Below are 57,671 nucleotides of genomic sequence, written 5' to 3'. Positions count from 1 at the left end.
CGCAAAACCTGACAGTCACCCTGCCGGGAGACGTCGGTGCCTGCGATTTCGACGGAAAAACCGGGGGCCGGCCCTCACGCCGGCAGCACGACCGGCTCGGCTGTCCGCCCCGAGCGGTAGCACATCGACGAGAACGGGCCATGCCGCACCGCCTCCCCCGCCGGATGGAGAAGCGCCAGCACGTCGTCGGCAAATTCGCGCGCATTCGCCTGGGCCTTCGCCAGATTGCTGACCCTGGTCGCGTCGAGCGAATGGAGCGTATCGCCCTGCTCGAAAACTTCGCGGAACGCCGTGCGCTCCACCAGCGGGGTATCGACGAGCCGGATCCGGCTCTCGGCCAACAACAGCTTGACCTTGCGCATGGCACGGGTCGTCACGATCGGGTTGACGCGCGTCAGCAGCACGGCGTGGTTGATGTTGGCGCGCGCGTTGTTCTCGATATAGCGGATCAGTTCGAGCACATGGGTGGCGCCACGCGCGTCCATGATGCAGCCCTGCACCGGGATCAGCGTCAGGTCGGAAAGGCCGATCGCAAGCGCCACGAGCACGTCGGCGGCACCGGAGAGATCGATGACCACATGCTCGGCCCGGCCACGCAACCGCCTGAGATGATCGCTGAGCGTCGTCGTCGTCACGCCCGAGATGATGGAAAGATTGCCGTCATGGCGGCCGTGCCGGAACCAGTCGGTCATGCAGGCGAGTGGATCGCAATCGAGAACCGCGACCCGGTCGCCGCGGCGAGCATATTCGGCGGCAAGCAGCAGGGCCGCCGTCGTCTTGCCAGCTCCCCCCTTCGCATTCGCGAGGGAAATAATCGCCATCGGTCGACCCTACTCGCCACGACCGCGAAACCCGGCGGCCGAATACATACGCACATCCTAATGGAAGCGTTCCAGATGGAGGTAAACGAACGGTAAACGGAGCGCTTCACGGAACCAAATCGTGACAGTTCCGTGACGATTAGGTGACAAATCGCCTGCAATGGCAAGTGGTATTTTTGAGCTATCTAAACTACAGCGCCGCGCGTCTAATCAGACGCGCAAAGGTCGCTGTAGGACTTTGATCTGCTGCATGTCTTTGTCCTTACATCGAGGTCGATTTAAGGAGACATGCAGTAGGAGAAACCGGCGCCTTGGTCCGGAGGCGCCGGGAAGTTTACATCAGATGCACTCGCGGAAGAGTTTCTTTGCGGCGTCGAGCGTCAGCTCGACCGGGTTGCCGCCGGCCGTCGGATCGACGATCGCCATTTCCGACATCTCGTCGATGCGGTCGGTGCCGACGCCGAGAGCCGAGAGCTTGTCCGGAACGCCGAGTTCCTCGCGCAGCTTCAGCACATAGTCGTAGAAACCGTCGAAGCCGCCGGAAATGCCGAGATAGGCGGCAGCGCGGGCTATTCTGTCTTCGATCGCCGGGCGGTTGAAGCGTAAGACCGGCGGCATCACCACCGCGTTGGTCATGCCGTGGTGGGTATTGTAGATCGCGCCGACCGGATGCGACAGCGAGTGGATGGCACCAAGGCCCTTCTGGAAGGCCACCGCGCCCATGGCGGCAGCGCTCATCATGTTGGCGCGAGCCTCGATGTCGGTGCCGTCCTTATAGGCGCGCGGCAGATACTCCTTCACCAGCCGCATGCCTTCGAGCGCGATACCCGCCGACATCGGATGGTAGAAGGGCGAGGAATAGGCTTCCAGGCAATGGGCAAAGGCATCCATGCCGGTGCCGGCGGTGATCACCTTCGGCATGCCGACCGTCAGTTCCGGGTCGCAGATCGTGACAGTCGGCAGGAACTTCGGATGGAAGATCACCTTCTTCACGTGGCTTGCGGAATTGGTGATGACGCTGGCGCGGCCGACCTCCGAGCCGGTGCCGGCCGTCGTCGGAACGGCGACGATCGGCGCGATGCCTTCGACGCTCGCGCGTGTCCACCAGTCGCCAATGTCCTCGAAGTCCCAGACCGGGCGCGTCTGCCCGGCCATGAAGGCCACGCATTTGCCGAGGTCGAGGCCCGAGCCGCCGCCGAAGGCGACGACGCCGTCATGGCCGCCGTCCTTGAACGCCTTCACCCCGGCTTCGAGGTTGACGTCGTTCGGGTTCGGATCGACCTCGGCGAAGATCGCGCGGCCGAGGCCGGCGGCGTCGAGGATGTCGAGCGCGTTCTGGGTGATCGCCATCGGCGCCAGGCCCCGGTCGGTGATCAGCAGCGGTTTCTTCATGCCGACCGCCTTGCAATGGTCGGCAAGCTCCTTGATCCGGCCGGCACCAAACTTGATGGCGGTCGGGTAGCTCCAGTTGGCGGTGATGGTCATGCGGTGACTTTCTTCAGATGGTAGGATTTCGGGCGGGTGAGGTTCTGGAAGCCGATGACCGAGAGCGAGCCGCCGCGGCCGGTTTCCTTGACGCCGGTCCAGCAGAGCGCCGGGTCGAGGTAGTCGGCGCGGTTCATGAAGACCGTGCCGGTCTCGATATCGGCGCCGATACGCGCCGCGCGTTCGGCATCCTTGGTCCAGAGCGAGGCCGTCAGGCCATATTGCGAATCGTTCATCAGCTCGATCGCCTGGCTGTCGCTCTTGACCTTCATGATGCCGACGGCCGGCCCGAAGGTCTCCTCGCGCATGAAGGCCATGGAGTGATCGACGTCGACGAGGATCTGCGGCGCGAGATAGGCGCCGCCATCATCCTCAGGGAAGAGCTTCGGATCGATCAGGGCCTTGGCGCCCTTGGAGACGGCATCGGCGATCTGCTCGCGCACGGTCGCGGCAAAGCGCTTGTTGGCCATCGGCCCGAGCGTCGTTTCCGGATCGAGCGGGTTGCCGAGCTTGTAGTTGGAAACCCAGGCGACCGACTTCTCGACGAAGGCGTCATAGAGCGATTCATGCACATAGATGCGCTCGATGCCGCAGCAGCACTGGCCGGAATTGTAAGTGGCGCCATCCATCAACGTGTCCACGGCAGCGTCGAGGTCCGCGTCCTCCATGACATAGCCCGGATCCTTGCCACCAAGCTCCAAGCCAAGACCGGTGAAGGTGCCGGCGGCCGCGCGCTCGATCGACCGGCCGCCTTCGACCGAACCGGTGAAGTTGACGAAGTCGAAGCTCTTGGCGGCGATCAGCGCCGCCGTCGTTTCATGGTCGAGGAAGATGTTCTGGAAGACGTCGGCGGGAACGCCGGCTTCGACGAAAGCACGGACCATGCGCTCGCCGACGAGGATCGTCTGGCTCGCATGCTTGATGATGACGGTATTGCCGGCCATCAGCGCCGGCGCGACCGTGTTGATCGCCGTCATGTAGGGATAGTTCCAGGGCGCGATGACGAAGACGACGCCGTGCGGCTCGCGGGCGATGCGGCGCTCGAAGCGATCACTCTCTTCGATCACCAGCGGCTTCAGTGCATCGGCGGCAATCGCCGCGACATAGTTCGAGCGCTCGTTGAATCCCTTGAACTCGCCGCCGTAGCGCACCGGCCGGCCCATCTGCCAGGCAAGCTCCGGCACCACTTCGTCGACCATCCCGTTCAGCCGGGCGACACCTGCCAGCACCAGGTTGACGCGCTCGTCGAGCGGCCGGCGCGCCCAGGCCTTCTGCGCCTGGCGGGCGCGAGAGACCACCTGCTTTGCCATGTCCAGCGGCATCGCCGGGCGTTCTGCATAGACCTCGCCGTTCACGGGCGAAATGCACTTGATCATGCTCATGATCGTCTTCCTGCTTTCATTGCGAATGATGCGGTGGCCGCGCCCGTCCAGGAGCGGCCACCGGTTTGAGGATCAGGGCCGTCCATCAGGCCCGTTCGAAGCCGCGGGCGACCTCCCAGTCGGTGACGCGGCGGTCGTATTCTTCCTGTTCCCAGCGTGCAGCCCGCGCATAGTGCTCGACGACGTCGTCGCCGAGGGCGGCGCGCAGCATCTTCGATTCCGACAGCGCCACGGTCGCATCCCTCAGCGTGCGCGGGATCTCGCGCACATCCTTGCCGCCATAGGCATCGCCGACGAAGGGCGCTTCCAGTTCCATCTTGTTCTCGATACCGGAAATCCCGGCCGCGATCAAAGCCGCGAAGGCGAGATAGGGATTGAGATCCGAGCCGCCGACGCGGCATTCGATGCGGATCGCCTTGGTGTCCTCGCCGCAGAGGCGATAGCCGGCGGTGCGATTATCCTTGCTCCAGACCGCCTTGGTCGGTGCGAAGGTGCCGGCCATGAAGCGCTTGTAGGAGTTGATGTAGGGCGCCAGGAAATAGGTGATCTCGCTCGCATGGGTGAGCAGGCCGGCCACATAGTGGCGCATCATCTCGGACATGCCGTATTTGCCGCCCTCGTCGTAAAACTTCGACGACTTGCCGTCGAGGCTCCAGAGCGACTGGTGGATATGCGAGGAGGAGCCGGCGGCCGAATAGTTCCATTTCGCGAGGAAGGTGATCGCCTTGCCGCGCGACCAGGCGATTTCCTTGCAGCCATTCTTGATGATCGCATGGCGGTCGGCCATCGTCAGCGCATCGGCATAGCGCACGTTGATCTCTTCCTGGCCGGCGGAGGCTTCGCCCTTGGAATTCTCGACCGGGATGCCAGCGCCCTGAAGACCATTGCGGATCGCCCGCATCACGTCCTCTTCCTTGGTCGTCTGGAAGATGTGGTAGTCCTCGTTGTAGCCGCTGGCGAGCTGCAGGTCGCGGTAGCCGGAATGGCGGGCATCGTCATAGGACTGGTCGAACAGGAAGAACTCGAGCTCACTCGCCATATAGGCCTTGAGCCCCATCGCCTCGAGGCGCGCGACCTGCTTCTTCAGGATCGCCCGCGGCGAGTGGGCCACTTCCTCATGGGTGTGGTGGTCGAGCACGTCGCAGAGCACGAGTGCGGTCCCTTCGAGCCAGGGGATACGACGCAGCGTCGAAAGGTCCGGCTTCATCGTATAGTCGCCGTAGCCCTTCTCCCAGCTCGTCGCCCTGTAGCCGGGCACGGTCTCCATCTCGATGTCGGTCGCCAGCAGGTAGTTGCAGCTATGCGTTTCCTTCCAGGCGCCGTCGACGAAAAACTGCGCGTGGAAGCGCTTGCCCATCAGGCGGCCCTGCATGTCGACCTGGCAGGCGAGGACCGTATCGATGCGGCCGGCAGCGACGTCTTCCTTCAACTCATCAAACGTATAGCTCATCAACTTCCATCCCATGTTTGGTCACGCGGCCGTTCCCTTGAGTGACGATATTGTTGGACCGCATGAACGTGCTCTGTTCGAATAGGTGGAACGGGATGCGGCAGAACCGCACGCTTTTCCTCATCCCGTTCCAGCCCGCAAAGAAAAGGCGGAAGTCGCGGTCGCGCTCCCGCCCATTGGTTGTTGCTTAGACTTCACCGACTGCCTTTTCGGCAGCGGCGATTTCAGCCTGACGGCGTGCCACTTCGTCGCCGATCGGCGGACCGCGGAAGCGGCGGGTTTCGAAGCCGAACCAGATGATGCCGGTCAGGATCAGGAAGCCGACGGTCACGTAGAGGGCCAGATCGTTCGGCGGCTGCACGCCGATGACGAAGATCAGCACCATCGCGATGATCGACAGCACCGCGAAGAGCTTGAACATGGCCTCGCCCAGGTTCCACGGCCCCATCTTGTCCCACTTCGAGGTTCCCCAGGCGAAGAGGCCGAGCGTGATCGGGATCGCGAAGGAGAAGAAGAGGAAGATGACCGTGCACGAGACGACGATCGTGTAAACCGGGGTCTCACCGATCTTCATGAAATCGAGCGAGGTGAACCAGACGAACAGAACCGAGAGGATCGAAGACGTCCAGATGGCCGCGACCGGCGTGCGGTGGGTCGGGCTGACCCTGGCGAGCGCCTTGGAGGCCGGCAGGCCGCCGTCACGCGAGAAAGCGAAGATCATGCGGGACGCCGAGGTTACCGTCGCCAGGCCGCACAGCCACTGGCTGACGAGGATGGCGAGATAGAGGATGTCCTTGATGACAGGGTTCACCTGGCTGTCCATGGCCCAGAAGAAGACGTTCCAGCCCTGCTTGGCGGCTTCGTCCATGTTCGGGATCATCAGCACGAAGGCGCAGAGCATGATGTAGCCGAAAAGCGCCGACCAGAGCACCGACGAGACCATGCCGCGCGGCACGGAATGGGCGGCCTTCACCGTTTCTTCCGAGGTATGCGCCGAAGCGTCGTAGCCGGTGATCGTGTAGATCGGCATGAGCAGGCCGAGCAGGAAGACCCAGGTGCCCGACGTCTGCGGCCAGACGTTGCCGCCCGCTTCACCGGAATAGTTGGAAAAGGTGAAGAGCCTTGCAACGTCATAGCTGTCGGCAGCGGCGAGGCAGACGACGGCAAGCAGGATCGCCGTTGCGAAGATCAGGTAGCCGGAGAAGTCCGTGAGCTTGGCGGTGAGCCCGATGCCCATGTGATTCACGAGCGCCTGGACGCCGGTGATAGCAGCCAGGAAGACGACACGCGTGGTGATCGTGTCCTCCAGCCCGAAATAGGGTGCGCCGAAGGAACCCATGAAGAAGTAGTAGGTGCCGACGTTGATCGCGCCGAGAACGGTGACGAGGCCGAGCAGGTTGAACCAGGCCGTCAGCCAGCCGGTGAAGCGGTTGCCGAGGATCGAGCCCCAGTGATAGAGACCGCCGGCTGTCGGATAGGCCGAGCTGATCTGCGCCATGGCGACGGCGAAGACCAGGGAAATGAAGCAGCCGAGCGGCCAGCCGATGCCGATCGCGGCGCCCCCTGCGCCGGCCGTCGCCTGGGCCAGCGAGTTGATGCCGCCCGAAAGAATGCAGATGATCGAGAACGATACCGCGAAGTTCGAGAACTGGCTCATGCGCCGCTCGAGCTCCTGGGCATAGCCCATCGAATGCAAGACGCTCAGGTCCTGCTTTTTGTCGAATTCACTGTAGTCTGACATTGCTCTTCCCCTGATTTCTTCAGACCAGGCCGCCCCATTGCGGCTGGGTCCCATCAACCACCTGGTCCGGAGAGCCGGAACAGGACCGCGGCCATGCCGCTCCCCAGGGTCTTTTATTGTGCTGAAAGTGCCGCTGCGCCTTTGCGGAGCAATCCTTCCAGGTAATCGGCCATGACCCTTTGGCCGATTTCGTTGCGAATGAGATCGTTGCGGATCTCGATCATCACATTCGGCAGTCCGTTGTGGACGCCGTATTCGATCAGGCTATGGGTGACGCCGTCGGCGGGCCCGTAGGGCTCGTTGCGACGAATGTCGTAGGAAACCTGGCCCTTCGTTGCGAGCCCCAGCATGTGGTCGGCGAGGCGCCTGTCGGCATCGTGCAGGATGCCGACCTCGACCGCCCGCGGCCTGCCGAAATAGACGGGCGTGAAGCTGTGCATGGTCACGAGGACGGGCGGCCTGCCGGCCGCCTTGCGTTCGGAAACGAACCGCGCGACGGCGTCATGGAACGGCCGGTAGATCTCGTCCACGCGCGCCTGGCGCTCCTCGGCCGACATCGTGCGGTTTCCCGGGACCTCGTAAATTTCGCTCATAACCGGCATCGCCGCCTCGGCCTCGGGCGGGCGGTTGCAATCATAGGCAAGCCGTGAAAAGCGTTGATAGATCAGCGCCGCATCAAGCTTGGCGGCGAGAAACTTGGCAACGGCGAGCGCGCCGGGGTCCCAGGCGATGTGGCTTTCGAGCGCCTGCTCGGTGAGGCCCAGCGTTCCCAGGCGCTCCGGTAGACGGCGTGAGGCGTGCTCGCAGACGAGCACGACATCACCCTTCCCGGCGGCGTTTTCGATCGCAACCGGATCGCCATCTGCTTCGGTCAAAAGTCGCGTCAACACCGGCATCCCCTCTTGCCCCGTTAGACGTTCGTTAATGAAAAGAATTCTTCAGAGTCTGACGAGTGTCAATCGAAATCTGAAACGATCTCTTCAAAATTGCGATTGACTCCAATTGTGACAGCGATGTTTAATCTGTCATAAACCGGCTCTAGATCGGTTCAGGGGAGACAATTTGACCAGCAAGGCTGCATCCACGACGGTGTCGGATGTGATCACTGCCCACTTCACTGCGCTGACCCGCGCGGAGAAGCAGTTGGCGGAGACGCTTCTCGACAATTATCCCGTCTCGGGGCTCGGTTCGATCACCACGGTCGCCGAGAACGCCGGTGTTTCGACCCCCACCGTCGCACGCATGGTGCAAAAGCTCGGCTTCCGCGGCTTTCCGGATTTCCAAGCGAGGCTGCACCAGGAACTGGAAGCGACGATTTCCAACCCGATCGCCAAGCATGACCGCTGGGCCGCCAATGCACCCGGCACCCATACGCTCAATCGCTTCGCCGATGCGATCACCAGCAACCTGCGCGAGACGCTGACACAGATCGAGCCGCAGGATTTCGACGAGGCCGCCGCCCTGATCGCCGACCGCAAGCGCAGCATCTATCTGCTCGGCGGACGCATCACCCACGCCCTTGCCGATTATCTCTTCACCCACCTTCAGGTCATCCGGCCGGGCGTCACCGAAATCGCCTCCAATGCCAGCGCCTGGCCGCACTACGTGCTCGACATGCGCCACGGCGACGTGCTGATTCTCTTCGACATTCGCCGCTACGAGCAGGAGATGGCGACGCTCGCCAAATCCGCCCGCGAGCGTGGCGTCGAGATCGTCCTGTTCACCGATCGCTGGACCTCGCCGGTCGCCAAGTCCGCCTCCCGCGTGTTCCGCTCGCAGATCGAAGTGCCCTCGGCCTGGGACAGCTCGGTGGTGATCCTGTTCCTGATCGAAGCGCTGATCGAGGCCGTGCAGAGTTCGAACTGGGAGGAAACCCGAGATCGGATGAAGACGCTCGAGGGCCTGTTCGATTCCACCCGCATCTTTCGCAAACCTGTCTAGGAGAGCTCGCCGACCCGTTCACGGAATTTCATACAGTTGTGCGACAGTGGCCCGCCGGATCAAAAAAAACAAATGTTCTTCCAACGACATAGGCGGCGCGAACGGAAAAATCGCTGTCACATTACTTTCATCGCATCTCTTTAACAGCCTAATGCATGTCTCCTTAAATCGACCTCGATTTAAGGACGAAGACATGCAGCAAATCAAAGTCCTACAGCGACCTTTGCGCGTCTGATAAGACGCGCGGCGCTGTAGCCGAAATCGACTGAAAACCCAACGAAATTGACTAAACCCATAAGGAGAACACCAGTGATTTCAAAGACCCATCGCCTGCTTTCGCTCTCCACCGCCGTTTTCCTGGCGACGACCGCAATTGCCGCAGCCGAGCCGAGCGCCGAGCTCATCGAAGCCGCCAAGAAGGAAGGCATGCTGACCACCATCGCCCTGCCCCACGACTGGTGCGGCTATGGCGACGTCATCGCCTCTTTCAAGGCCAAGTATCCGGAAATCCAGGTCAACGAACTGAACCCTGACGCCGGCTCCGCTGACGAAGTCGAGGCCGTCAAGGCCAACAAGGACAACAAGGGTCCGCAGGCTCCTGACGTCGTCGACGTCGGTCTCGCCTTCGGTCCGCAGATGAAGGCCGAAGGCCTGCTGCAGCCTTACAAGGTCTCCACCTGGGACGAAATCCCCGATACCGTCAAGGACGCCGAAGGCTACTGGTACGGCGACTACTACGGCGTGATGTCCTTCCTCGTGAACAAGGACCTCGTCCAGAACACGCCGAAGGACTGGGCTGACCTGCTGAAGCCGGAATATGCCGGTCAGGTCGCTCTCGCCGGCGATCCGCGTGCCTCGAACCAGGCGATCCTCGGCGTTCTCGCCGCCGGTCTCGCCAAGGGCGCGAAGGCGGGCAAGGAAGCCGGTGAGGCCGGTCTCGGCTACTTCGCCGAACTGAACAAGGCCGGCAACTTCGTTCCTGTCATCGGCAAGTCCGGCACGCTCGCCCAGGGCTCTACCCCGATCATCGTCGCCTGGGACTACAACGCCCTCGGCTGGGGCAAGACGCTTGCCGGCAACCCGCCGACCGAAGTCGTCGTTCCGGCCAGCGGCGTTCTCGCCGGCGTCTACGTTCAGGGCATCTCGGCCTATGCGCCGCACCCGAACGCCGCCAAGCTGTGGATGGAGCACCTCTATTCCGACGAAGGCCAGCTTGGCTGGCTGAAGGGCTTCTGCCACCCGGCTCGCTTCAACGCCATGGTCAAGGCCGGCAAGGTTCCGCAGGAACTGATCGACGCCCTGCCACCGGCTGCGTCTTATGAAAAGGCCTACTTCCCGACGCTCGAAGAAGTCGACGCCAACAAGGCTGCCGTCACCGGCGGCTGGGACGCCGTCGTCGGCGCGAACGTCCAGTAAGCCTTTCCACAGAGATGTCGCCCCGACCGGTTTTCCGGTCGGGGCACTTACGTTATTCGTAAGGAATTCAACTTCTTAGAACACCAATAACGCCCGCGTCGACAACGCGGCTTCAGGGGCGCGAACGGAATGTCATCTGCTAAACCCGACGCCAGCCCGCCGGCGCGTCGCCTGCCGCTTCACTGGCTGGGCATCGTGCCCTTTGCCGCCTTCGTGACGCTGTTTCTGATATTGCCGACGATGAAGATCGTGGTCGGTGCCTTTCAGACGCCGGACGGCAGCTTCACCCTCGACAACATCCGGGGCCTCTTCACGCCATCCATTCTTGCTGCCTATTGGATCTCCATCAAGATCAGCATCGCCTCGGCGCTTCTCGGCTGCCTGATCGGCTTTGCCATGGCCTCGGCCATCGTCTTCGGCGGCTTGCCGAAGGGTATCCGTAGCCCGCTTCTGACCTTTTCCGGCGTCGCCTCCAACTTTGCCGGCGTGCCGCTCGCCTTCGCCTTTCTCGCGACCCTTGGTCCGGTCGGCATCCTCACCGTCTTCCTGCGCTCGAACTTCGGCTTCGACCTTAGGATGCTCGGCTTCAACCTCCTCTCCTTCTGGGGGCTGACGATCACCTATCTCTTCTTCCAGATCCCGCTGATGATCCTGATCATCACGCCGGCGCTGGACGGACTGAAGCGCGAATGGCGCGAGGCCGCCGAAATCCTCGGTGCCACCGGTCTGCAATACTGGCGCATGGTCGCCTTCCCGATCCTGCTGCCGTCGTTGCTCGGCACACTGGCGCTCCTCTTCGCCAATGCCTTCGGCGCGGTTGCGACCGCCATCGCGCTCACCGGTTCGTCGCTCTCGATCGTGCCGATCCTGCTCTTCGCCCAGATCCGCGGCGACGTGCTCGGCAATCCGCATCTCGGCTACGCGCTCGCCTTCGGCATGATCGTCGTCACCGGCATTGCCAACGCGATCTACATCTGGCTCCGCGCCCGCAGCGAAAGGTGGCTGAAATGAAGAAGATCTGGGCCTGGGGCGCCCTCCTTTTCGGCCTCCTCTATTTCACCCTGCCGCTCATCGGCATGACCAACTTCTCGCTGAAGATGCGGCGCGGCGAATATTCCTTCGACGCCTACGGCAAGGTCTTCACCGATCCGCGTTTCCAGGAGACCTTCACCTATTCGGTGATGCAGGCGCTGTTCACCATCGTCTTCGGCGTGCTTCTCGTCGTACCGACCGCCTATTGGGTCCGGCTCAAGCTGCCGCGGTTGCGCCCCGTTATCGAGTTCATCACGCTGTTGCCGCTGGTCATTCCGGCGATTGTCATCGTCTTCGGCTATATCCGGCTCTACAACACCTCGAGCTGGCTGCCGCTGACCGGCACGGTCACCGGTACCAACATCCTCTTGATGTTCGGCTATGCGACGCTCGCCTTGCCCTACATGTACCGCGCAGTCGATACCGGGCTTCGGACCATCGATGTCGCGACGCTTACCGAAGCCGCCCAGAGCCTCGGCGCCGGATGGGCCACCATCCTGGCAAAGATCATCCTGCCGAACGTGCTCGTCGCGGTACTGTCAGGCGCCTTCCTGACCTTCGCCATCGTCATTGGCGAGTTCACCATGGCGGCGCTCTTGAACCGGCCGGCCTTCGGCCCGTACATGCAGCTTCTCGGCGCCAACCGCGCCTATGAGCCGGCCGCACTCGCCGTCATCGCATTCGGCATCACCTGGGGCTGCCTCGGCCTCATCCAGCTCGTCTCGCGCTTCCAGAAAAGCGCGCCTCCCAAGGCCTGAGGACCACACCCATGAGTTTCCTGTCACTCACCAGCTTAAAAAAATCCTTCGGCCCCGTTCAGGTCGTGCACGATTTCAACATGGACATCGAGAAAGGCGAGTTCGTCTCCTTCCTCGGGCCTTCGGGCTGCGGCAAGACGACGGTGCTGCGCATGATCGCCGGCTTCGAGACGCCGACCAGCGGCAAGATCGTCATCAACGGCCGCGACCAGAATTCGCTGAAGCCCAACCAGCGCAACATCGGCATGGTGTTCCAGGCCTATGCGCTGTTTCCCAACATGAACGTGCAGGACAACGTCGCCTTCGGCCTGAAGGTCGCGGGCGTCGACAAGTCGGAGATCGAGGCACGGGTGAAGCAGATGCTCGGGCTGATCAAGCTCGAGCATCTGGCGGACCGCTTCCCCTACCAGCTCTCCGGCGGCCAGCAGCAGCGCGTGGCCCTTGCCCGCGCCATCGCGGTCAAGCCGCAGGTGCTGCTGCTCGACGAGCCGCTTTCGGCGCTCGACGCCAAGATCCGCGTATCGCTGCGCGAGGAAATCCGGCAGATCCAGCAGCAGCTCGGCATCACCACCGTCTTCGTCACCCATGACCAGGAAGAGGCCCTGTCGATCTCCGACCGCATCGTCGTCATGAATGCCGGCCGCGCCGACCAGATCGGCACCCCCTTCGAGATCTACAACACGCCGTCAACGCGCTTCGTCGCGTCCTTCGTCGGCACGCTGAACATCATCGAGGGCAAGGTCACGGATCCCGCTTCCGGATCCGTGACGATCGGCAACCAGCAGGTGGCGCTCAAGGACCCGATTGCCGGCATGAAGGGCGGCGACAGCATCTCGCTGGCGCTGCGTCCCGAAGCGGGCTCGATCGCCGAAGGCGCGAAGGGCGATACCGCACTTGCCGGCGAGGTCGTCTCGACCAGCTTCCTCGGCTCGGTCATCCGCACGCGGCTGCGCGTCGGCGGCGACGTCATCTCCTTCGACATGTTCAACAATCCGGGCGTCACCCCGCCGGTCTCCGGCGACAACGTCACGCTGCGCTTCGCCGCCAAGGATCTGCTCGTCATTCGCGAGTGAGCGAGCCGGACGTCACCGGAACGATTTCTTCCGATGACGTCGGTCTCTGGAAAAATCTGTCGTGATTTCCGGCATTTTCGTCGCGACCTGCGTTTGACCGCGCACGGCCGAGCTATATAGTCGCGATGTTCTCAGGGCGGGGCGAAATTCCCCACCGGCGGTAGCGGCCGAAAGGCCGGAGCCCGCGAGCGCCTTAGGGTTTTACCCTGGGGGTCAGCAGATCCGGTCGAATTCCGGAGCCGACGGTCACAGTCCGGATGGAAGAGAGCAAGCAGGAACGTGGGCCCCGCGACGGGACCCACGCGCATGCATGTTCGCCCGACGGGATCATTGGAAACGCCAAACCCTGAAAGGCTTGAGACCATGACCATTCTTTCCCACCCCGCCGCCAAGATCGCGATCGTCCGTGCCCGCTGGCATGCCGATATCGTCGACCGCTGCGTCGATGCCTTCGTCGCGCAGTGGACGAAGCTCGGCGGCTCGGCCGCCGATGTCGAGATCTTCGACGTGCCGGGCGCGCTCGAAATCCCGCTGCATGTGCAGGCGCTGGCAAAGACCGGCCGCTACGCCGCAATCCTCGGCACCGCCTTCGTGGTCGATGGCGGCATCTACCGCCACGACTTCGTCGCCGGCACCGTGCTCGACGGCATGATGCGCGTACAGCTCGACACCGATGTGCCGGTGCTTTCCGCGGTGCTGACACCGCACAATTTCCAGGAAAGCGAACCGCTGATCGCCTTCTTCCGCGAGCACTTCGTCGTCAAGGGCACGGAAGCGGCCAATGCCTGCGCCCAGATCCTCGACGCCCGCGCCAAGCTGGCACTGGTCAACGCCTGACAGGGCGAGATCGCCAGACGTGCGGCTGCCCCTCATCCGGCTGCCGCCACCTTCTCCCCGCCAGCGGGGAGAAGGACACGCTTGGCGCGCTCGGCGCCTCCCGGTAGGCAACCGTTAAAGCCGCATTCACGGCGTCAACCACAACCATCCCGGCCAGCGGTGGATCGCGTCCCCTCTCCCCGCCTGCGGGGGGGGGGAGGGCTACAGCGCCGCGCGTCTTTTAAGACGCGCTAAGGTCGCTGTAGCACTTTGAATCGCTGCATAATTTTGTCCTTAAATCGATTCCGATTTAAGGAATTATGCAGTCGGGTGAGGGGCAATCCCACGCGAAAGCTGAACGGCCGCCCCCTGCTTGAATCAACCTCTGAAGCGCCTGAATCAATCCGGCAGCTCCAGCCAACAAACCCTTGTTTCGACTCCCGAATCCCGCCTACGGCACCAGCTCACCCATGCAGGCTGCGCTCCAGCGCCGCCATGCGGTGCCGGTGCCCTGCCACCTCGTAGCCGACGATGGTGACGACAGGCGCCAGCGTCAGGATGATCAGGCACGCCGCCATGTCGAGTCCGGCCATCGCCGCGGCCACGGAGGTCACCAGCACCAGCGCCGTGCCCGCGAGCAGCCAGAGATGCAGCCGATCCGTCTGCTGCAGCAGATAGGCGTACATCGCGTAGAAAAGGCCTATGTAGAATGCGACGGGCACCGCGACCGTCAGCACCGTTGCAACCGAGCCGATATGGGCCTTCTGTTCGATATAATAGGCCGCCACGTGCAGCCCGGCGCCGGTTGCGACGATCGATGCGAAGATCGGCATGTGGCCATAGCCCCAGACAAAGGACCGCTTGAGACGGTGGTGGTGCAGAATCTCGGCGCTCGGCAGCAGGAAATAGATCCACCACATGCCGAAGGTGAGGCCCGTACCCGCGAGGCAGACGAGCGCGACGTCGAGGTTCCAGCCCGCGCCCTCGACCACGGCGGAGATTGAGGCAACCGTGCCGACCACCCCCTCCCCGAGTGCGATGATCGCAAGCAGCCCATAGCGCTCGGCGATGTGATGCGCATGCCAGGGCGTTCCGCCATACCGCGTCTCGGCGATATAGGGACCGAGCATCTCGATCGCCGTCAGCACGACGACCATGGCAAAGGTCACCGCTAGCGAGAAGTCGAAGAAGATCAGCACGATCCAGCCGAGTTGGGCGGCGCTGATCGCCTTCACATAGACCATGCACGCCTCACGCCGCGCCGGATCCTGCCGGCTGGCGCGCAGCCACTGGGAGACCATCGCCACGCGCATGACGACATAGCCGAGCACCATGACGCCGTTGTTGAGGTGCTCGCCCTTGTCGATCGACTCGAACATCGGCGGCAGGCCGATCGCCAGGATCAGGACGCCGACCATCTGCACCATGGTGACGCTGCGAAAGATCCAGTCGTCCGTGTCGTAGGCCGAGGCGAACCAGCTGAAATTGATCCAGGCCCAGCAGATGGCGAAGGTGGCGAAGCCGAAGCCGATCAGCCCGGCGATGAAGTGGCCCTCGGCGAAGAGATGCGCCAGCTGCGAGGCGGCAAGGCTGAAGGCGATGACGAAAGTCAGGTCGAACAGAAGTTCGAGCGTCGTCGCCGTCCTGTGGTGTTCCTGCGTGTCACGGCCCCTCATGCGCGAGACATGGTGGTGCGCGCCTTGATGCGGCCCGGTCGAGGTTGTTTCAGTCATGCAGCGGCGCCTTTCATTTGACGATCCGAAAGAATGTTCAAATATTTGCCGAAGCTTCGTCAAGACGACGGACAGCCCCCGAACATGAAAACGCCCGGCATTGCTGCCGGGCGTCTCGTCACGATGCCTGAGGGAGGATCAACGGGCGTCGCGAGATCAGTTATGCCTTGATATACGTGAGCGGGATGCGGGCGGAAAACCGCACACACTTTTCCTCATCCCGCTCTGGCAGCATCCAGCCGATCGATTGCCTCGACATTGCCGGCCGAGGGCCCGTTCGGGTCGAATTCGGACGCGAGCCAGGTATCGACGATCGACTTCGCCAGTTCCGGGCCGATGACGCGGGCGCCCATGGTGATGATCTGGGCGTTGTTCGACTTCGCCGCACGCTCGGCCGAATAGGTGTCGTGCGTCAGCGCTGCGCGAATACCCGGCACCTTGTTGGCGGAGATGCAGACGCCGATACCGGTGCCGCAGAACAGGATGCCGCGATCGTGCTTGCCCTCGACGACCTGCTGCGCCAGCTTCTGCGCGAGATCCGCATAGTAGCCGGCCTGGCTGAGGTCCACGATCTCCAAGTCGTCCCTGCCCGCAAGATGGGCGGCGATCACATCCAGCAGGGGCTTGCCAGCGCTGTCCGCCCCGATTGCAATCTTCATGATTGTTCCTTCCGTTCTTGAGGATCTGCCGCTGCCGAAGGCTCAGATCGCCTTCGAGACACGCTGCAGAATGTCGAGATAGCCAGTGACGTCCCAGGCGGAGCGGCCGATGAAGAGGCCGTCGATATGCGCCTCACTGATCAGCTCTTCGCAATTGCCGGGATTGACGCTGCCGCCATAGAGAACCGGCACGCGCCTGCCGAGCGCCGCTTCCGCCACATCCGCGATGCGCTTGTGGCGCTCGTCGGCATAGTCTGATGTCGCCGGAATGCCGTTGACGCCGATCGCCCAGACGGGCTCGTAGGCAAGCAGGATCGTCGCCGCCTTCGCCTCGCCTTCGATGAGCGCCAGAGCGCCCTCGACCTGGCGCTTCAGCACCTGATCCGCCTCGCCCGCCTCGCGCTCGGCAAGCGTCTCGCCGATGCAGATCAAGGGTACCAGGCCATGGCGCACGGCGGCTGCCGTCTTCAGGCCGACGGTGCGGTCCGTCTCGCCGAAATGCTCGCGCCGCTCGCTGTGGCCGAGCTCGACCACATCGAGGTTGCAGTCTTTCAGCATCAGCGGCGATACCTCGCCGGTCCAGGCGCCGGCATCGTCCCAATGCATGTTCTGCGCGCCGACCTTGACGCTGGTTGCGGCAAGCCGCGCCTTGACCTCACGCACCGCCGTGAAAGGCGGAATGACGAAGCGCTGGATGCGTTCGTCACGCGCCGCATCCGCGACCGCCAGACCGTCGGCGAAGGTCATCGCCTCGGCCAGCGTCTTGTTCATCTTCCAGCTGGTGCCGACCCAGAGCCCGGACTTGCTCATGCCTTCTCCTTGCGATTGTCGACCCTGACCAGCCGAATACCGGCTTCGTCGAGCGGTGCGGCATGCTCGGGCGCAACTTCAGCGCCGGTCAGCACCGCATCGAAGGCATCGAGCCCGGTCAGGAAATGGAGCGCCGAGCGCCCGAATTTGTCGTGATCCACCAGCAGGTATTTGCGCTTGGCCGCCTTCACCATCAGGCGCTTGGCCTGCACCACTTCCTGGTCCTGGTGGAAGGCGGTGGTCCCTTCGATCGCCGAGCTCGAGAGAAAGGCGATGTCGACACGCAGCGACCGCAGCGCCTCATCGGTGACGATGCCGAAGAAGCCGTTGAACTTCTTGCTGTACTGCCCGCCGAGCGCGATGACGTTGATGCCCGCCGCACCCGAGAGGCTGGTGATCACGCCGAGGTTGTTGGTGATGACGGTCAACGGGCGGATGTCGCGGATGCAGTCGGCGATCGCGCCCGTCGTCGAACTGTCGTCGATCAGGATGCTCTGCCCCGGTTCGACCAGCCCGGCCGCATATTCGGCGATCCGCCGCTTTTCGACGGTGGCGATCTTTTCGCGGTAGCGGAAGTCGCTTTCGAATTGCGGGCTCGACTGGATCGAGGCGCCGCCATGAACCTTGCGCAGGAGGCCCGCCTGTTCGAGGTCGTCGAGATCACGATGCACCGTCATCTTGCTGACGCCGAAGCGCAGTGACAGGTCTTCGACGGACGCCGTTCCGGCCTCCATCAGCACATCCATGATCGCCTGTCGCCTGTCTTCCGGCTTCATCGTCTCGGTCCCGATTTCACGCAGCGCCGGCCACGCCCACCGTGAGAAGATAACACCTATTTGTGATATTTCAATTTATAACGCGTGATTTTGTTATCTTTCAATGTGATTTTTCTGTGCGATTGAAGCCCGTGTCGATGTAGGGCTCCCAGAACTCGACCGACTCCCGGATCATCGCGACGACGTTGTGGTCGGTCGGCTCGCGCTCGCGGAAGGAAAGCTCCAGGCAGATCTCGTTATCGGTGCCGCCTCCGGCCCTGACCGCGCCGATCAGCTTCTCGGGCGTGATGCGGCCGTCCCGGTTATAGGCGGCGGTAAACGGCCAGTGGCCGCCCTTGTTCATCGACGACTGCTTGATGTGGATGATCGGCGAACGCTGGGGGAAGGCGCCTGCCCAGGCATAGGGGTCGATATCGTCAGGATTGTCGGAGGTGACGTCGCCATGGTCGATATCGACCATCATCTTCATCGGGATCGGGAGCTGGGCCTCCGCCAGCCGCCGGTCGAGCCTCCGGCATTCCTCGATCGTGTGGCCGAACTCGCGGCCGACCGACATCGGTTCCCAGAACACATAGGAGAGGCCCGCCGCCTTGCCGTGCTCGGCCACCTCACGCCAGCAGTCGATGGCGATCCGCATCATCTCCTCGCGCCGCGCCGGATCGTCGTAGTCCCTGAGCGTGAAGATCGCGAATTGCGTGCCCATGCCGGAAGCGCCGAGCTCGGCGGAGATATCGGCAAAGGTCTTGAACCAGTCGACATAGTAGCGCCTGACATCCGGGTCCGGATGGCCGAAATGGTTGAGCCGGCCATAGGGCCCGGTCATGCCCGAGGTGATCTTGACGCCGGTGCGGTCGAGCGCCCGGCGAAACCGCCTGAGCGTCTTGGCGATCGTCGCCGCCGGCCAGCCGGGATTGACGAATTCATGGGTGAGCTGCACGTAGCCGATGCGGATCTTCTCGGCGATCGTGTCGATCAGGTCGTCGGGCTCGGCAAAGCGGTTGACCAGGGGATTGGTGTTGAGCGACAGCGTGAACGCCACGATCGGCTCCTCTTACCAGGTAAATTTCGGAAGGATGAAGTCGGGGCTGGCGCCGTGCTCGGCAAAGAGCTTGCGGCGCTCCTCGTCCGAGGCGTGCTCCAGTATCCCCGTCGTCACCAGAACGGAATGGAGCCCTGCCTTCGCCGCACCGGCGATATCGTGCTCGATGCTGTCGCCGATGGCGCAGACCCGCGTTGGATCGGGGTGACCAAGGAAATCGAGCGCTGACGCATAGATGTCGGCGAAGGGCTTGCCGATCCAGCGCACGCTGCCGCCAAGTTCCTCGTAGAGTTCGGCAATGCGTCCGGCGCCGAAGGCCGTGCCCATCTTCGTCAGCATCACCTTGTCGGGATTGGTGCAGAGGCACGGAACGCCGCGCTTTGCCGCCGGCGCCAGCAGCGCCTCGTAGTGGGAAAGCGGATAGACATCGCCCTCGCTCGCGGCAAGAAGCACGAAGTCGGCGTCCGCGCCGCTCGCCGTGCGTTCGAGATCGAGCCCGGCCAGCGGCGAAAGATCACCGTCGCGGCTGATCAGCAGGCACTTGCGCCGACCGTCGCTCACGCCCTCGCCTTCCCGTTTCAAGTTCTGCCAGGCGACTTCGCCGGAGGTCAGGAACCAGTCCCAGCTCCCCGAGACGAAACCGAGATCGACAAGGCGGCGGTCGTTTTCCGCCGAGCGCTTACCGGAGTTGGAGAGGATGATGATGCTTTTTCCCGCATCCTTCAGCCGCACCAGCGTTTCGACCGCTTCCGGATAGGGCGCGCGGCCATCGCGCAGCACCCCGAACTGGTCAATCAGGAAGGCATCATAGCGCTCGGCAATGGCGCTCAGCCTGTCGATGGCTTGGGCTTCCGTCACAGCACACCCGCCTTTCTGGCGCCGACCAGCGCCAGCCGCGCTGTCCCGGCGGCCGCCTCCTCGGAGAGAACCGGCAAGAACGGCACACCGAGCTTGCGCGCCCGGATCGCCGTCCAGGCCGCATTCTTCGCACCGCCGCCGACGCTGCGCAGCGACCGGAGCGCCGGCCCGCCAAGCGAGGTCAACCGCCGATAGGCAAGGCTCTCGACACCGGCGATGCCTTCGAAGATCGCTTTGAGAAAGGCTGCATCGTCGGCCGGCCGCGGGCTCATCCGCGGCGGAAAATCGGGATCGGCGACCGGGAAGCGCTCACCGGGTTTCACCAGCGGATAATAATCGAGCCCGGTATCGACGGACGGATCGATCCCGGCCGAAAGCGCTGCGATCCGCTCCGGCGAGAAATGTTCGGCCAGTACCACGCCGCCGGTATTGGATGCCCCGCCCGCAAGCCACATCTCGCCGATGCGGTGGCTGTAAAGCCCATATTCCGGCGCAAACAGCGGGCGGTCCGAGAGCATCTTCACCGTCAGGGTCGTGCCGAGGGCGCTGACGCCGTCACCGGGCTGATCGGCGCCCGTTGCCAGGAACGAGGCACATCCGTCCGTGGTGCCGGCAACGACCACGAGATCGGCCGATAGGCCGAAGGCTTCGGCAGCCGCGGGACTGATCGCAGCGACCGGCGCTCCGGCCGGCATCACATCGGGCAGCAGATCGACACGCGCACCGGTCTTTTCGATCCACTCCGGCCACGACCGCGATACCGGATCGTAGCCGGTCTTCAGCGCGTTGTTCTCGTCGGAGACGTCATAAAGCCCGGTGAAATGTCCGGCGAGCCAATCCGCCTGGTGGATCACCCTGAAAGTGCCGGGCACGGACTGAAAGGCGAGAAGCTTGGCAAGCCCGGATGTGGCCCCATGCGCAGCACTCTCCCGCGGCGCATGGGCAGAAACCGCATCGAGAAAAGCGCGATCGGCAACCGGGTCGTTGTACATCATCGGCGTCGCCAGCGGCGCGCCGCTTTGGCCGACCGGCAGCATCGTGCCCGAGGTGCCGTCGATCGCGAGAGCGCGAACCGTTTGTCTGTCGATGCCGCCGAGCGTTTCCCCGAGTGCCGCCTGCACCGCCTTCCACCAACCGCTGGGGTCGCGATGGTCGTCGGAATAGGACGAGAGCTTCGCCGCACCCGACGCGACGACGGCGCCATTCGAAGCCATCGCGACGGCACGCGCACCCGAGGTGCCGATGTCGATGCCGACAACGAGCTTGCGATCGTCGCCGCTCATTGCAGCACCTGCCCGGCGCGGTTGAGTTGCTGGCGATACTTTTCCGCGTCCCAGCCGAGGAGCTCGGCGTTTTCCGCTTCCGTCAGGTAGCGCAGCCGCGCATCCGCCGGAATGCGTGCCGTCACATCGGCAAGGCACCGCGCCATGGCGAGGGCTCCGGCGGAAACTTCCTTCTGCACCAGCACGCCCTTGCCGGGGAAAAGCAGGAGTGGCGGCAGGCTCGCGCCGGCCGCACGCCGCTTCGCCTCGATCGAAAGGGCAGTGTCGCTGGGGGCGGCCACCACAACGCCCCTGCCGAGGAAGATCACATGGTCAGGGTAGAGGCTACCGCCGGCGGCGAGCCGGCAACTGTCGAGATCGGCCGCGACCGCATGCAGAAAAGGATCCTCCGGCAGCCGATAGTCGCTATCGACGGCAAGTCGCGAAAGCGCCGCCAGATCGGCCGTCGGCGCCTGCCGCCTCGGCCCGGCCAGGCGGCGCGTGATGTCGCTCAAAAGGCTCGCCGCATCCGCCACGGTTTCGGCTGCGACGACGAGACCATGGTTGCCGAGGACCAGTACGGAAGTATCGTCCTGCAATCGTTCGCTGATTGCCTTGGCAAGCGGCAGTCCTGGCCGGGCATAGGGCACGAAGATATGCGGAAAACCGGCAAGCCGCTCGGCGGCAATCGCCGCCCCGTTCGTCTGCACCGCCGTCGCGATCGTCTCGACGCAATGCACGTGCACCACCACCTTCTGTGGCATCAGCGCATGCACCGTCGTTTCGATCGAGGGGCGCAACCCCGAGGGGTTGCGCTCGGCAATGACGAAATCCTGGGCCTTCTCGGTCGCCGGGTCGTCGCGCTCCAGCGCATCGAGCAACGGATCGAGCGCCACCGGCACCATGACGTCGCGCTGGCGGGCTTGTGCCAGCCACAGGCCCGAGGCCTTGATCCAGAGCGTGCCGCCCTCCTTGATCGATGTGTTGCCGCCTGCCCCCTGCACCAGCAGCGGATCCGATCCGACGCGGGCCGAAAGATCGAGAAGCGCTTCAAATTCCAGACTTCGCATCCCGGTCCTCCTTCAGGCCGCCGCCTGCTGATGTTCGAGCCAATGGGTGAAGGCCTGCCGCTCGGCCGGCGTCATGTGCAGGCCGTGCTTGGTCCGGCGGTCGAGAATGTCGTCCGCCGTTCGCGCCCATTCGTTTTCGATGAGAAAACGCGCTTCGCGTTCGTGAAGGTGCGGACCGAAGGACGGCCCGAGATCCTCAAGCGCGGAAGCGCCGGCAAGCAACGCATGCGTCCGCGTGCCATAGAGCCGCGCATAGTGCTTGGCGAGATCGGCCGGTAGCCAGCGGTAGCGTGCCTTGAGATCGCCCAGAAACTGCTCGAAATCGGCATCCGCCATGTCGCCGCCGGGCAGATGCGCCTTCGCCGTCCAGGCCGGCCCCATGTCAGGAAAGAAAGGCCCCAGCCGCTCCAGCGCATGTTCGGAAAGCTTGCGGAAAGTCGTGATCTTGCCGCCGAAAACCGAGAGCAGCGGCGCGTGACCGTTGGCGGCATCGACCTCGAAAATATAGTCGCGGGTGACGGCCGAAGGATTTTCGGCATTGTCGTCATAGAGCGGCCGGACGCCCGAGAAGCTGTAGACGATATCGTCCGAGGTAAGCTGCTGCTTGAAGTAGCGGTTCACTGACTTCAAGAGATAGGCAATCTCCCTGTCGTCGGCGACCACATCCTCGGGCCGGCCTTCATAGGGGATGTCCGTCGTGCCGATCAGCGCCAGATCGTTCTGATAGGGATTGATGAAGATCACCCGCTTGTCCGGGTTCTGCACGAGATAGGCCTGCCGCCCCTCCCAGAATTTCGGCACGACGATGTGGCTCCCCTTGACGAGGCGCACGCTGCGGCTCGAATTCAGCCCGCCGATCCGGCCGATGACATCATTGACCCAGGGGCCGGCGGTGTTGACGACGCAGCGCGCCCTCGCCTCGGTCTTCACGCCCGTTTGCGTATCGGTCATCTCGATATGCCAGAGCCCGTCCCGCCGGCGGATGGCGCTGCAGGCGGTGCGCGTCAGCACCCGGGCGCCGCGGGCGCGGGCGTCGAGCGCGTTCAGGACGACGAGGCGCGCGTCATCCACCCAGCAGTCGGAATATTCGAAGGCCTTGCGATATTCTCGCTTGATCGGCGCGCCCTCGGGCGCGGTCGCAAGGTTGAGGCTGCGGGTCCCCGGCAGGCGCTTGCGCCCACCGAGATGGTCGTAGAGGAAGAGGCCGAGCCTTACCAGCCAGGCCGGCCGGTCCGCCGGATTGTGCGGCAGCACGAAGCGCATCGGCCAGATGATGTGCGGCGCAGATTCCAAGAGCACTTCGCGCTCGATCAGCGCCTCCCGCACCAGGCGGAACTCGTAATATTCGAGATAGCGCAGGCCTCCATGCACGAGCTTGCCCGAGCGCGAGCTCGTCCCTTGCGCCAGATCGTCCTTCTCGCACAAGAGAACCGAGAGCCCCCGCCCGGCAGCGTCACGCGCAATGCCCGCGCCATTGACGCCGCCGCCGACGACGAACAGATCATATACTCCGGTCTCGGGATTCACGTCGTCACTCCTTCGAATTCACGTCGCACCTCAGGCCGCCTTCGTCTTCCTGCAGGCCATAGGTGGCAAAGCCCTCGATCACACCGGCGATTTCCGCGTCCGGCAGGACCACCGGGCCGCCGATCAAGAGCGTGTGGTAATATTGCTTGGCGATCGTCTCGAGCTCGACTGCCGCCCACATCGCCTTCTCCAGGCTTACGCCGGTCGCGATCATGCCGTGATTTGCCATCAGGCACGCCGTCCGGCCCGCAAGCGCCCGCAGCACGCTTTCGGAAAGCGCCTTGGTGCCGTAGCGCTCGTAGTCGGCAACGCGCACGTCGTTGCCGCCGAAGGCCGCGATCATGTAGTGGCAGGCCGGGATCGGCTTGCGGGCAATCGCCAGAATGGTCGAGTACATCGCATGCGTGTGAACAACCGCGCCGACCTCCGGCCGAGCGCGCAGGATATCCAGGTGGAACGGCCACTCGACAGAGGGTTTCTTCGGGCCCTCCCAGGCGCCGTATTCGCCGTTAACAGGCATGGCGACGATCATGTCCGCCGTCATCTCGCCATAGGGGATGCCCGAGGGCGTCACCAGCATGATCTCGCCGTGACGCACGCTGATATTGCCGGAGGTCCCCTGGTTGAGCCCGATGGCGTTCATGTGGCGGCAATGGTCGACGATCGACTGGCGCAGTTCGCGTTCGCTCATGACGAATTCCTCTGAGATTAGAGCGGGATGCGGGCGGAAAACCGCACACACTTTTCCTCATCCCGCTCTAGCAGGGATGAACCGGCGGCAGGCCGGCGATGTAGCGGCGGACTTCCTCGGCCGCCATCTCGGCGGCGAAGGTCACGGTGCGCACCGAGGCTCCGGCGATATGCGGCGTCAGCGTCACGTTCGGAAGCTTAAGCAGCGGCCAATCCGCCGGCACCGGCTCAACCGCGAAAGTCTCCAGCATCGCCGCAGAGAGGTGGCCGCTCACCAGGTTTTCGTAGAGCGCGTCATAGTCGCACAGCGGTCCGCGCGCTGTGTTCACGAAGATCGCGCCCGGCTTCATCTTCGCAAAGGTCTCGGCATTCATCATGTTGCGGGTCTCCTCGGTCACGCGCGGATGCAGCGTCACGAGGTCGGAGCGGGAGAGAAGATCGTCGAGCGTCACCTGCTCGACGCCGGCGTTGAGATCATCGGCGGAAAGCTGCACATAGGGATCGTGCACCAGCACCTTGGTGCCGAAGGCGCGAAGCAGGCGCACCACCTTGGTGCCGATATTGCCGTAGCCGATGACGCCGACGGTCATTTCCGAGAGCTCGCGGCCGGTGCGGTCGGCGCGGTAGAGATCGCCGCGCCATTCGCCCTTGCGCAGAGCCTCGTGGCCGGTGCGGATCAGCCGGGTCTCGGCGAGGATGGCGCCGAGCGTGAATTCGGCAACCGCGCTGGCATTGCGCCCGGGCGTGTTGACAACGCGAATGCCGGCATCGCGCGCCGCACCCATGTCGATGTTGACGGGGCCGCCGCGCGAGACAGCCACGAGCTTCAGGCCGGGCAGCGCCTGGAGCATTCCCCGAGAGAGCGGCGCAAGCTGCGTCACCAGGATTTCGGCGTCGCCGATGAATTCGACGATATCCTCGGGCTTGCCGAGATATTCCTTCAGCCCGTCCAGGCCTTCGACGGCATAACCGTGCTCCATCGGCACATCCGGCCAGGGCAGTTCGAGCGTGCGGATGTCATGGCCGTTGCCGGTCGCCTCGACGATCTTGTCGCGGAAGACGTCCGGCAGCATGAACCGGTCGCCGATAATGGCTATCTTCTTCATTTCGGTCTTTCCTGTTGGTCTCCGGCGTCAGCACCTTGGGAGAGTGCGTGCCAGACGGGTCTGAGCGCTGTTCGCGATTGCTGGTAGGCGGGGAAGAGTTCGTCAAAGCGGCGGGCAAGCGCCGGATCGGCGGCTTCCGCCGGTCGTTGATAGGGGGTGACCCAATCGCCGAGGCAATCGGCCATCGAGGGATAGATGCCGAGCGAGACGGCGGCGATCATCGCGGCACCGGCCGCGCCCGCCTCTTCCCGCTCGCTCGTCTGGACGCTGGCGCCGAGCGCCGCTCCGAGGATGCGGCGGAGCGCTGCGCTGCGGGCAGCCCCGCCCGTCAGCCGGATACGCGCCGGCAGCGGCCCCATTTCGGCGTAGCAATCGCGCGCCGCCATGGCGAGCCCGTCAAAGACCGCCTTTACCATGTCGCCGAAACCGTGGGTGATCGAGAGCCCGACGAAGGAAGCGCGTGCCGTCGCGTCGACGAAAGGCCCGCGTTCGCCGGCATCCGAGATATAGGGCTGGAAGATCAGCGGCGTGTCCTTGGCGTCGGCCAGCCAGCCATCGACATGGACGAGCAATTCGCTCTTCGATTTCTCCACCCCCATTCCCTTCAGCAGGCCGGATGCGACCGACAGGATCCAGTCGATATTGAGCGTCGCCGCCATGTTCGACTGCATCTGCGCATAGGTGCCCCGGATCGGCATGCACATGGTGTAGCCGGTGAGATCGCGATTGAGACGCACATCGTCGGCGCCATTGGCAAGCCGCATGTGCATGCCGGTCGAGCCGATGATCGAGCAGCCGGTATCGGTACCGGGATCGTAGAGCCCGGCGCCAAGCGCGGTGCAGACGACATCGACGTAGCCGAGCACGACAGGCGTACCCTCGGTGAGGCCCGTGATCCTTGCCGCTTCAGCCGAGAGCAGGTGATGGGTCGAGGCACCATCGACGATCTCGGGCAGCACATGCTTCAGCTTTTCGAGGCCGAGGAAGGCGATGACGTCGTCGTTGTAGGTGCGGGTGCGGAAATCGCCGAAGCTGAAATTCGCCTCGGACGGATCGGTCGCCCGTTTGCCGGTCAGCTTGAAATAGAGCCAGTCCTTGCAATGGAACGTCGTGGCGACGCCGTTCAACATCTCGGGCGCATGGTCGCTCATCCAGCGAAGCTGCGGCCCCTGCTGGCAGGCGGCAAGGCCCGCGCCGGTGCTCTCGAAGCGGGCGATATCGCCACTGTCGGCGCGAAGCCGCTCCACCGTCTCACCGGCGCGCGCATCGAGCCACAGCCAGCCCTTGCCGACAGGCGCACCCGCCTTGTCGATCATCCAGGTGCCGTCACCCTGACCGGTGACCGCGATGGCGGCAACGCGTCCGGGGAGGTTTTCGATCTTGTCGGAGAGCTGCTTCAGCGTCGTTGCCGCATCGGCCCAGGTGCGCTCGAGATCCTGGACGCTGCCGGCGCGGCCGACGGCCTCATAGGCGTTCGGCAGCGCCGCCATGGCGATCTGCCGGCCGCGAAGGTCGAAGGCCACCGACTTGATGACCGAGGTGCCCGCATCGATGCCGATGAGGATGTCCCGCATCAGGCAAGCTCCTGTCCATGGCTGATCGCCCGGCCGCTCTCGCCATCGAAGACATGCAGGCTCGAAGGATCGAGATGGATGCCGATCGGCTGGCCGACATCGAGTTCGGTGCGGTCGTGCTCGACCAGCACCATGGTACCGCCGGCGAAATCCGCCGCGATATGGGTCTGGTCGCCAAGCCACTGGTTGACGGCGACACGGCCCGTCACGCCGTCGGCGCTGCGGCGCACCGAATAGGGCCGGATGCCGAGCACCACCTTCTGCCGTTTGACCAGCGCATCGCGCACCGCATGCGAGAAGTCGGAGGCCGGGTATTCGAGCCGCACGCCGTCCTTGAGGCCGAAGGCGACCTTGCTTTCCGAGCCTGAAACGCTGGCCTCGAACACGTTCATCGGCGGCTCGCCGACGAAGGTACCGGTGAAGAGATTGGCCGGACGCTCCTTGATCTTCTGCGGCGTATCGAACTGCTGCAACACCCCGCCCTCCATGACGGCGATGCGGTCCGCGAGCGCATTGGCCTCGGTCTGGTCGTGGGTAACGAGGATCGCCGTCAGTCCACGCTCCCTAATGTAATGCTTGATGCGGCCGCGCAGCAGCGCCCGAAGCTGCGGCTCCAGTTGCCCCATCGGCTCGTCGAGCAGGTGCAAGTTGGCGTCGCGGATCAGCGCCCGGCCGAGCGAGGCGCGCTGCTGCTGGCCGCCGGAGATCGAGCTCGGATAGCGCCCGAGAATGTCCTCGATTTCCAAGAGCTTGGCGATACCAGCCACCTTCTCGTCGACGACGCTCTGCGAAAGTTTCGACGCCTTCAGCGCGAAGGCGATGTTCTCGCGCACGGTCAGCGGCGGATAGAGCGAATAGCCCTCGAAGGCCATGGCGACGTTGCGGCGAACCGGCGGCAGGGTCTGGACTTCACGGCCCGCAAGCGAGATCGTGCCGCGCGACACTGCCTCGAAGCCGGCGATCATCCGCAAGGTCGACGTCTTGCCGCAACCGGACGAGCCGAGCAGCGCGATGATCTCGCCCTTCCTGACATCCATGTTCAGCTTCTTCACGGCGTGCACGCCGTAGTCGACGGGGCCGTAGAACTTGTCGACGTCCTTGATCAAAAGAGCGGTATCGGTCATGCCGCTTCTCCATTGCGCTTGGCTGCGAGGTCGGCGCGCGGCAGCAGAACGCCGCTCGCCTTGTCGAAGAGAAAGGCCTGGCTACCATTGACGGCAATATGGGCCGGACCGGCGATGGGACCAGGCGTGCCGGCCGGGCGCGACACCAGGATTTCGCGGCCGCGGGCGGTCAGCGCCAAGGTCACGGTCTTTTCGTTGAGCGGCGTTTCCGCCTCCACCGTTACCGGGATGGCGCCTGGTGCCGCGGCATCGACGAAGCTGATCGTTTCCGGACGCAGGCCGAGAACGCACTGCCAGCCGACGACATCGCCACCGTAGTCGGCAAGCCGCACCCGGACATTGGAAAGCTCGACGAAGACGCCCTCGCCACCGCGTTGCGGCGTAACATCGAGCAGGTTGATGGTGGGGTCGCCGAAGAGCCGTGCGATTTCGATATCGGCGGGCGCATTGTAGATCTCCTGCGGCGTGCCGACCTGGCGGATGCGGCCGGCGGCCATGACCGCGATCCGGTCGCCGAGCGCCATCGCCTCCTTGTAGTCCTGGGTCACGTAGACGACCGTTGCCCCTTCGGCTGCCAAGAGCCGCGGCAATTCCAGCCGCATTTCGAAGCGGAGCTTGGCATCGACGTTGCGCAAGGGATCGTCCAGCAGAAGCAGCGGCGGCGAGCCGACCAGCGCGCGGGCAAGTGCGGTGCGCTGCTTCTGGCCGTTGGAAAGCGCCTTCGGGTGATGGCTCAGCACATGGTCGATCTTGAGCAGCTTGGCGACCTTCTGCACACCGGCTGCGATCTTCTCCTTCGGCGATTTCGTCGCCGTCAGCGGGCTTGCGATATTGTCGAAGGCGCTCATGTGCGGGAACAGCGCGAAGTTCTGGAAGGCCATGCCGACGCCGCGATGTTCGGCATCGACATCGATCATGTCCTCGCCGCCGATCAGCACCCGGCCTTCATCCGGCTCGATGACGCCGGCCACCAATCTCAGCAGCACGGTCTTGCCGGCGCCGGAGGGCCCGAAGAGCACCAGCCGCTCGCCATCGGCGACGTCGAGCGTCAGGTCGTCGAGAACCGTCTGGCTCTTGTAGCGCTTGACGATATTCTTCAGTTGCAGCGTGGTCATGATTTATCCCTTCACCGCGCCGAGCGACAGGCCTTCGACGAGGTAGCGCTGGGCGTAGAGTGCAAGTGCGAGCGTCGGCGTGACCGAGAGCACGATGGCCGCGGCGATCTGCCCGTATTGGATGCCCGAGGACGTGACGAAGGCGAGCGCGCCCACCGTCACCGGCTGCTTGTCGGCGGAGGCCAGCACCAGCGCGAAGACGAAATTGTTCCAGGCGAAGATGAAGGCGAGCAGGCCGGCAGCGGCAATGCCGGGTCCTGCCAGCGGCAGGGCGATCTTGCGGAAGGTCGCGAACCAGGAGTGACCGGCAATGCGATAGGCATATTCGACGTCGGCCGAGATATCCTCGAAATAGCCGCGCACGATCCAGAGGATGAGCGGCAGGCAGATGAGCTGGTAGACCCAGATCAGGCCGAAATAGGTGTTGGAGAGGCCGAGCCACTGGAAATACTGCGTCAGCGGCAGGAGGACCAGCAGCGGCGGCGCAAAGCGGAAGGAGAGCAGCGTGAAGGCAATGTCTTCCGAGCCTTTGAACTTGTGGCGGGCGAAGGCATAGGCCGCGGGCACGCCGAGCACCAGCGAGACCGCAACGGAGGCAACCGACAGGAAAATCGAGTTACCGAGATTGCTCATGAAGGCGATGTCGAGCGTACCGGCGGCCGTCTGCAGCTTGCCGGTGATCAGCGCCGCATAGTTTGAAAGCGTCGGCGCGAAGATGACCGAGGGCGGGATCGCGAGGATCGTCTCGTTCGTCTGGAACGACATCAGGAAGATCCAGAAAATCGGGAACATGAAGAAGACGACGACGAGCGTCAGGGCGAGACCGCGCAAGGCCCGTTCGAGCGGAGACATGGTTTCCATTGGAACCTCCTTACGCTTCGCCGCGAGCGCGTTCGCGCAGGCGCAGCCAGTTCTTGATGAAGACGTTGGACAGCGTGTAGGTGATCGCCCACAGGATGATCAGCAGCGCTGCCGAACGGCCGACATTGGTCGACTGGAAGAAGTTGAGATAGGCCTCGACCTGGAAGACGGTGAGCGTGTTGCCTGGCCCGCCTTGGGTCATCGCATAGATGATGTCGAACTGCTGGATACTGTCGAGCAGCCGGAAGAGCGTCGCCGTCAGAATGTAGGGCGTCAGCATCGGTAGCGTGATGCGGAAGAAGACGAAGCTGCGCGGCACGCCGTCGAGCGCCGCCGCCTCGAAGGGCTGGGTCGGCAGCGAGCGCAGGCCCGCAAGCAGCAGGATCATGATGAAGGGCGTATAGACCCAAATGTCGACGAGCACGACGGTCAAGAGCGCCGTGTCCGGCGAGGACGCCCAGCGGAAATCATTGAGGCCGATGAGGCTTGCAAGATAGCTGAGGATGCCGAAGCTCGGATTGGTCATCAGCTTCCACATCAGCGCGGCGAGCGCCGGCGCGATCATCAGCGGCAGGAGCAGCATGATCGAGATGAAGTTGTTGACCGCCGAGCGGCGCTGCAAGAGCAGCGCGATGCCGAGACCGAGCAGCAGCTCCAGCGTCACGGTGATGCCGGCATAGAGCAGCGACACCTTCAGCGTGTTCCAGAAGGCCGGATCGGTGAAGAAGTTGAGGTAGTTTTCGCCCCAGTTGAACTGGCGGCTCCAGGGCTGGCTCAGCCGGTAGCGCTGGAAGGAATAGACCACCGCCGTGAAGAACGGGATGAGGATGCCGATGCAGACGAGCAAGGCCGGCAGGCTCAGCACATAGGGAAGCATCTTCCTGCTGATCCTGAAGCCGGAGGCCGGTCTGCGGAGGGTTTCTGTTGAAGCCATGTCGAGCTCCGTTCCTGAAGTCTTGAAGAAAGCACGCGGCACGCGGAAGCTCGAGCCCGCGCCAGTCCTCGGCATCTCAGGTTGTCTTTGGAGCACGGCGCCTCGCGCCAGATCGGCTCCATCGCTTTGAATTCCGGTGCGATCCCCGTCACCACGGGATCGTCAGGCCAGCCATCGCTGGCGTCTCGGATGCCCGGCGCTCCGAAAAGCGCCGGGCGTGGCTTGGGAGGCCTATCAGCCGAGACCCGCTTCCTGGAGCTGGCGGTTGATGCTTTCGGCGAGCTGGTCGAGACCTTCGTCGACCGGCACCTGCTTGGCGACCATCTTCTGCAGCGTCGCCGCCCATTCGGTGGTGACGTCGAAGAACAGCGGCTGCGGCGTGAACTTGATGGAGGCGCCGGCGGCCGAAGCGTCGAACATTTCGACATAGCCCGGATAGCTCTTGTTCAGCTTCTCGCGGAAGATCTCGTCCTTCCAGATCGACTGGCGAACCGGATCGACGAAATCCATCTTGGTGGCGCCGAACAGCGCATGTTCCGGACCGGAAGCCCACTGCAGGAAGTACCAGGTGGCGTCCTTGTCCTTGGAGAAGTTGGACATGGCGAGCGACCAGATCCAGATGTTCGGGGTCGAGGCCGTGGCTTCCGGGTTGGCAGCAAAGGCGGCATAGCCGAGCTTGCCGGCCATCTTGTTGTCGCCGCCGTTCATGAAGTAGCCGAGGCAATCGGCGTCGAAGATCATGGCCGAGGCGCCGGCGCCGAGGTCGGTGCCGACCTGGTACCAGGTATAGGTCGACCAGTCCTTCGGGCCGCTTTCCTGGATCATCTGCACGAACTTGGCGTGGTAAGCCTTGGATTCGGCGGTATTCATCGCCGCCGACAGCTTGCCGTCGGCGCCGACATTCAGGTCCTTCTGGTTGAAGTTGGCATAGCCCGACAGGAAGCCCGGATGGATCGTCGCCCAGGAGCGCGAGCCACGCACGCCGATGCCGTAGATGCCGCCGATATCCTTCTGCAGCTTGGCCGCGACCGCGATCATGTCGTCGAGGTTCTTCGGCAGTTCGACGCCGGCCTTGTCGAACATCTCGCGGTTATAGGTAATGTTGTTCTGCTCAAACGCCCACGGGATGCACCATTGCTTGGCGTCTTCCGAACCCAGCGCCCCGCCCGGCTGGCCGTTCCAGGCGCAGGAGTTCTTCACGCCCACGAGGAAATCGTCCCAATTGTAGTTGGGATTGGTCTTGGTCGGATCCTTGATCCATTCGTTGAGGTCGGCGATCCAGCCGGCCGGACCATAGGTCCAGGTCATGTAGGCGCCGGTCATGAAGGCGTCGTATTCGGCCGAGCCCGAAGATAGCGCCGCCGTCACCTTGTCGAAATAGACATCTTCCGGAAACACGTCATAGGTGACCTCGATACCGGTCAGATCCTTGAAGGCCTGCAGGTTGGCGATCATCGCATCGGCGTAAGGGTGCTTGTTCAGAAGCAGCTTCAGCTTCTTGCCGGAATGGGCCTTCCAGTCGAAATCGGCGGCGAGCGCCCGGGTCGACATCATGTTGAACAACGTGCCGGCCGTGCCGGCCGTCAAGCCTGCCGCGCCCAATCCCTTGAGCATGCCACGGCGATCCACCTCCCCACGCAGGAACGCGCTGATGAGGTCTTTCTCCTTCTCGTACATTCGTCTTCTCCTCCGTTGCGGGTATGATTGCAGTGCCGGCTACCCCACCGGTATTCCTCCCTTTGAGACCTGGACGGCAGATCCTCCCTGCCCTCCTCATGGCCCCGAACGTCTCAGCGCCTCATGCGCTGTGGGCGGCCAGCGCCCGTGCGGTCCGCTCATCGGTGATGAGGCCACTCAGGTGTCCGCTTGCGAGCACGGCGCGAATGGCCGGCACCTTGATCTTGCCGCCGGCAACAGCAACCGCGCGGCGGTTCTTCAGGTCCTCGCGGCTGAGCGTGAAGGTGCGGTCGGAGAGCGCAGTTTCGACCGGCGCCCCATCCTCGTCGAAGAAGTGGCCGAGCAGTTCACCCATCGCCCCGCCCTTCTGGATCTCCTCGATCTCGCTCGTCTCGATCATCCCGGTCGAGACCAGCGACGCCTCGCGCTCGACGGTGCCGATGCCGACCATCAGCAGGTCGGCGGTCTTGGCGAGATCGAAGACCTCGCGCACGCCGCGCTGGCTGAAGAGCACGTCGCGATCCTCGACCGTGTTGGCAAAGAACGGCACCGGCATGACATAGGCCTCCGCGCCGGTGCGCTCGGCGAGCCGGTGGATCACGTCATGCGGATTGGCCGAAAACTTGCGGGTAAGACCGCCGAGCAGTGAGACGAAGCGGGTATTGCCGCTCGCCATGCGCGGCAGATATTCGACGCAGGCCGCGAGCGTACGGCCATGCCCGACGCCGACCAGCGCGGTCTCGCCGCGCTCGATCTCGCGCTTCAGGAACTGCGCGCCGGAAATGCCGAGTGCCTTCAGCGGCAGGTCGTCGGAATCGAAGTCCGGCACCACCTCGCAGTAGTCGAGGTCGTAGCGCGCCGAGAGCGTCTGTTCCAGTTCGACGCATTCGGAGACTTCGCCGTCGATATAGACCTTCACCAGCCCTTCCTGGTTGGCCTTCATGATCAGCCGGTGGGCTTTCAGCGAGGTGAGACCCAACCGCTTGGCAACCTCGGCCTGGGTCAGGCCGCCGGCATAGTGCAGCCAGGCCGCCCGCGTCGCCATGCTGGTCTCGTCATCTCGAATACCTGCCCCACCGATGATCGTCATTGTCTCCACCCGCGTCTCTTGTTGCGCTGCATGATATTTTTTGCATCGCGTGATATTTTTATCCGCTGATGAAAGAAATTTCATGGCGTGAAAAAAATGTCAATAGCGATCGGCAAGGCGACCGTTCACGTTTGTGGAGGAGAGTGGATGGAAGCGCGCTGCCGCACGACCGTGGGGCATCAAAGAGCCGGCCGGGAAAGAGGCTTTGTGGTCACGGGAATGCACGCGACCCACTGGCGGTCCGCGTCCCCTCACCGGGACGGCCGCCGGAGGCGCAAGAGCGCGCCCGTTACTGCCCGAGGTTTCTGAGATACAGCGACAGCAATTGCGTCTGCGAGGAGATGCCGAGCTTGCGGTAGACGTTACGGCGGTGGACCTTCACCGTGCCGGTGGAAATGCCGAGCCGGAGGCCGATCGATTCCGACGAATGGCCCTGCAGCACCAGCTCGATGATCGAAGATTCCCGTTCCGTCAGGTTCAGATGCTGCCAGACGCCATCGGCCGGCGGATGAGTCGCCTTGCGGCGGCTGCGGCCGGTTTTCGCCAGCGCCGCGTCGAATCGCCGGCCAAGACCCGCCCAGTGGTGGCGCACGAGCCCGGAGACCAAGGGCTCGACCTTCTTCAGCAGCGCAAACTCGGCCGCGCTGAACGGCCCCGTCGCCTCGCGCCGCATCAAGGAGAGCACAACGGTGATCTGCTCGTCGAGCGGAACGAAGAAGCCGACCTCCTCGGCAAGCCCCGTCTGCACGTAATAAGTGCGGTAGTATTCGCTGGAGAAGAACCGGTCGGGCGCGAGCTCGCGCATCCGCCAGACGCCGGGCTTGCCCTGCGACGCCGCGTGGTAGAACGGATCGAGCAGATACGGCCCCGCCTGGTAGAGGCTGACGAAGAGCACATGATCCTTGGCGTTGAAGGTGCTGTAGAGATCGATCGGCCGTTCCTTGCCGCGATAGGCGAAGACGACGACATAATCGAACGTCATCAACATCGACATCAACCGCCGATAGGTGGTGCCGACGGCCTCGTCCTCCAGCGGCGCGCCCGTCACCAGTGGCGCCATGACCTGAAAAAGTCCTTCGAGATCGACGCTCAAACCGCTCCCCCGGTCCATGCCTGCTGCTTCAGGGGTATACTCCTCACACAGAGCAATCCGTGTTGAAATACCTCTCTCGGGGTATATACCGGCAGGCCACGCGGTGACTAGGCTGCGTGTCAATGACGGTGGAGTGCCAGGACGGGAGATTCCTGGCGACATCCGATAACAACCGCAGGGAACAGACGTGACATCCGCTTCGACGAACGACATCGAATTCCGTTCGGTCGCCAAACGCTATGGCGCCGTGACGGCCGTATCGGACATCAATCTCGAGGTGCCGCGCGGTGCCTTCATGGCGTTGCTGGGCCCCTCCGGCTGCGGCAAGACCACGTGTCTGCGTATGATCGGCGGCTTCGAACAGCCGAGCGAGGGCACCGTCTTCATCAGCGGCGAGCCGATGAACGGCGTTGCCGCCTACCGCCGCCCGGTCAACATGGTGTTCCAGCACTATGCGCTGTTCCCGCATCTCGATGTCGAGCAGAACGTCGCCTACGGCCTGAGGCAGATGCGGCCGCGCATCGCCGCCGGCGAGATCACCCGGCGCGCCCAGGAAGCGCTGGAAATGGTGCGGCTCGGCGGCTTCGGCAAGCGGCGCATCCACGAAATGTCCGGCGGCCAGCAGCAGCGCGTGGCGCTTGCCCGCGCCATCGTCAACAAGCCGAAGGTGCTGCTGCTCGACGAGCCGCTCGCCGCCCTCGACAAGAAGCTGCGCACCGCCATGCAGATCGAACTGCAGACGCTGCAGCGCGATCTCGGCATTACCTTCGTGCTCGTCACCCACGACCAGGAGGAAGCGCTGTCGATGAGCGATTTCGTCTGCGTCATGAATGCCGGACGCATTGTCCAGGTCGGCCCGCCGCAGGAAATCTACGACCGCCCCGCAAGCCTCTTCGTCGCCGATTTCGTCGGCAAGACCAACCGCATCTCAGCCACCGTCGACGGCAATGCCTCGGTCCGGTTTGCCAACGGCGCCCGTTTTTCCGCCCCGGCGGTCAACGGCACCAGGGGCGCCGCCATGGTGGCCTTGCGGCCGGAGGCGATCCACCTGACGCGCAATGGCGCCGCCAGCGCAGACACGCTCGCCGGCACCGTCACCCACCGCATCTTCCTGGGCTCGGCGGTCGAATATTCGGTCGCGGTCGACGGGCTCGGCGACTTCCTTGTCACGGCCGACCGCCGCACGCTCGGCGACGGGGAGCTCGTCGAACCCGGTGAAAAGGTCGGCCTCGCCTTCGATCCGAATGCACTGCACGTCTTTCCAGTCTGAAATCCGGCTCCACCAAGCCGGTTCTGCCACCTCGCATGAACGTCAAACGATAAAGGGAACAGCGTCATGAGCAAATGGTACAGAGAAAATGCCCCTATCACCGCCGATCAGCTCTCGGATGAACTGATGCGCCTGAAGCGCGGCTCGGTCACGCGCCGCCACTTCCTCGGCGTCACCGGCCTCGGCCTTGCGACCGCCGTGCTGGCGCGCCAGCCGGGCCTCTTCAACTCCACCGCCTTTGCCGGCGATCTCGGCACGCAGATGTCGATCGCCACCTGGCCGAACTATCATGACCCCGCGACCTTCGAGGCCTTCCAGGCCGCAACCGGCGTCGCCGTCGAGGTCAACGTCTTCGGCTCCAACGAGGAGATGTTGGCGAAACTGCAGGCTGGCGGCACCGGCTGGGACCTTTTCGTGCCCACCAACTACACGATCTCCACCTATGTGAAGCTGGGTCTCATCGACGAACTCGATCTTTCCAAGGTGCCGAATTACGACGCCTCCACCGAGACGGCGCGTTTCACCAACGAGGGCGTCGTCGATGGCAAGACCTATGCCGTGCCGAAGAACTGGGGCACGACCGGCATCGCGCTCAATTCAGCCAAGATCAAGAAGCCGGTGACCAGTTGGAAGGACTTTTTCGAGATCGCCATGACCGAGGCCGACGGCCGCGCCATGGTCCACGACTATCAGCTCACCACCATCGGCAACGCGCTGGTGTCGCTCGGCTACTCCTTCAACTCGATCAAGCCGGAGGAACTCGCCAAGGCCGAGGAACTGCTGATCAAGGTGAAGCCGCACCTCTACGCCATCAACAGCGACTACCAGCCGTCGATGCGCGCGACCGATGCCTGGATGACCATGTGCTGGACCAATGACGGTGCCCAGCTCAACCGTGACATGCCGGAAATCCAGTTCGTGCTCGGCAAGGACGGCGGCGAGATCTGGTCGGATTTCTACGCGATCCCGAAGAGTGCGGCGAACAAGGCGGCCGGCTACGCGCTGCTCAACTACCTGATGACGCCGGAAAACGCCGTCAAGGAACACATCGCCAACGGCGCGCCGACCACCGACAGCCGCGTGATGAAGCTGCTTCCGGCCGAGGTCACCTCCAACAAGATCGTCTATCCGGACGAGGCATCACTGACGCCACTCGAATTCGGCGCCGCCGTCACGCTCACCGACCCCGGCCGCGCCGAGCTGATGGCGCGCTTCAAGTCGGCCTGATCGACGCTCCAAACGTGACTGCGCCTGATCCACGCGGATGAGGAAAATGCCCCTCATCCGCGCGGTAAAGGAAACGCCCCTCATCCGCCTGCCGGCACCTTCTCCCCGTTCTGACGGGGAGAAGGGACAAGCGGCGGGCTCCCCGCTCCTATCTCCCGCTTCGCACGCGTGGGAGCGAGCGGGCGCCACGAGTCCCCTTCGCCCCGCCTGCGGGGAGAAGGTGGCCGGCAGGCCGGATGAGGGGCAGAACTCGATGAAATTTGACGGATAGAACTTATGACCGCGGCAACGAACACGAAGAGAAACCTGGTGACGGCGGCGCTGGTGGCGCCGGCCGCCGCCTGGCTGATGATCTTCCTCGTGCTGCCCTTCATCGCCATGCTGGTCTTCGCCTTCGGCGAGCGCGCACCGGAAGGCGGCTATCAGGCGGCCTTTACCTTTGCCCAGTTCGCCAACCTGCCGACGCGTGCGGCGGCTTTCTGGAACACGCTGATTCTCGCGCCGATCGGCGCGCTTGCCTGCCTGCTGATCGCCTATCCGGTCGCCTATTACCTCGCGGTCAAGGCGAACCCGCGCTACCGGTTGATCCTCGTCTCGCTCGTCGTCGTGCCCTTCTGGACCAGCCTCTTGGTGCGCACCTATGCCTGGATGTACATCCTCGGCTCGCGCGGCATCCCCAACCTCTTATCGATGATCGGCATCGAGGACGTGAGGATGCTGAACACGCCGGGCGCAGTGCTGCTCGGCATCGTCTACGGCTACCTGCCGCTGATGATCATGCCTGTTTATGTCAGCCTCGAAAAACTCGATCGCCGATTGCTCGAAGCCTCTGCCGATCTCGGCGCGAAACCGGTCTCGACCTTCTTCGGCGTCACCCTGCCCTTGTCGCTGCCGGGCGTGATGACCGGCGTGGCGCTGGTGACGATCCTGCTGCTCGGCGAGTATCTGATCCCGCAGCTCTTGGGCGGCGGCAAGGTGTTCTTCATCGGCAACGCGCTGGTCGATCTCTTCCTGCAATCGCGCAACTGGCCCTTCGGCTCGGCGATTGCCGTGACACTCGTTGCCGTCGTCGTCGTGGTGCTGATGGTGGCGATGCGCATCGCCTTCCGTGTCGCCGGCACAAGACAGGTGGATCTCGTCTGATGCGCGCCTTCATCTCTTCCGTCTATCTCTTCCTCTACGCGCCGATTGCGCTCGTGGTGCTGTTCTCCTTCAATGCGGGGCGCAATGCGAGCGAGTTCACCGGGTTTTCGACCGCCTGGTACGGCAAGGCGCTGGGGAACACCTTCCTGGTCTCGGCGCTGCAGAACAGCCTGATGATCGCCTTCACCAGCGCCACCCTCGCCGCGATCTTCGGCACCATGGCGGCGCTTGGCATGGAGCGGCTGACGCCGCGCAACCGGGCGATCTTCGATGCGCTGTTCGCCGCGGCGATCGTCGTGCCTGGCGTCGTCATCGGCATCGCGACGCTGGTGGCATTGGTCGCGGTCTTCTCCTTCGTCAATCCGGCGCTGGCAGCGATCTGGCCGGGCGAGCAGCCGCCGCAGCTCGGCCTCGGCTACGGCTCGATCATCGCCGCCCATGGCCTGTTCTCGATGGCTCTGGTGACGATGATCGTGAAGGCCCGCATCGCCAGCCTCGGCCGCGATATCGTCGAGGCCTCGAGCGATCTCTACGCGACACCGCTCACTACCTTCCGGCTGATCGTGCTGCCACAGATTCTGCCGTCGATCCTCGCGGGCTTCCTCTTGGCCTTCACCTTCTCCTTCGACGATTTCATCATCGCCTTCTTCGTCGCGGGCTCGAAGACCACCCTGCCGATCTACGTCTTCGCCTCGATCCGCCGCGGCGTGACGCCCGAGATCAACGCGATCGCGACGCTGGTGCTCGTCGCCTCGCTGCTCTTGATCCTGACCGCCCGCATCCTGATGCGGGAAAAGAAAACGAAATCCGGGGAGTAAAACCATGATCCTGAAAGACCGGGTCGCGATCGTGACCGGAGCGGGCTCCGGGATCGGCCAGGCGGGTGCCTCAATCATGGCGCGCGAGGGCGCCCATGTCGTCGTCGTCGATCGCAGCCTTGCGGCCGCCAGCGCCGCTGTCGATGGCATTGCCGTGACGGGCGGCAGCGCCGAGGCGCTCGCCATCGACGTGACGGATGATACGGCGCTCGCCGATGGCATCGCCGATATCCTCTACCGCCACGGCCGCATCGACATCCTGCATAACCATGCCGGCGCTCAGGTTGCGGGCGATCTGGAACAGGTCGAGGTTGCGGGCTTCGACCGCTCCTGGAACCTCAACGTGCGCGCCCATTTCATGGCCGCACGCCTGGTTATGCCGTCGATGCGGGCCGCCGGTCGCGGCGTCATCGTCAACACCTCGTCCTCATCAGGCGTGCTCTACGACCGCGAGATGATCGCCTATACCACGACGAAACACGCCGTCATCGCCATGACCAAGCAGATGGCCGGCGACTACGCCCGCCATGGCATCCGCGTCAACGCGCTCTGCCCCGGCTGGGTCGACACGCCCTTCAACGAGCCCTTCATCGCCCAGATGGGCGGCCGCGGCGCGATCGAAGCCTATATCCGCGAAAAGGTGCCGCTCGGCCGCTGGGCGAGCGTCGACGAGATCGCCGAGTCGATCCTCTTCCTCGTCTCGGACCGCTCGTCCTACATGACCGGCCAGATCCTCGTGGTGGATGGCGGCGAAACGGTGGTGTGAAGATCAGGCGTTGAGGGATAGCCAACGCAGATCTACCAATCCGCGGTGCTCACGAGCCCAAAGATCCCAACCTCCCTCATTTCTGTGCTCGTCACAGAAATCCGGCCACGGCGCGTCCGCGCCGTGAAAGACTCCGCCTGGGCAGAGTCCCGAGAGCGGCGAATGAGGAACCCGTCACACCGTCGGAACGATACCCCGGCACGCCCAGGCCACCGACGCGAAGGACCGCGGGCCATCCGGTTGGCCGGCCTCATAGGCTGCCCTTACGGCTGCATCGACCTTCGCCCGCAGCCCCGGATCCAATGAGCCGACATATTTGCCGAGCGGTCCCTCGCCAGCGGCGATCGGCTGCCAGAAATCCTCGAATAACCGATAGTCCATCCGGATCAGGAGCGAGGTCTGCTCGACGTCCACGAGGCCATGCGCTTCAAAACTCTGCTTCATCTCGCCCGGCCGCATCATCGGCTGGAAACAATAGCGGCTGCGGACCTGAGCTGCGCCTTCATCCAGCATCGCGACCGTGTCGAGCACCATCCGCATGCCCGACATGCCGCCGAGATGATCCCATACCGCAGCGGCAACCACGCCGCCCGGCCGCACGACACGGCGCATTTCGGCAACGGCCTTTCCCGCTTCCGGCACGAAATGCAGAACCAGAAGTGCCAGCGCCCGATCAAAATAGCCCTCCGGAAATGGCAGATCGCAGGCGTCAGCCTGCCGGATGTGGATCCTGGGATCAGTGTTGCGCCGGATCGCCGCCTCGACGAAGACGGGCGAAAAATCGATTGCGGCAATCTCGCTGAGATTGGCCGCTTGCGGTAATGCAAAGGTCAGGCTGCCGGTACCGCAGCCGACATCCAGCACCCGTTCGCCGTCGGCAACGCCTGCGAAATCGATGAAGAGCGGCGCAAGCTGCCGGCTCCAGCGCCCCATCAGTTGCTCGTAACCATCAGCACTTTGCACATTGAAGCTCGATGTCATGATCGCCTCCAGGCGGCAAAGCGCGCATTGTAACGTGCGGCAGGCGGCGGACCAAGACGGCGCCGTGTGAGGTCGACGATCCTGCCTCGACGGTGAGTTCGCTTGCGGCTGCGAAACGTTTCCTTCCCTGCCTCGTTTCTGTGCTTGTCACAGAAATCCAGCCACGGCGCATCCGCGCCGTGCATGACTCCCGCCCGACGCCGGGACGAAAGAGTCTCTCGCACCGCCGATGCGGCGCTGCTGGATCTCTGTGACAAGCACAGAGATGAGGGCGAAGTCTAACGTCGCCACCAAAAAGAGAAGTCGGAAGCGCCGCCTCACACCTTCACATGCCCGATGCCTTTGGCGGCGATCTCCTCGAAACTCTCGTCATACCCCGCATCGGCATAGCGGATGACGCCGAGCGCGGTGTCGTTGGTGAGCGCATGGTCGAGCCGCTCGTCGGCGGCGGCCGTGCCGTCGGCAACCACAGTCACGCCGCAGCTCGTCATGTAGCCGGCATAGCCGCCGCCGCCCGAATGCACGACGACGAGGTCGGCCATCGACGAGCAGAGCAGCATGGCGTCGAGCAGCGGCCAATCGGCGATCGCGTCCGAGCCGTCCTTCATCCGCTCGGTCATGATGTTGGGATGCGCCATCGCGCCGGCGTCGAGATGGTCGCGGGAGAACGCAACCGGCCCCTTGAGTTCGCCGGATGCCACCAGCTCGTTGACGCGCCGTGCCAGCGCCGTGCGTTCGCCATGGCCGAGCCAGGCGATGCGCGCCGGCAGGCCCTCGAAGGGGATATGCAGCCGCGCGAGCTTGATCCAGTTGGTGATGATCCGGTTGTCGGGAAACATCTCCAGCAACAGATCGTCGATGCGGGCGATGTCGCTCTCCTCGCCGGATAGCGCCATCCAGCGGAACGGGCCGATGGCACGGGCAAAGAGCGGGCGCAGATAGGCCTCGGTGAAGATCGGGATGTCGAAGGCGTTGGCGACGCCGCCCTCGCGCGCCTGGGTGCGGATGAGGTTGCCGTTGTCGAAGACTTCCGCGCCCTTTTTCTGGAAGTCGAGCATCGCCGTCACGTGCTCTACGATCGAGGCGCGGCTTGCCGCCATCAACTGCCCCTGCCCATCGTCGCGCAACGATTTCACCTGATCGAGGCTCATGCCCTTCGGCACGTAGCCGTAGACGAGATCATGCGCCGAAGTCTGGTCGGTGACCACATCAGGCACGATGCCGCGCCGGGCGATCTCGGGATAGATCTCCGCCGCATTGCCGACGAGGCCGACGGAAAGCGCCCGCTTTTCCTTCACCGCCGCGTCGATCATCGCCAGCGCCGCATCGAGATCGGGCGCGATCTCCTGGAGATAACCGATCTCCCGCCGCTTCTTCGCCCGCTCTGCGTCGATGTCGACACAGAGGATCGCCGCGCCCGCCATGCGGCCAGCGAGCGGCTGCGCGCCCCCCATGCCGCCAAGCCCCGCCGTCAGCACGAAGCGGCCGGAGAGATCGCCGCCGAAGCGGCGCTCGGCGATGCGCATGAAGATCTCGTAGGTGCCCTGGATTACGCCCTGGCTGCCGATATATTGCCAGGCGCCGGCGGTTAGCCCGCCCCAGCAGATCAGCCCCTTGCGCTGCAACTCGTAGAAGACCTCGGCCTTCGCCCATTGGCCGACGATGTTGCAATTGGCCATGATGACGAGCGGCGCCTTGGCATGGGTCTTCAAGAGGCCCACGGGCTTGCCCGACTGGATGACCAGCGTCTGGTCCTCGTCCATCTCGGTCAGCGCCTTGACGATGGCGCGATGCGCCGGCCAGCTGCGCGCTGCCTTGCCGAGTGCGGCATAGACGACGAGATTGTCCGGATCCTCGCCGACCGAAAGCACGTTTTCGAGGAGCCGCAGCAGCGCCTCCTGCCGCCAGCCCTTGGCGCGCAGCTGCGGCCCGCCGGGGATCGGGAAATTCGGATGACGCGGATTGGCCTTGGGCATCGTCTCGTTCCTCATTGTTATGTCAGCGGGAGGCGCCGCTGGTGCATGGCCCCTCACCCTAGCCCTCTCCCCGCAAGCGGGGAGAGGGGATGCGTTGTGCGTGTCGCGAGCCTCGAATGCGATTGTCGCCGTTTCCTTCCCCACTCTGGAGATTGGAACAGTTCACCCTTTGCCACACGCGCGACATACGATGCGATCTCGTCCCCTCTCCCCGCAAGCGGGGAGAGGGTTAGGGTGAGGGGCAAACCCGCCTCCATCGTTCACTTCGGCGGCAGCGTCTCCACAAACGCAATCGCGCCATCGATCAGGCGTTTGCGCAAGCCATCGTTGCCATAGGCATCGGCCCCGGCGCGCACCCAGCCGTGCATCGCCCGACCGTTCATCACCATCAGTTCGATATCGGGAAGCGCGAGCGCCCAGCCGTCATTGCCCTTGCCGAGCCTGACCAGCAGCGAGCCCTCACGTGCGCCGAGCAGCAGATTGCCGTGAAGCAGATAGGCCCAGCCGCCGAACATCGCCTTCTCCGAAAGCCCGGATCGGTCGCCGAGTTCTTCGCGGATCAGCTCTTCCAATCCTGCATCGCGCGCCATGACATCGCTCCATCAATTTCCGGAAAGCGCGTAACGGGCAAGCTCGATGCCCATCGCCTTTTCGACCGATGGATAGACCGTCGGGTCGAGCACGCTGGAGGAAAGCGGGATCACCGTCTTCGGCACATGCAGCACGAAGATCTTCATGCCGACCTGCAACTGCCCGACACTCAAGGGCTCGCCTTCGGGCGACAGCGTCGTGATGACGTCGGGGAAGGTTGCCAGCCGCCGGCCTTCCGCAGAGTCAACCGCCATATATTCGTTCATCACGTGGAGTACCCTCGAGTCAGCGCCCTTCCCCAGCGTCACCGTGCCAATGTCGAAGGCTTCCTTGGTATAGACGACCGATTTGTCGGTGATCGTGCCTTCGGCGAGGATTGCGCCGTTGGTGGTCTTGACGATCGCATCGATCACCGCGCTGCCGCCCTTGGCCTCCGCCGCAATGATCGCCTCGCCCAGAGCCAGCGCCAACGAGATGCCGCCGAGCGCGGCGTTGTCCCTGACGTAAGATGCCCTGACCGGATTACGACAGGAGGCAATGAAACCGCCGGACATGTCGGAGGCCGTGCGCAGGATCGGCGAGACCTTGGCGGTGGCGCCGCGCACGACGAGCTCGATGTAGCGGTTCTCCTCGCGGTTTCCGCCGACGGCCGTCTGGATCATCGGCTCGGGCGAACCGGCAAGGCCGATCGAGCCCATGTCGCCGGTCGGATGCGCGCGGATGTCGCCGACCGCATCGACCACCTTGGTGCCGAGGATCGCCGAGGGCAGCCAGCCGTTCAGCGTCGAGGACTTGCCGTTCTGGCCGATGATCAGGCCCGAGAGCTTCTCGCCGAGCGCCTCCTGCAGCAGTTGCACGGCCTTGACGTAGTCGACGCCACGCATTTCCCAGGGCGTGGTCGAGGCGGGCGCGCCGATCGCGGCTGCCGTCGCCACCCAGTCGTTGGCGTCGAGCTCGTCGATCGAAACGAGCTCAGGCTTGCCGATCGACACCGCGGCATAGCCGAGCATGCGGCCATGGTCGGCCCAGCCGCCGCCGCCGGCCGCATAGACGGAACCGCCCTTGACCGCCGCCTCGACGTCCTTCTCCTTCAGTATCCGGCCCATCTCACACCTTTTCCTGCAGTTTCTTGTCGAGTCTCTTCACCGCATCGAAGAGCACGGCGGCGCCGAGCGCGATATCGTCGTTTTCGGCCCATTCCTCCGGCGCATGCGAGCGCCCGCCGAGGCACGGAATGAAGATCATCGCCGAGCGGGTGATGCGCCCCATCCAGGCGGTGTCGTGGCCGGCGCCGGACGCCATGCGCCGGTGTTTGGCACCGATCGCGTCGCAGCTTTCTTCTAGCGTCGAAAGCAACAGCGCATCGCCCGGCGTCGGGTGGTTGTCGGAAATCACATTGGCAGGCGCGATCGTAACGCCCGTTGCCTCGGCAACGCCCTCGCACAGCGGCCCGAGTGCGGCGAGGAACCGCTCCATCTGCGGGCGCAACTCGGCGCGCGCATCGATCAGCAACCGCGCGCGGGACGGCACCACATTGGCGGCATTCGGCTCGATCGAGAACTCGCCGACCGTGGCGGTGAAATGCCCCTCGCCCCTGGAAAATTCCGTCGCCAGCCTCTCGATCTCCAGCACCAGCCGGGAGGCGGCGACCAGCGCATCGCGGCGATGCCCCATCGGCGTCGTGCCGGCATGGTCCGCCTGTCCCTCGACGATGATCTCGATGCGGGTGATACCGGAGATGGCGGTGACGACGCCGACATCGAGCCGCCCGGTTTCCAGCACCGGGCCCTGCTCGATGTGCAGTTCCAGGAAAGTCTTGATGTCGGAGCGCTTCGAGCCCGAAAGGCGGGAGGGATCACCGCCCACTTCGACGATACCCTGCCGCAGGCTCAAGTCTCCCTGCGTGCGGCTCAGCCAGCCATCCGGCAACACGCCCGCCATGCCGCGGCTGCCGACGCAGGAGACGCCGAAGATCGACACCTCCTCGGCCAGGAAATCGACGATCTCCAGATCATGGTCGAGCTCGATGCCATTGTCGGTGAGCGCCCGCGCCACTTCAAGCGCTGCCGCCACGCCGGCGATGCCATCGAAACGGCCGCCATCCGGTACCGTATCGGAGTGGGAGCCGACGAGGATGGTGCCGAGCGCCGACTTGCGTCCCTTGCGCCGGCCGATCAGATTGCCGGCAGCGTCGATCCGGGTTTCGAGCCCAGCCGCACGAAAACGTCTATCGAGAAAGGCGCGGCCTTCGAGGAACAGCGGCGTGAAGGCCCGGCGCGTATAGGGCCGGTCCGGCTCGGTGATCCCGGCCAGACCGTTGACGATGCCGGCAATCCGGCTGGCATTGACAGGCAGGTTGGCGGGGACTTTGTCGCGGGCAGTCTTGCTCATCACACCTCCTGCAGGGTCAAGGTCGCAAGCGGCCGGACGAACTGGCCGGTGCCCGGCTCGGCCAGCACCGCGCGGCCATCAAAGGCAAGCTGCCCCCGGAGATAGGTCGCGGCCACCCGCCACGGCAGGCTCATGCCGTTATAGGGCGACCAGCCGACGACGTTATGACCGCTTGCGGCGGCGTCATAGATATAGGGCTCCGGCGTCATGACGATGATATCGGCGTCCTTGCCGGCCTCCAGCGCCCCCTTCTGGTGGTCGATACGGAAATGCCGCGCCGGCTTGAGCGCCATCAGTTCGGCCGCCCGCGTCAGCGGAATGCCGCGCTCCAGCGCCCCCATGACGAAGAGCGGGACCATGACTTCCAGCCCCGGCACGCCGGAGGCATTGGCCAGCATGTCCGGATTGGTCTTGCGGTCTTCCGACCAGCTCACATGATCGGTCGAAACCATCGTCACATTGCCGTCGGCCACATGCCGCCAGAGCTTCTCCACCTCGGCGTGCGGCCGGATCGGCGGGTTGATCTTGGCCTTGCCGCCGAGGCGGCGGACGTCGTTCTCCTCGTCGAGTGTCAGGTAATGGATGCAGCACTCGATCGTCGCGGCGTGACCCTGCGCGCGATAGGCGGCGGCGATCTCGTAGCCGCGGCCGAGCGAGCAATGCACCACATGCGCCGGGCACCCCGTGGCAGCACCGGTCTCATAGATCTGGTTGGTGGCGAGCAGTTCCGTCAGCGGCGGGCGCGACAGCCCATGGGCGCGATAGTCGGTAATCCCCGCCGCCTTGACCTTGTCGATCGCGGCCCGCACCGCCTCGTCGTCCTCGTTGTGCACGCCGGCGGCAAGCCCGGTCGGCGCGATCGCGCGGAAACAGTCTTCGAGCAGCGCCGCGGGAATGCGAGGAAAGCGCTTCGGATCGGTGCCGAAGGTGGAGAACTTGAAGGCGGCGACGCCGGCCTCCACCATCTCGCCGATCCGCGCCGCCCCCTCCTCCGGGTCGACGGTGCCATAAAGCGCGAAATCGACGCGCGCCTGCGGGCCTGCATGGTCGATCTTGCGGCGCACGGCCTCGGCCGAGCAGACGAGATTGCCCTCGTCATAGGGCATGTCGACGATCGTCGTGACGCCGCCGGCGGCAGCCGAGCGCGTCGACCAGACGAAATCCTCCTGGTTCGTCTGCGACAGCGAATGCACCTGCGCGTCGACGGCGCCGGGCAGGATCAAAGCCTTGCCGAGGTCATGCCGCTCGCGCGCGGCCGGTGCCGCGCCCTGCCCGACATGCACGACCTTGCCGTCGCGCACCGCCACATGGCCGCCCTCAACGATCCTGTGTGGAAGAACAACGGTGCCTTTCAGAACGAGATCGAAATCGGACATGCTGCTCTCCCAATTGGATCAGTCTTCGGTCACTTGCCGAGCGCGAAGAAGTCGTCGAACTCCGGCATCGGCGCGGTGGCGACGAAGGAGCGCAAGAGATCATGACAGGTGAAGGCTTCCTGCAGCGCCTCGATCTCCTTCGAAAGCGGCCGGTCCTTGAGATAGATCGCGCTGACCGACCGGGTCTGGTCATAGGCGCGCTTGACGATGCCCTGCGGCTGGTCGCCGACGAGATCGATCGCCTGCGCCGAGAGCATCGCCTCGATCGCGGCAAGCTGGCGGAGATCCCGCACCTGGGTCTCCATGCGCTCGACGATCAGCGGCAGGAAGGTCGCCTCCTCTTCGAGGCCGCCGGCCACCACGATCGACTGGGCCGAGAGTGGCACGGCCAGCGACTGCACGCGCATGTAGAGTTCGACCGCCAGCTTCATCAGCGGGCCAAGCCCGGTCGCCACCTCGCCAGGGGCCACCAGATTGACCGAGAGATTACGGCGGCCGCCATTCGACAAGAGGATGCAACGGTTCAGCACGTTGCGCGCCACGTGGGAAAAGGCGACCTGCGCCGCCTCGATGTAGAGCGTCGTCGTCAAAGGCAGCGATGCGCCGGAAGAATGGACCTGGCCACCGAGCACGACGGGATTGTCGTCGGAGAGATAAGTCTGCTCCACCAGCCGACCGGCGGCGACCAGCAGCGTATCGACGACGGCGCCGAAGACCTGGGCGGTCATGCGCAGGCTCAAGGGGTCGTGGATCGCCGTCGGCATCGGCCAGTCGGAGATGCCGGACTGGCCATAGAGCCAGGAGCCGACCAATGCCTCGCCGCGCGTCGACAGCGTCGCCGCCACCCGCCACGGATCGGCGGACGCGCCGAGCGCCAGCGACGACATGACGCCGGTGACGAGCAGCACCCGGATTGCCGCAGCCGCCTCGCGCAGCACGTCGGCCGCAGCCGCAAAGGCAATGGCATTGACGCTCAAGGCCGCCAGCGCGTCGCGCGGCTGCATGACGAGCGGCTTTAGGCCGGCCTCGGCGAGCGCTGTCTCGGCCGATACCAGGCGCCCCTGAAAGTAAGCCTCGCCGACGCCGGTCAGCACCGACGCGATCTGCCCCATCAGGCCGATATCGGCGCAGCCCATCGAGCCGTGCCGGCGCACGGCCGGAATGATGTCGTGCTCGATCAAGGCCAGAAACGCCCGGATCAGCTCCGGGCTGCAGCCGGTATGGCCGCGCATCGCGGTGTTGACGCGAATGGCGATCGCCATGCGCACGATTGCCGGCGCGAAGAATTCTCCCGTGCCGAAGTGGTGGGCCCTGACCAGCGAATTGTTGAACTCGTCGAGATCGCCGGCGGTCCACAGCCGATCCTTCATCGAGCCGACACCGGTGTTGGTGCCATAGACGGGAAGCCCCATCGCGATGCGGTCGGCAATCACCTTGTGGGCTGCGGCCACCCGCTCCATGCCACCGTCGTCCGCCACCGGCCGCACCCTTCCCGCCCCGATATCCTCGAGCGTCGCGAAGTCCAGCGGTTTCCCACAGAGAACGATGTTTTTGACCTGATGCAGCATGCCGACACGAACCTTTCCGCGCGGCCTGCCTCGACGTCGAGGCTGTATGCGCGGATGCCTGATTTTCACGCAACCGCGGCTCGCAAACGCCGGATTGCTGAATACATGCTATGCGCTTATCGCCCGCTCGTGCTATATCCCAATTCTCGAACGGGCAATGCCGAATTATGAACACAGCATCGGCGCATGCGGCTGCACGTGATCGATTCTAAAGGTAGAGCGGGATGCGGGCGGAAAACCGCGCACATATTTCCTCATCCCGCGCGAGAAGGACCGCCGAATGGACCTGGCAACGATCGTGATCGTCGACGCGGTGCTTAGCGAAGGCGGCATCCGCGCCGCTGCCGCCCGCTGCGGCCGGGCGCCGTCGAGCGTCAGCGCCGCGGTCAAGAGGTTCGAGCAGGCACTCTCCATGCCACTCTTTCGGCGGGAGGAGACTGTAATCGTGCTGACGCTGGAGGCGCGCGCCCGCGCGCCTGCTGTCCGTGAGGCGATGGCGAGGATCGCTGCGATCCTCGATGCGGCGGGAAGAGAGCCCGCCGAACCGGCGCCCCCGATCGGCCTCGTCGCACTCGACCGCTTCGTCCGGGTCGCCCGCTCCGGCAGCATCCGCGCCACGGCAAAGGCGCTCGGCCTCGGCCAACCGCAATTGACCCGGCAGATCGCCGATCTCGAACGCCACCTCGGCTGCCGCCTGTTCGAGCGCTCCCACAGCGGCATCCTCTGCACCGCAACCGCCGAGCGCATCATTCCGCTCGTCGAGGCGCTGCTCGACATATGGGCGCGGCTGACGCACGCCTCCGCCGATCGCTTCCGCCGCGATGTCGCCACCTGGCGGCTCGGCGCCGTCATGCCGCTCGGTCCCGAAAGCGAGATTGCCCGCATGCTTGCGAGCCTGACCGCCAACTGGCATCGCACCCGCCCGCGCCAGCCGTTGTTCATCTCCAGCACCACGGCCGACGACCTCCTTGCCGGCCTCCGCAGCCGGCGCTTCGACGCCGCCCTGCTCGATCTCGCCGAGATCCCCGCCGATTGCGACGGACGGCTGGTGTCGCAAACACCCTTGGTGCTGGCAGGTCCCGCCGCAGCGCTGTCCGATCTCGGCGGCGACCTGCCGCGACTGCTCGCCGCCTGCCCGATCGCCGTGCCCAGCGCAAGGAGCGGCCTGCGCCGCGAGACCGCCCGTTTCCTCGACGATACGCTCAGCGAGGCCGAACGGCGGCGCATCACCCTCGTCGAGGTCGACTCCATCCCGGTCATCATCAACCTCGTCGGCCAGCACGGCTATCTCTCGGTGCTGCCGGAATCCTCGCTTGCCCGCGTGCACCGCCCGCCCGCCATGATCCGGCTCGGCCCGGCCTACCGGCAGTCCCTGACACTCGTCTGGCCGCGAGGGACTTTTGCCGGCGAGATCGGCGAGCTGATGATTTCAATGATGCGAGCGCCGGCACAGGCCTCGGAACGGCCGTCCTCGACGGATTCACTTTCCGACCTTTCCTCGCCAAACGCCTGAAACGAATCGACAAATCACCCTTCTTGAATCACTTCATGAAGTGCGGCCTCAGGCCTTCAGCTTCAGGCGCCTGCGGGTTTCGCTCGGGCTTTCGCGATAATGCGCCCGGTAGCTGCGCGAGAAAGAGGACGACGAGTTGAAGCCGGAAATCGCCGCAATGTCGGCAAACTCCAGCCGCGTCTCGATCACCTTGCGCCGGGCGGCATTGAGACGGAGCGCCAGGTAGTGCTCATGCGGCGCGACCCCCATCGTGTCGCGAAAGAGATCCTGCAGGTGACGCGTGCTGACACCGATGCGGCGGGCGAGCCGCGCCAGCGTCAACGGCGCCTCCACCGTTTCCTCCATCAATTTCACGGCGGCGCCGACGCGCGGATCGAGGATGCGCATGTTGCCGATCGCCGGCATCTGCAGGAGGTCGCCACGGGTGCGCTCCTGCTCGTAGATGAAGAGCCGCGAGACCTCGAGTGCCAGCGAATATCCGTGCGCCCGGCGAATGAGCTCCAGCATCAGGTCGAGTGTCGGCAGCGAACCGCCTGTCGTGATGCGCTTGCCGTCGATGACGAAGCGTTCGCGCACCATCGTCACCTGCGGGTAAGCAGTGGTGAAATCCTCGAAATCCTCCCAGTGGGTCGTCGCCTTGAAATTGTCGAGCAGGCTGGTCTCGGCGAGCAGCCAGGAGCCCGATTCGATGCCTGCCATCAGCTCCCTGTGCCGGGCAGTCTGCGAAAGCAGCATCTTCAGCTGCGAGGTGGCGCTGCGCTGCCAGTTGTAGCTCGACAGGATGAAGAGCGGCGATGTTTCGCGCTGCGGCCGGAAGATGCCGGCGACCGGAATGGGTATGCCGCTCTTCGTTTCGATCGGTGCGCCATCGGGGCTGTAGATCGTCCAATCGTAGAGCGGCCTCCCGGCGATGCGGTTGGCGGCACGCATCGGTTCGATCACCGAGGCGACAAGGATCAGATTGGTCTCCGGCAGCACCAGGATATCGACGTGCTGCACCTGCGAAACGTTCTGATCCATGGCCAAACTTCTCCACCGTGCCGCCGATAATGTATAAGATGGAGCCGATAATGAAAAGCAGCGCGGTCTTTCTTGGCTCGTAATGGGCTCAATAAAAGGGAGACAGCAATGCCGCTCAGCATGAACCGCGAGGTATTCATCACCTGCGCCGTCACCGGCTCGGGAGACACCGTTTCAAAGTCCAGCCATGTTCCGATCACGCCGAAACAGATCGCCGAAGCGGCGGTCGAGGCGGCCAAGGCCGGGGCTGCCGTGGTCCACTGCCACGTCCGCGATCCGGAGACCGGAGCGCCTTCTCGCAGGCTCGATCTCTACAAGGAAGTGACCGACCGCATCCGCTCCGCCGATGTCGACATGGTGCTGAATCTCACCGCCGGCATGGGCGGCGACCTCGTCTTCGGCAATGTTGAAAGCCCCTTCCCGGTCAACGAGAAATTCACCGACATGGCCGGCGCCACCGAGCGCGTTGCCCATGTGGCTCAATGTCTGCCGGAAATCTGCACGCTCGACTGCGGCACCATGAACTTCTCGCTCGGCGATTACGTCATGACCAACACGCCGTCGATGCTGAGAGAAATGGCCCGCCAGATGACCGCGCTCGGCGTCCGCCCCGAGATCGAAGCCTTCGATACCGGCCACCTCTGGTTTGCCAAGCAACTCGTCGAGGAAGGCCTGATCGAGGATCCGGTGCTGATCCAGCTCTGCATGGGCATTCCGTGGGGCGCGCCCGACGACCTCAACACCTTCATGGCCATGGTCAACAACGTGCCTGCCAACTGGACTTTCTCAGCCTTCTCCATCGGCCGCAACGCGCTTGCCTATCCGGCAGCGGCGATCCTTGCCGGCGGCAACGTCCGCGTCGGCCTCGAAGACAACCTCTATATCGGCAAGGGCCAGCTCGCGACCAACGGCCAGCTCGTCGAAAAGGCGGTCGGCGTCATCGAAGGCATGGGCGCCAAGATTATCGGCCCCGATGAAGTCCGCAAGAAACTGAAGTTGACGAAGCGCTGAGCCCGAGCTGGTAGTCCCGGAGAGTGCCCCCCATCCGCGCGGTGAGGGGAAGCGCCCCCTCATCCGCCTGCCGGCACCTTCTCCCCGTAAGTCGGGGAGAAGGCCGCAAGCCTGGGGCATTCAGTCCCCTCTCCCCGCGGGCGGGGGAAAGCTGGTCCTCGGGTCTGACCCGAGGAGAGGGGCAGTTTGCAATTCAAGAAGTCGAGGTGAGGAATGACCGAAATCAAGAAAGCAGCCTGCGTCGGCGGTGGCGTTATCGGCGGCGCCTGGGTGGCGCGCTTCGCCCTCGCCGGCATCGATGTGAAGATCTTCGATCCGCATCCGGAAGCCGAGCGCATCATCGGCGAAGTCATGGCGAATGCCGAGCGCGCCTATGCGATGCTGACCATGGCGCCGCTGCCGCCGAAGGGAAAACTCACCTTCTGCAAGAGCATCGAGGAAGCGGTCCAAGATGCTGACTGGATTCAGGAAAGCGTGCCGGAGCGGCTCGAGCTGAAGCGCGGCGTAATCACCAAGATCGATGCGGCCGCACGCGCCGATGCGCTGATCGGCTCGTCCACCTCGGGCCTGCTGCCCTCCGACCTGCAATCGGAGATGCACCATCCCGAGCGCATGTTCGTGGCGCACCCCTATAACCCGGTCTACCTGCTGCCGCTCGTCGAGCTCGTCGGCGGCAAGAAGACGACGAAGGCGACGATCGAGCGCGCCATGCAGGGCGTCGAGCAGATCGGCATGAAGGGCGTCGTCATCGCCAAGGAGATTGAAGCTTTCGTCGGCGACCGTTTGCTCGAAGCGCTCTGGCGCGAGGCGCTGTGGCTGATTCAGGACGACATCTGTGATACCGAGACGCTCGACAACGTCATGCGTTATTCCTTCGGCATGCGCTGGGCGCAGATGGGCCTGTTCGAGACCTATCGCATCGCCGGCGGCGAAGCCGGCATGCGCCACTTCCTCGCCCAGTTCGGCCCCTGCCTCAAATGGCCGTGGACGAAGTTCACCGATGTCGTCGACCTCGACGACGCACTGGTCGAAAAGATCGGCGCCCAGTCGGACGCGCAGGCCGCCGGCCGCTCGATCCGCGAGCTCGAGCGCATCCGCGACGAAAACCTCGTCGGCATTATGCATGCGCTGAAAGCCGGCAATGGCGGCGAAGGCTGGGGCGCCGGCAAGCTGCTCGCCGATTTCGAGGCCAGGCTCTGGGCCAATGCCAGGAAGCCGGAAGCCGATCTCGGCGACGTCAAGCCGCTGCGCATCGTCGACACCAAGGTGAGCGCCGCCTGGGTCGACTACAACGGCCACATGACCGAGCATCGCTATCTTCAGGTCTTCGGCGACACGACCGACGGCCTGCTGCGCCTGATCGGCGTCGATCTCGATTATGTGCGCGACGGCCACAGCTACTACACCGTCGAGACCCATATCCGGAACCTCGGCGAGGCCAAGCTCGGCAACACGCTCTATTCGACCTGCCAGGTGCTCTCCTCCGACGAGAAACGCCTGCACATCTTCTCGACGATCTACAATGCGCAGACCAACGAAGCCGTCGCGACCGCCGAACAGATGGCGCTGCATGTCGACAGCAAGGCCGGCAAGTCGGTGCCTGCACCGGAACACGTGCTGAGCAAGCTCCGTGCGATCACCGAAGCGCATGCGAAGCTGCCGGCCCCGGAAGGCGCCGGACGCTTCGTCGGCCAAAAGCGCGCCTGACCGCAACAGCGGCAGGCCATCAACAGGCAGTTTCGCCGACCTGACGGCGCAATTGCAGGCCGCAGCCGAGGCCCGCTTGAGGAGGTGGACCAAGGCTCCGGCACGGACGTCAGCGGCGCGAAAGCGAGGGGAACGACACAATGAATTTCGCACTGACCGAAGAACAGCAGATGATCGTCGATACGGTCAGGAGCTTCGTCGAAACGGAAATCTATCCGCATGAGGACGAGGTCGAGCGCACCGGCGTGGTGCCGCGCGAGCTCGGCCAGGAAATCGCCCGCAAGTGCAAGGAGATCGGTTTCTTCGGCTGCAATTTTCCGGAAGAAGTTGGTGGCGCCGGCCTCGACCACACCTCCTTCACGCTGGTCGAGCGCGAGCTTGGCCGCGGCTCCATGGGCCTCACCGTCTTCTTCGGTCGCCCCTCGGGCATCCTGATGGGCTGCAATGCCGAACAGCGCGAGAAATATCTGATCCCGGCGGTCAAGGGCGAGAAATTCGATGCGCTTGCCATGACCGAGCCGGATGCGGGCTCCGACGTGCGCGGCATGAAATGCTTCGCCCGCAAGGACGGTGACGACTGGATCGTCAACGGCACCAAGCATTTCATCAGCCATGCCGATATCGCCGATTTCGTCATCGTCTTCATCGCGACAGGCGAGGAAGACACACCGCGAGGTCCGAAGAAGAAGATCACCTGCTTCCTCGTCGACCGCGGTACGCCCGGCTTCGAGATCCGCAAGGGCTATAATTCCGTTTCCCATCGCGGCTACAACAATTGCATCCTGACCTTCGACGATTGCCGCCTGCCCTCGTCCCAGATCCTCGGCGAAGTGCACAAGGGCTTCGACCTCGCAAACGACTGGCTCTACGCCACCCGCCTGACGGTGGCGGCGACCTCGGTCGGCCGGGCACGGCGCGCCTTCGACTATGCGCTGAACTACGCCGCCGAACGCAAGCAGTTCGGCAAGCCGATCGGCGCCAACCAGGGCGTCTCCTTCAAGCTCGCCGACATGATCACCGATATCGACGCCGCCGACCTGCTGACGCTTTCTGCCGCCTGGCGGCTCGACAGCGGCCTGCCGTCGAACCGCGAGATCGCATCCGCCAAGGTCTTCGCCACCGAGATGCTCGCCCGTGTCACCGACGAGGCGATCCAGATCTTCGGCGGCATGGGCCTGATGGACGACCTGCCGCTCGCCCGCTTCTGGCGCGACGCCCGCGTCGAGCGCATCTGGGACGGCACGTCTGAAATCCAGCGCCACATCATCAGCCGCGATCTGCTCAGGCCGTTGGGGGCGTGACGGGATGGGAGCGTTTATGGAAGTTACCCCCCTCTGCCCTGCCGGGCATCTCCCCCCCAAGGGGGGAGATCGGCTAGAGGCGTCCACCTCGGTTCCCCTTGATGCTTCCCAGACTGCTGATCGCGCCGCTGACTGTGTTGGCGCGATCCGTCATACCAATCCTGCGACTCAACACGGCTTGATCGTGCTCAACTCCTCAACGGTCAATGCGTGGCGACAACGGCGCCCCATCGCATCTCCCCCCTTGTGGGGGAGATGCCCGGCAGGGCAGAGGGGGGTATCCCCCGCACCCTCGACGCGCGCCATCGCGGGAGCCGCCGCATGACGCGCTCCCTCGACCGCCTGATCCGCCCGCGCACCATCGCCGTCTTCGGCGGCAAGGAAGCCCGGCGCGTCATCGAACAATGCGACAAGATGGGTTTTTCCGGCGAGATCTGGCCGGTGCACCCGCGCGAGACCGATATCCTCGGTCGCAAGTGCTACCGCTCCGTGGCGGAACTGCCCGCAGCGCCGGATGCCTCCTTCGTCGGCGTCAACCGGCAACTGACGATCGACATCATTCGCGATCTCGCCGCCCGCGGCGCCGGCGGCGCCGTCTGCTATGCCTCCGGGTTCCGCGAGGCGGCAAGCGAACTCGACGACGGCAACGACCTGCAGGAGGCGCTGGTCGCGGCTGCCGGCGACATGCCGATCGTCGGGCCCAATTGCTACGGCTTCATCAACATGCTCGATGGCGCCCTGCTCTGGCCGGACCAGCACGGCATGCTGCGCGTCGAAAAGGGCGTCGCCATCCTGACCCAATCCTCCAACATTGCCTGCAACATCTCGATGCAGACGCGCGGCCTGCCGCTCGCCTATGTGATGACTGCCGGCAACCAGGCGCAGACGGGCCTCTCCGACATCGCCTGCGCCGTACTCGAAGATCCCCGCGTCACCGCCGTCGGCCTGCATATCGAAGGCTTCGACAGCATCGCGGCGCTCGAGCGGCTGGCGACGCGGGCGCGCGAACTCGGCAAGCCGGTCGTGACACTCAAGGTCGGCAAATCCGAAGCCGCCCAGCTTGCGACGGTCTCGCACACCGCCTCGCTTGCCGGCAACGACCGCGTCTCCTCGGCTCTCCTTGCCCGCCTTGGCATCGGCCGCGTCGACACGCTGCCGGCGCTCTTGGAAACGCTGAAGCTGCTGCATGTGGCCGGCCCCCTTGAAAGCAACGACATCTCCTCGATGAGCTGCTCCGGCGGCGAGGCCTCGCTGATGGCAGACGCCGGCGAGCGCTACCGGGTGAACTACCGACCTCTGCGCGACGAGCAGCGCAAGCCGCTCAGGGACGCGCTCGGCGAGATGGTGACGATCGCCAACCCGCTCGACTACCACACCTTCGTCTGGGGCAACCGCGAGAAACAGGCGACTGCGTTTGCCGCCATGATGGAGGGCGGCTACGCGATCAACCTCGTCGTGCTCGATTTCCCGCGGCTCGACCGCTGCGACGCCGCCGACTGGGAAACCACCTGCCAAGCGGTGATCGAGGCGGCAAGAACGACCGGTGCGCGCGCCGGCATCGTCGCCAGCCTCGGCGAGAACATGCCCGAGGCGACGGCGCTTTTCCTGATGAAGGCGGGCATCGTGCCCTTCTTCGGTATCGAGGAGGCGCTGGATGCGATCGAGACGGCCGCCGACATCGGCGCCGCCTGGAAGAAACCCGCCTCGCCCCGCCTGCTCGATGGCAGCGGTGTCGCCGCCGGGGACGCGATCACGCTCAGTGAACACGAGGCCAAGGTGGAGCTTGCCGCTTCGGGTCTGAAGGTACCCGAGGGCAAGACGGCCGCGACCGCCGAGGAGGCCGCAGCGGCTGCCGAAACCCTTGGTTTCCCCGTCGTGCTCAAGGGCCTCGGCGTCGCCCACAAGACCGAAGCAGGAGCGGTGAAGCTCAACCTCGCAAGTCGCCAGGAGGTCCTTGCGGCGGCAAGCACCATGGCCGGTGTCGCATCGGGCTATCTCGTCGAGAAGATGGTGGGCAAGCCCGTCGCCGAACTCATCATCGGCGCCATGCGCGACCCCGTCGCCGGCCCCGTGCTGACGATCGGCGCCGGAGGCATCCT

49 protein-coding genes and 1 riboswitch are annotated in these 57,671 nt (G+C 64.3%); of the genes, 16 read left to right on the top strand and 33 right to left on the bottom strand.

Features of this window, described 5'->3' with window-relative positions; genetic code table 11:
• Positions 1–74: 74 nt before the first annotated feature.
• The 6 genes from AC0C6X_RS21185 to AC0C6X_RS21160 all read right to left on the bottom strand — a co-directional run bounded on the left by AC0C6X_RS21185 (position 75) and on the right by AC0C6X_RS21160 (position 7,766).
• Positions 75–821: an AAA family ATPase gene (locus AC0C6X_RS21185; protein WP_472954964.1), complete on the bottom strand. Its 747-nt coding sequence runs from the start codon at positions 819–821 to the stop codon at positions 75–77.
• A gap of 339 nt (positions 822–1,160) precedes the next feature.
• On the bottom strand, positions 1,161–2,306 hold the full coding sequence (locus AC0C6X_RS21180; RefSeq protein ID WP_247958405.1) for an iron-containing alcohol dehydrogenase: 1,146 nt from the start codon (positions 2,304–2,306) through the stop codon (positions 1,161–1,163).
• A complete protein-coding gene (locus AC0C6X_RS21175; protein WP_472954962.1) occupies positions 2,303–3,688 on the bottom strand; it encodes an aldehyde dehydrogenase family protein in 1,386 nt (461 codons plus the stop codon). Before AC0C6X_RS21175 ends, AC0C6X_RS21180 begins: the two co-directional genes overlap by 4 nt.
• Before the next feature lie 85 nt (positions 3,689–3,773).
• Positions 3,774–5,138 carry a glutamine synthetase family protein gene (locus AC0C6X_RS21170; protein ID WP_472954960.1) on the bottom strand — a complete coding sequence of 455 codons (1,365 nt, stop codon included), beginning with the start codon at positions 5,136–5,138 and terminating at the stop codon, positions 3,774–3,776.
• A gap of 187 nt (positions 5,139–5,325) precedes the next feature.
• The gene (locus AC0C6X_RS21165) at positions 5,326–6,879 is read right to left on the bottom strand and encodes an amino acid permease (protein ID WP_173517233.1); all 1,554 of its coding nucleotides are present in this window, start codon (positions 6,877–6,879) and stop codon (positions 5,326–5,328) included.
• 113 nt (positions 6,880–6,992) lie between these two features.
• Positions 6,993–7,766, bottom strand: a complete 774-nt coding sequence (locus AC0C6X_RS21160) for an N-formylglutamate amidohydrolase (protein ID WP_173518168.1) — start codon at positions 7,764–7,766, stop codon at positions 6,993–6,995.
• A gap of 175 nt (positions 7,767–7,941) precedes the next feature.
• Here AC0C6X_RS21160 and AC0C6X_RS21155 point away from each other — a divergent pair, with 175 nt between their 5' ends.
• The 6 genes from AC0C6X_RS21155 (at position 7,942) to AC0C6X_RS21130 (ending at position 13,936) form a co-directional block, all read left to right on the top strand.
• A complete protein-coding gene (locus tag AC0C6X_RS21155; protein WP_173517234.1) occupies positions 7,942–8,820 on the top strand; it encodes a MurR/RpiR family transcriptional regulator in 879 nt (292 codons plus the stop codon).
• Positions 8,821–9,129: 309 nt separating this feature from the next.
• A complete protein-coding gene (locus tag AC0C6X_RS21150; protein WP_247958408.1) occupies positions 9,130–10,236 on the top strand; it encodes an ABC transporter substrate-binding protein in 1,107 nt (368 codons plus the stop codon).
• Positions 10,237–10,365: 129 nt separating this feature from the next.
• Positions 10,366–11,247, top strand: coding sequence for an ABC transporter permease (locus AC0C6X_RS21145; RefSeq protein WP_472954958.1), 882 nt, complete (start codon positions 10,366–10,368; stop codon positions 11,245–11,247).
• Positions 11,244–12,026: an ABC transporter permease gene (locus AC0C6X_RS21140; protein WP_472954956.1), complete on the top strand. Its 783-nt coding sequence runs from the start codon at positions 11,244–11,246 to the stop codon at positions 12,024–12,026. The genes AC0C6X_RS21145 and AC0C6X_RS21140 overlap by 4 nt, the downstream gene beginning before the upstream one ends.
• 11 nt (positions 12,027–12,037) lie before the next feature.
• Positions 12,038–13,099, top strand: coding sequence for an ABC transporter ATP-binding protein (locus AC0C6X_RS21135; RefSeq protein ID WP_173517238.1), 1,062 nt, complete (start codon positions 12,038–12,040; stop codon positions 13,097–13,099).
• A gap of 123 nt (positions 13,100–13,222) precedes the next feature.
• Positions 13,223–13,372, top strand: a riboswitch (FMN riboswitch).
• A 90-nt stretch (positions 13,373–13,462) separates the two neighbouring features.
• Complete coding sequence (locus AC0C6X_RS21130) at positions 13,463–13,936, top strand: 6,7-dimethyl-8-ribityllumazine synthase (protein ID WP_472954954.1); 474 nt, start codon at positions 13,463–13,465, stop codon at positions 13,934–13,936.
• A 443-nt stretch (positions 13,937–14,379) separates the two neighbouring features.
• On the opposite strand, the gene AC0C6X_RS21125 is transcribed toward AC0C6X_RS21130, so the two are convergent.
• From AC0C6X_RS21125 to AC0C6X_RS21035, 19 genes are all read right to left on the bottom strand, one after another.
• The gene (locus tag AC0C6X_RS21125; protein WP_173517240.1) at positions 14,380–15,648 is read right to left on the bottom strand and encodes a low temperature requirement protein A; all 1,269 of its coding nucleotides are present in this window, start codon (positions 15,646–15,648) and stop codon (positions 14,380–14,382) included.
• Between the two features lie 215 nt (positions 15,649–15,863).
• A complete protein-coding gene (derI, locus tag AC0C6X_RS21120; protein WP_472954952.1) occupies positions 15,864–16,307 on the bottom strand; it encodes a D-erythrulose-4-phosphate isomerase in 444 nt (147 codons plus the stop codon).
• A 42-nt stretch (positions 16,308–16,349) separates the two neighbouring features.
• Entirely contained in the window at positions 16,350–17,117 is a 768-nt protein-coding gene (locus AC0C6X_RS21115; protein ID WP_247958411.1) for a triose-phosphate isomerase, read from the bottom strand.
• Entirely contained in the window at positions 17,114–17,893 is a 780-nt protein-coding gene (locus tag AC0C6X_RS21110; RefSeq protein ID WP_247958412.1) for a DeoR/GlpR family DNA-binding transcription regulator, read from the bottom strand. The genes AC0C6X_RS21115 and AC0C6X_RS21110 overlap by 4 nt, the downstream gene beginning before the upstream one ends.
• A gap of 100 nt (positions 17,894–17,993) precedes the next feature.
• Complete coding sequence (locus AC0C6X_RS21105; protein ID WP_472954949.1) at positions 17,994–18,932, bottom strand: sugar phosphate isomerase/epimerase family protein; 939 nt, start codon at positions 18,930–18,932, stop codon at positions 17,994–17,996.
• 12 nt (positions 18,933–18,944) lie between these two features.
• Positions 18,945–19,790, bottom strand: a complete 846-nt coding sequence (locus tag AC0C6X_RS21100) for a TIGR01459 family HAD-type hydrolase (protein ID WP_472954946.1) — start codon at positions 19,788–19,790, stop codon at positions 18,945–18,947.
• A complete protein-coding gene (locus tag AC0C6X_RS21095) occupies positions 19,787–21,073 on the bottom strand; it encodes an FGGY-family carbohydrate kinase (protein WP_472954944.1) in 1,287 nt (428 codons plus the stop codon). Before AC0C6X_RS21095 ends, AC0C6X_RS21100 begins: the two co-directional genes overlap by 4 nt.
• Positions 21,070–22,122: a class II aldolase/adducin family protein gene (locus tag AC0C6X_RS21090; protein WP_472954941.1), complete on the bottom strand. Its 1,053-nt coding sequence runs from the start codon at positions 22,120–22,122 to the stop codon at positions 21,070–21,072. The genes AC0C6X_RS21095 and AC0C6X_RS21090 overlap by 4 nt, the downstream gene beginning before the upstream one ends.
• A gap of 12 nt (positions 22,123–22,134) precedes the next feature.
• Positions 22,135–23,649: a glycerol-3-phosphate dehydrogenase gene (locus AC0C6X_RS21085; RefSeq protein WP_247958416.1), complete on the bottom strand. Its 1,515-nt coding sequence runs from the start codon at positions 23,647–23,649 to the stop codon at positions 22,135–22,137.
• Between the two features lie 4 nt (positions 23,650–23,653).
• The gene (locus tag AC0C6X_RS21080; protein ID WP_472954938.1) at positions 23,654–24,340 is read right to left on the bottom strand and encodes a class II aldolase/adducin family protein; all 687 of its coding nucleotides are present in this window, start codon (positions 24,338–24,340) and stop codon (positions 23,654–23,656) included.
• Between the two features lie 67 nt (positions 24,341–24,407).
• Entirely contained in the window at positions 24,408–25,445 is a 1,038-nt protein-coding gene (locus tag AC0C6X_RS21075; RefSeq protein ID WP_173517250.1) for a 2-hydroxyacid dehydrogenase, read from the bottom strand.
• On the bottom strand, positions 25,442–27,019 hold the full coding sequence (locus tag AC0C6X_RS21070; RefSeq protein ID WP_472954935.1) for an FGGY family carbohydrate kinase: 1,578 nt from the start codon (positions 27,017–27,019) through the stop codon (positions 25,442–25,444). Before AC0C6X_RS21070 ends, AC0C6X_RS21075 begins: the two co-directional genes overlap by 4 nt.
• Positions 27,019–28,143, bottom strand: coding sequence for an ABC transporter ATP-binding protein (locus AC0C6X_RS21065; protein ID WP_247958418.1), 1,125 nt, complete (start codon positions 28,141–28,143; stop codon positions 27,019–27,021). Before AC0C6X_RS21065 ends, AC0C6X_RS21070 begins: the two co-directional genes overlap by 1 nt.
• Complete coding sequence (locus AC0C6X_RS21060) at positions 28,140–29,258, bottom strand: ABC transporter ATP-binding protein (RefSeq protein WP_472954933.1); 1,119 nt, start codon at positions 29,256–29,258, stop codon at positions 28,140–28,142. Before AC0C6X_RS21060 ends, AC0C6X_RS21065 begins: the two co-directional genes overlap by 4 nt.
• Positions 29,259–29,261: 3 nt before the next feature.
• Complete coding sequence (locus AC0C6X_RS21055; RefSeq protein WP_472954930.1) at positions 29,262–30,119, bottom strand: carbohydrate ABC transporter permease; 858 nt, start codon at positions 30,117–30,119, stop codon at positions 29,262–29,264.
• A gap of 10 nt (positions 30,120–30,129) precedes the next feature.
• Positions 30,130–31,053: a carbohydrate ABC transporter permease gene (locus AC0C6X_RS21050; RefSeq protein ID WP_173517255.1), complete on the bottom strand. Its 924-nt coding sequence runs from the start codon at positions 31,051–31,053 to the stop codon at positions 30,130–30,132.
• A 234-nt stretch (positions 31,054–31,287) separates the two neighbouring features.
• The gene (locus AC0C6X_RS21045; RefSeq protein ID WP_472954928.1) at positions 31,288–32,730 is read right to left on the bottom strand and encodes an extracellular solute-binding protein; all 1,443 of its coding nucleotides are present in this window, start codon (positions 32,728–32,730) and stop codon (positions 31,288–31,290) included.
• Between the two features lie 121 nt (positions 32,731–32,851).
• Positions 32,852–33,820, bottom strand: coding sequence for a sugar-binding transcriptional regulator (locus tag AC0C6X_RS21040; protein ID WP_472954926.1), 969 nt, complete (start codon positions 33,818–33,820; stop codon positions 32,852–32,854).
• Positions 33,821–34,109: 289 nt separating this feature from the next.
• Entirely contained in the window at positions 34,110–34,880 is a 771-nt protein-coding gene (locus tag AC0C6X_RS21035; RefSeq protein ID WP_432704683.1) for a helix-turn-helix transcriptional regulator, read from the bottom strand.
• 220 nt (positions 34,881–35,100) lie between these two features.
• On the opposite strand from AC0C6X_RS21035, the gene AC0C6X_RS21030 reads away from it, so the two are divergent.
• From AC0C6X_RS21030 to AC0C6X_RS21010, 5 genes are all read left to right on the top strand, one after another.
• On the top strand, positions 35,101–36,183 hold the full coding sequence (locus AC0C6X_RS21030; protein ID WP_472954925.1) for an ABC transporter ATP-binding protein: 1,083 nt from the start codon (positions 35,101–35,103) through the stop codon (positions 36,181–36,183).
• Positions 36,184–36,249: 66 nt separating this feature from the next.
• A complete protein-coding gene (locus AC0C6X_RS21025) occupies positions 36,250–37,410 on the top strand; it encodes a polyamine ABC transporter substrate-binding protein (RefSeq protein WP_472954922.1) in 1,161 nt (386 codons plus the stop codon).
• Between the two features lie 276 nt (positions 37,411–37,686).
• Positions 37,687–38,553, top strand: a complete 867-nt coding sequence (locus AC0C6X_RS21020; protein WP_173517261.1) for an ABC transporter permease — start codon at positions 37,687–37,689, stop codon at positions 38,551–38,553.
• A complete protein-coding gene (locus AC0C6X_RS21015) occupies positions 38,553–39,371 on the top strand; it encodes an ABC transporter permease (RefSeq protein ID WP_173517262.1) in 819 nt (272 codons plus the stop codon). Before AC0C6X_RS21020 ends, AC0C6X_RS21015 begins: the two co-directional genes overlap by 1 nt.
• 4 nt (positions 39,372–39,375) lie before the next feature.
• A complete protein-coding gene (locus tag AC0C6X_RS21010) occupies positions 39,376–40,137 on the top strand; it encodes an SDR family NAD(P)-dependent oxidoreductase (RefSeq protein ID WP_472954918.1) in 762 nt (253 codons plus the stop codon).
• 174 nt (positions 40,138–40,311) lie between these two features.
• Here the strand turns inward: AC0C6X_RS21010 and AC0C6X_RS21005 are convergent, their stop codons facing one another.
• From AC0C6X_RS21005 to AC0C6X_RS20975, 7 genes are all read right to left on the bottom strand, one after another.
• Positions 40,312–41,118: a class I SAM-dependent methyltransferase gene (locus tag AC0C6X_RS21005; RefSeq protein ID WP_472954916.1), complete on the bottom strand. Its 807-nt coding sequence runs from the start codon at positions 41,116–41,118 to the stop codon at positions 40,312–40,314.
• A 317-nt stretch (positions 41,119–41,435) separates the two neighbouring features.
• Positions 41,436–43,094, bottom strand: a complete 1,659-nt coding sequence (locus AC0C6X_RS21000) for a urocanate hydratase (RefSeq protein WP_472954914.1) — start codon at positions 43,092–43,094, stop codon at positions 41,436–41,438.
• A 260-nt stretch (positions 43,095–43,354) separates the two neighbouring features.
• On the bottom strand, positions 43,355–43,684 hold the full coding sequence (locus AC0C6X_RS20995; protein ID WP_173517266.1) for a TfoX/Sxy family protein: 330 nt from the start codon (positions 43,682–43,684) through the stop codon (positions 43,355–43,357).
• Between the two features lie 12 nt (positions 43,685–43,696).
• Entirely contained in the window at positions 43,697–44,791 is a 1,095-nt protein-coding gene (locus AC0C6X_RS20990) for a DUF917 domain-containing protein (protein WP_173517267.1), read from the bottom strand.
• Between the two features lies 1 nt (position 44,792).
• Positions 44,793–46,076, bottom strand: coding sequence for a Zn-dependent hydrolase (locus AC0C6X_RS20985; RefSeq protein WP_247958428.1), 1,284 nt, complete (start codon positions 46,074–46,076; stop codon positions 44,793–44,795).
• On the bottom strand, positions 46,076–47,452 hold the full coding sequence (locus AC0C6X_RS20980) for a dihydroorotase (protein ID WP_247958429.1): 1,377 nt from the start codon (positions 47,450–47,452) through the stop codon (positions 46,076–46,078). The genes AC0C6X_RS20985 and AC0C6X_RS20980 overlap by 1 nt, the downstream gene beginning before the upstream one ends.
• Before the next feature lie 29 nt (positions 47,453–47,481).
• Positions 47,482–49,020, bottom strand: a complete 1,539-nt coding sequence (locus AC0C6X_RS20975) for an aromatic amino acid lyase (protein ID WP_247958430.1) — start codon at positions 49,018–49,020, stop codon at positions 47,482–47,484.
• Positions 49,021–49,300: 280 nt separating this feature from the next.
• Here AC0C6X_RS20975 and AC0C6X_RS20970 point away from each other — a divergent pair, with 280 nt between their 5' ends.
• Complete coding sequence (locus AC0C6X_RS20970) at positions 49,301–50,533, top strand: LysR family transcriptional regulator (RefSeq protein WP_247958431.1); 1,233 nt, start codon at positions 49,301–49,303, stop codon at positions 50,531–50,533.
• Positions 50,534–50,581: 48 nt separating this feature from the next.
• Here AC0C6X_RS20970 and AC0C6X_RS20965 read toward each other — a convergent pair whose 3' ends face one another.
• Positions 50,582–51,553, bottom strand: coding sequence for a GlxA family transcriptional regulator (locus AC0C6X_RS20965; RefSeq protein ID WP_173517272.1), 972 nt, complete (start codon positions 51,551–51,553; stop codon positions 50,582–50,584).
• A gap of 108 nt (positions 51,554–51,661) precedes the next feature.
• Here AC0C6X_RS20965 and bcoG point away from each other — a divergent pair, with 108 nt between their 5' ends.
• The 4 genes from bcoG to AC0C6X_RS20945 form a co-directional block, all read left to right on the top strand.
• On the top strand, positions 51,662–52,564 hold the full coding sequence (gene bcoG / locus AC0C6X_RS20960) for a 3-dehydrocarnitine:acetyl-CoA trimethylamine transferase BcoG (protein ID WP_429806438.1): 903 nt from the start codon (positions 51,662–51,664) through the stop codon (positions 52,562–52,564).
• Between the two features lie 213 nt (positions 52,565–52,777).
• The gene (locus AC0C6X_RS20955; protein ID WP_173517274.1) at positions 52,778–54,271 is read left to right on the top strand and encodes a carnitine 3-dehydrogenase; all 1,494 of its coding nucleotides are present in this window, start codon (positions 52,778–52,780) and stop codon (positions 54,269–54,271) included.
• A gap of 140 nt (positions 54,272–54,411) precedes the next feature.
• Entirely contained in the window at positions 54,412–55,572 is a 1,161-nt protein-coding gene (locus AC0C6X_RS20950; protein ID WP_247958435.1) for an acyl-CoA dehydrogenase family protein, read from the top strand.
• Positions 55,573–55,893: 321 nt separating this feature from the next.
• A partial coding sequence (locus AC0C6X_RS20945; protein WP_472954907.1) for an acetate--CoA ligase family protein occupies positions 55,894–57,671 on the top strand: 1,778 nt, incomplete at its 3' end.

The sequence above is a fragment of the Ensifer sp. VA4 genome, from assembly GCF_055710065.1.
Note: the sequence above shows the minus strand (reverse complement) of the source record. Positions and strands in the feature narration are given on the sequence as shown.

Coding starts and splice junctions, on each gene's coding strand:
- AC0C6X_RS21040 (WP_472954926.1), bottom strand. CDS start 33,820: ATGACGATCATCGGTGGGGCAGGTATTCGAGATGACGAGACCAGCATG.
- AC0C6X_RS20980 (WP_247958429.1), bottom strand. CDS start 47,452: ATGTCCGATTTCGATCTCGTTCTGAAAGGCACCGTTGTTCTTCCACAC.
- bcoG (WP_429806438.1), top strand. CDS start 51,662: ATGCCGCTCAGCATGAACCGCGAGGTATTCATCACCTGCGCCGTCACC.
- AC0C6X_RS21070 (WP_472954935.1), bottom strand. CDS start 27,019: ATGCGGGACATCCTCATCGGCATCGATGCGGGCACCTCGGTCATCAAG.
- AC0C6X_RS21000 (WP_472954914.1), bottom strand. CDS start 43,094: ATGCCCAAGGCCAATCCGCGTCATCCGAATTTCCCGATCCCCGGCGGG.
- AC0C6X_RS21045 (WP_472954928.1), bottom strand. CDS start 32,730: ATGTACGAGAAGGAGAAAGACCTCATCAGCGCGTTCCTGCGTGGGGAG.
- AC0C6X_RS21170 (WP_472954960.1), bottom strand. CDS start 5,138: ATGAGCTATACGTTTGATGAGTTGAAGGAAGACGTCGCTGCCGGCCGC.
- AC0C6X_RS21165 (WP_173517233.1), bottom strand. CDS start 6,879: ATGTCAGACTACAGTGAATTCGACAAAAAGCAGGACCTGAGCGTCTTG.
- AC0C6X_RS21025 (WP_472954922.1), top strand. CDS start 36,250: ATGAGCAAATGGTACAGAGAAAATGCCCCTATCACCGCCGATCAGCTC.
- AC0C6X_RS21055 (WP_472954930.1), bottom strand. CDS start 30,119: ATGGAAACCATGTCTCCGCTCGAACGGGCCTTGCGCGGTCTCGCCCTG.
- AC0C6X_RS20995 (WP_173517266.1), bottom strand. CDS start 43,684: ATGGCGCGCGATGCAGGATTGGAAGAGCTGATCCGCGAAGAACTCGGC.
- AC0C6X_RS20985 (WP_247958428.1), bottom strand. CDS start 46,076: ATGAGCAAGACTGCCCGCGACAAAGTCCCCGCCAACCTGCCTGTCAAT.
- AC0C6X_RS20965 (WP_173517272.1), bottom strand. CDS start 51,553: ATGGATCAGAACGTTTCGCAGGTGCAGCACGTCGATATCCTGGTGCTG.
- AC0C6X_RS21135 (WP_173517238.1), top strand. CDS start 12,038: ATGAGTTTCCTGTCACTCACCAGCTTAAAAAAATCCTTCGGCCCCGTT.
- AC0C6X_RS21075 (WP_173517250.1), bottom strand. CDS start 25,445: ATGAAGAAGATAGCCATTATCGGCGACCGGTTCATGCTGCCGGACGTC.
- AC0C6X_RS21110 (WP_247958412.1), bottom strand. CDS start 17,893: ATGAAGCCGGAAGACAGGCGACAGGCGATCATGGATGTGCTGATGGAG.
- AC0C6X_RS21020 (WP_173517261.1), top strand. CDS start 37,687: ATGACCGCGGCAACGAACACGAAGAGAAACCTGGTGACGGCGGCGCTG.
- AC0C6X_RS21015 (WP_173517262.1), top strand. CDS start 38,553: ATGCGCGCCTTCATCTCTTCCGTCTATCTCTTCCTCTACGCGCCGATT.
- AC0C6X_RS21145 (WP_472954958.1), top strand. CDS start 10,366: ATGTCATCTGCTAAACCCGACGCCAGCCCGCCGGCGCGTCGCCTGCCG.
- AC0C6X_RS21130 (WP_472954954.1), top strand. CDS start 13,463: ATGACCATTCTTTCCCACCCCGCCGCCAAGATCGCGATCGTCCGTGCC.
- AC0C6X_RS21090 (WP_472954941.1), bottom strand. CDS start 22,122: ATGCGAAGTCTGGAATTTGAAGCGCTTCTCGATCTTTCGGCCCGCGTC.
- AC0C6X_RS21010 (WP_472954918.1), top strand. CDS start 39,376: ATGATCCTGAAAGACCGGGTCGCGATCGTGACCGGAGCGGGCTCCGGG.
- AC0C6X_RS20955 (WP_173517274.1), top strand. CDS start 52,778: ATGACCGAAATCAAGAAAGCAGCCTGCGTCGGCGGTGGCGTTATCGGC.
- AC0C6X_RS21175 (WP_472954962.1), bottom strand. CDS start 3,688: ATGAGCATGATCAAGTGCATTTCGCCCGTGAACGGCGAGGTCTATGCA.
- AC0C6X_RS20950 (WP_247958435.1), top strand. CDS start 54,412: ATGAATTTCGCACTGACCGAAGAACAGCAGATGATCGTCGATACGGTC.
- AC0C6X_RS20975 (WP_247958430.1), bottom strand. CDS start 49,020: ATGCTGCATCAGGTCAAAAACATCGTTCTCTGTGGGAAACCGCTGGAC.
- AC0C6X_RS21125 (WP_173517240.1), bottom strand. CDS start 15,648: ATGACTGAAACAACCTCGACCGGGCCGCATCAAGGCGCGCACCACCAT.
- AC0C6X_RS20970 (WP_247958431.1), top strand. CDS start 49,301: ATGGACCTGGCAACGATCGTGATCGTCGACGCGGTGCTTAGCGAAGGC.
- AC0C6X_RS21005 (WP_472954916.1), bottom strand. CDS start 41,118: ATGACATCGAGCTTCAATGTGCAAAGTGCTGATGGTTACGAGCAACTG.
- AC0C6X_RS21080 (WP_472954938.1), bottom strand. CDS start 24,340: ATGAGCGAACGCGAACTGCGCCAGTCGATCGTCGACCATTGCCGCCAC.
- AC0C6X_RS21095 (WP_472954944.1), bottom strand. CDS start 21,073: ATGAGCGGCGACGATCGCAAGCTCGTTGTCGGCATCGACATCGGCACC.
- AC0C6X_RS21060 (WP_472954933.1), bottom strand. CDS start 29,258: ATGACCACGCTGCAACTGAAGAATATCGTCAAGCGCTACAAGAGCCAG.
- derI (WP_472954952.1), bottom strand. CDS start 16,307: ATGAAGATTGCAATCGGGGCGGACAGCGCTGGCAAGCCCCTGCTGGAT.
- AC0C6X_RS21180 (WP_247958405.1), bottom strand. CDS start 2,306: ATGACCATCACCGCCAACTGGAGCTACCCGACCGCCATCAAGTTTGGT.
- AC0C6X_RS21035 (WP_432704683.1), bottom strand. CDS start 34,880: ATGGCGCCACTGGTGACGGGCGCGCCGCTGGAGGACGAGGCCGTCGGC.
- AC0C6X_RS21050 (WP_173517255.1), bottom strand. CDS start 31,053: ATGGCTTCAACAGAAACCCTCCGCAGACCGGCCTCCGGCTTCAGGATC.
- AC0C6X_RS21140 (WP_472954956.1), top strand. CDS start 11,244: ATGAAGAAGATCTGGGCCTGGGGCGCCCTCCTTTTCGGCCTCCTCTAT.
- AC0C6X_RS21115 (WP_247958411.1), bottom strand. CDS start 17,117: ATGAGCAAGTCCGGGCTCTGGGTCGGCACCAGCTGGAAGATGAACAAG.
- AC0C6X_RS21065 (WP_247958418.1), bottom strand. CDS start 28,143: ATGACCGATACCGCTCTTTTGATCAAGGACGTCGACAAGTTCTACGGC.
- AC0C6X_RS20990 (WP_173517267.1), bottom strand. CDS start 44,791: ATGGGCCGGATACTGAAGGAGAAGGACGTCGAGGCGGCGGTCAAGGGC.
- AC0C6X_RS21185 (WP_472954964.1), bottom strand. CDS start 821: ATGGCGATTATTTCCCTCGCGAATGCGAAGGGGGGAGCTGGCAAGACG.